This window comes from Xanthobacter cornucopiae (assembly GCF_043195065.2).
Taxonomy (GTDB): domain Bacteria; phylum Pseudomonadota; class Alphaproteobacteria; order Rhizobiales; family Xanthobacteraceae; genus Xanthobacter.
Genome location: NZ_CM195531.1, coordinates 2,513,317 through 2,570,987 on the forward strand (window position 1 = coordinate 2,513,317; position 57,671 = coordinate 2,570,987).

Here is a 57,671-nt window from a genome sequence, read left to right on the forward strand (position 1 = left end):
GGCGAGCAGGCCAGCCACGCCGGCGATCTTGAAGAAGGTGTTCATGTCGAATTCTCACCGCGCACGCGTGTGGCCGGCGGCCTAGGTCTCGGTGCGCTTACTCCCCTGCACTATGAGCGACTCATGCTGCGATGCACAACGGCGCTTTCTGCAGCGCAGAAATGCGCTTCCGGAAGACCAGCCTATACCGATTTACCGTCCGGCAGCTCCATGGCCCGGCATGGGCCGATGGCGTGCCCTCCAGCGAAGGGGCTGCGCCACCAGAGCGCGCCGGTGCGGCTCAGCTCTCCCCCTTCCAGGCCGTCAAGCGCCGCTCCAGCACCACCAGGACCTGGTTGACGCAGAGGCCGAGCAGAGAAAGGGTGAGAATGCCGGCATACATCTTCGGGATCTCGAACGTGTATTGGGCATAGTTCACGAGATAGCCGAGGCCCGCCCGGGCGCCGACCATTTCCGCCGCCACCAGCACCAGGATGGAATAGGCCCCCGCCACCCGGATGCCGGTGAAGATGGTGGGCACCGAGGCCGGCACCACCACCTTGGCGAACAGCGCCAGCGGCGACAAAGCCATGGAACGCGCGGAGCGGATCAGCAGCGGGTCCACGTTGCGCACGCCGCTCACGGTATTGAGCACGATGGGCCACAGGCAGGCGTAGAGCACCATCGCCACCTTGGAAACCTCGCCCATGCCGAGGATGAGCACGAACACCGGCAGCAGCGCCAGCGGCGCGGTGTTGCGGAAGATTTCCAGCAGCGGGCTGATGAGCTCGGCCACCGGCCGGTACCAGCCGATGACCAGGCCGAGCGGCACCCCGGCGGCGATGGCGATGGCAAGGCCGCTCACCGCCCGATAGGCGCTGGCGAACAGATGGGCCTCCAGTTCGCCGCTGGCCGCCATGTCGAGAAAGGACGCGACCACGGCGCTGAACGGCGGCAGGAAGGTGGCGTCCAGCAGCCCGAGCCGGGGCAGGATCTCCCAAAGCGCCAGGAAGGCGAGGATGGCGAGCGCCCCCCGCACCGGGCGCAGCGCCACGCGCGCCAGATCGGCCAGCCCCGCGCGGTCCGCCGCCGGCGGAGTGTCGAACCAGGCGCTCACGCCACCCCCTCCGCCAGAGGCTGAAGGCTTGCCGGCCGCTGCGGCGCCCGGCCATGGATGAGCTGCCAGATGCGATGCCGGAGCGCCACGAACGCCGGCGTGGCGCGCAGGTCGTCGGCGGACGGATCGCGATCGATGCGGACCGGCAGGTCGGCGATCACCCGGCCGGGACCCGCCGCCATCACCAGCACCCGCTGGCCGAGATAGACCGCCTCCTCGATGGAATGGGTGATGAAGACGATGGTCTTTCCGGTCTGGCGCCAGATGCGCAGGGTTTCGTCCTGGAGCCGCTCGCGGGTCTGGGCATCGAGGGCCGCGAACGGCTCGTCCATCAGCAGCACGGCGGGGTCGTAGGACAAGGCGCGGGCGATGGCCACGCGCTGCTTCATGCCGCCGGACAATTGGTGCGGATACCGGTCGGCGAAGGCGGACAGGCCGACGAGATCGAGATAATGGCGGGCCCGCGCGGCGCGCTCCGCCTTGGCCACGCCCTTGGCCTCCAGCCCGAAGGCGATGTTGCCGAGCGCCGTCTTCCAGGGAAACAGCGCATATTGCTGGAATACGATGCCCCGGTCGAGGCCGGGTCCCCGGACCGGCGCGCCGTTCACGTGGATGGCGCCGCCCTCGGCGGCCGTGAGGCCGCCGATGAGGTCGAGCAGAGTGGTCTTGCCGCAGCCGCTCGGCCCCACCAGCACCAGGAACTCCCCCGCCGCCACCTCGAACGAGATGTCCTGGAGCGCCACGAAGCTGCCGCGCCGGTTGAGGCTGAAGCTCTTGCTCACATTGCGCACGCTGATGGCCGCGCCCATGGCCGCTCTCCTCGATCAGGCCGCGCCCCGGCCGGCGTCGGCCGGCGCCGCGCGGTCATTGCGCGAACGGGTTGAAGGCGTTGGTGTAGATGTCGGCGGCCTTGACCTGGCCCGGCTTGAGCTGGCCGTTGGCCTCGTACCAGGCGACATAGCTGTCGAACTCGGCCGGCTGGATCAGGCCGCCCTTGCCGCCGATGCCGCTCGACTTCCAGAAGCGCACGGCGGTCTTGTCCTCGTTGCGGTTGCGCGCCTGGATGATCTTTTCGAACCGCGCCACCACTTCGTCGCGGGGCGTGGACTGGGCCCAGGCGATGGCGCGGGCGGTGGCCTCCACGAACTTGCGGGCGGTCACCGGGTTCTGGGCGATGAAGCGGTCGGTGAGGATGTAGCTGGCATAGCCGAAATTGCCCAGGGTGTCGTAGTCGGTGGTGAGCAGGCGGGCGCCGCCCTCGGCCAGCAGCTTGTCCTTCAGGATGTCCTCCAGGAACACCGCGTCGAGCTGCTTGGCCCGCAGCAGCTGGGCGAGGTTCAGCGGCGGGGCGGCGACGAAGGTGACGCCCTTGATCTCCTCGGCCGGCACCCCCGCCTTCTGCAGGTAGACCGTGGTCAGCCATTCCTGGTAGGCGCCCAGCGTGTTGACGCCCACCTTGCGGCCGGCGAAGTCCCTGGGCGCGCGGATGGGAGAATCCTCCAGCACCAGCAGGCCGCCCCGGGTCTTGTCGTCGGTGCCGATGTAGGCGATCACCGCCTTGATCGGCGCCTTGGCGGCGGCGAGCTTGAGGATGGAGCCGTTGAAGGCGCCGCCGAAGTCCACGTCGCCCGTCACCGCCGCCTGGATGTCCTGCGGTCCGGAGGTGGTGTTGCCGATCCAGTTGAGCTTGATCGGCGCGAGATAGCCCAGATCCTCGGCGAGCTCGGGATAAAGCACCCGGCTCGGCCAGCCCTGGTAGCGCAGCTCCAGCTTCTCCGGCGCCGGAGCCTGCGCCCGGGCCGGGCCCGAGGCCGCCACGGCGCCGGCTGCCAATCCCAATCCCAGCGCCAGCCCCAGCGCGCCGCGCGCGCGCCGGGCGATCCGACCCACCACTCCGCTCATCCCGCTCTCCCGTCTCGTGTGCTGCCTGTGACCTGAAGCGACCGGCCCCTCCCGCCCGAGGGGCCGGGACGCTCAGAACGCGCCGTCGTATTCCAGCGTGATGCGATGGATGCGGCGCCGGGCCGCGCCGTAGTCGCGCACGGCGTAGTGCTGGACCTGGCGGTTGTCCCAGATGGCAACGTCGCCTTCCTGCCACTCGAAGCGGGCCTGGACTTCGGGAGTCTTGACGAGATCGTAGAGGTAGTTGAGCAGGCTCTGGCTCTGCGTCTTGGAAACGCGGAGGATGTGGCTGGTATGGGCCTCGTTGGCGAACACCAGCTTCTTGCCGGTTTCCGGATGCGTCTTGATGAGCGGCACCTCGATGGGCGGGAATTTCTCCGCCGCGTCGCGGACGCGGGCGAGCCCCTGCTCGCGGGTCTCCTGCGCCTCGTCGGGCAATGCGTAGCCGCTCAGCAGGTCGGACAGATGGGCCTTCTTCGGCGAGGCGTAGAAGGTGTTCAGCGTCGAGAGCTTCTCGAGATAGCGGGCGAAATCGGGATCGAGCAGCTCATAGACCGCGGTCGAGGACGCCCAGATGGTGTCGCCGCCGCCGCCTTCGGGAATCTGCTGGGCGTGCAGCACCGTGGCCTTGGGCGGCTGCTCCTGCCAGGAGACGTCCACATGCCAATTGTCGGTGCCGCCGGAGGGCGTCTTCTCGCTGTGGGCGATGACCTCGATCTCGGGGAAGCCGTCCACCGAGGGCAGGTAGATATTCTTGCGGATGGGTGTGCCGAAGATCTCGGCGAGCGCCACATGCTGCGCCGGGGTCAGGGACTGCTTGCGGAAGAAGATGACGCCGTGGTCGAGCAGCGCCTGGTTGAGCGTACGCTTGTTGTCGTCGCTCAGCGGCTGGCTCAGATCGACATTGTCGATGACGGCGCCGATCTGCGGCTTGTAGCGGCGCACCTGGATCTCCTGGTGGGCGGCGCCGGTGCGCGTGGACGGCTGGTCGATTGCGATGGTCATGCCCGAGGTTCTCCGAAGGGGTCTCTTCGATTTCTCAAGCGTGACAACGGTTTTGACATAAGTCAATATATTCTACGGAATTAGTCAAAATAAGGTCATGCCGCTTTTCTCGGCCCCCGCTCCGGCGCGGGCACCCGACGCCGGAACAGGCATGGCCGACGCCAGCCTGACGCCGCGCGGACCGCCCCACATAGGATGCGGCCGGCGCGCCGCGCGGCCGGCCGGGGACGGCATCGGCTGGCCGGCGGCCTATGCGGCCGGGACGTCGGTGGACGCGGCGCCGAGCCGCCTTTGCCGCGCCGCTCCGGCGACGCCGGCCGCGATCAGCAGCACGGTGGCCGCGAGCAGCGCCAGCGACAGCGGACGGTCCACGAAGGTCGCGAAGCTGCCGCGCGAGACCGTCATGGCGCGCCGGAAGCTCGCCTCCAGCATCGGACCGAGCACCAGGCCCATCAGCAGCGGCACCGGCGAGATCGCCAGCTTGAACAAGGCGTATCCGAGCACGCCGAAGCCGGCGAGCAGGTACACGTCCAGCACCGAATTGCGCACCGCGTAGGCGCCGACGGCGCAGAACACCAGAATGGCCGGAAACAGCAGATGATAGGGAATGCGCAGCAGGCGCACCCAGATGCCCACCAGCGGCAGGTTCAGCACCACCAGCATCAGGTTGCCGATCCACATGGAGACGACGAGCCCCCAGAACACCTCGGGGTGGCTGGTGATGACGCGCGGCCCCGGCTGGATGTTCTGAATCACCATGGCGCCCAGCATCAGGGCCATCACCGCGCTGCCGGGAATGCCGAGGGTGAGCAGGGAGATGAAATTGGTCTGCGCGGCCGCGTTGTTGGCCGATTCCGGCCCGGCCACGCCCTCGATGGCGCCCTGGCCCATCTCGCCGGCGTGGCGGGAGAACTTCTTCTCGACGGCATAGCCGGCGAACGAGGCGAGGGTGACGCCTGCGCCCGGCAGGATGCCGAGCACCGAGCCCACCAGCGTGCCGCGCAGGATCGACGGCGTCATGCGCCGCACATCCGCGCGCGAGGGCAACAGCCGGCCGACCGCGGCGACACCGCCGGGGGCCTGCTGCCGGCGGCGCTCCTCCAGGTTGGTCACGATCTCGGCGAGGCCGAACACGCCCATGGCCAAAGCGGTCAGCTCGATGCCATCCATCAGCTCGGGAATATCCTCCGTGAAGCGGATGGTCCCGGAGTTCACATCCATGCCCACGGTGCTGAGGGCGAGGCCCAGCACCATCAGCCCCAGCGACTTGTCGATGGCGTCCGACGACAGGGTGATGGAGCCCACGAGGCCGAGCAGCATCAAGGAAAAGTATTCGGCCGGCCCGAACAGGAAGGCGACCTTGGTGAGCGGCTGGGCAAGCCCCGCCAGCACCAGCACGCCGAAGCTGCCGGCGACGAACGAACCGATGGCCGCCGCCGCCAGCGCCGGCCCCGCCCGGCCCTTGCGGGCCATGGCATAGCCATCGACCGTGGTGACGATGGAGGAGGATTCACCCGGGATCTTCAGCAGAATGGCCGTGGTCGAGCCGCCGTATTGCGCGCCGTAATAGATGCTGGCCAGCAGGATGAGCGCCCCGGTGGGGGCCAGCGAATAAGTGAACGGCAGGAGCATGGCGATGGTCGCCAGCGGCCCGAGCCCCGGCAACACGCCGATAAGGGTGCCGGTAAGGCAGCCGACCACCGCATACATCAGGTTCTGCAGGGTCAGCGCGGTGGCGAAGCCCAGCGCCAGATTGTCGATGAGGTCCATGGGGATCGACCGAATGATGCGGTTCGGAACAGGCCATCCCGCGCGTGGGGCCTAGAGCCCCGGCCACACCGGAAACGGCAGCGACAGGCCGTAGACGAAGCCGCCCACCGTCAGCGCCACCAGGACGGCGGCGTTGAGCAGGCTGGCCCGCCAGCTGAAATCCGGGCTGGCCCGGCTGGACAGGAGCACCTGCAGCGCCACCGTGAGCGCAAGGCCCAGGGGCTTGAGCGCCAGCGCGAACACCAGCGTGGCGCCCACCATCCACAGCAGGGCGCGCAGGTCCCAGCCCTCCAGCGGGATCGTCTCGCCGTCGAGCAGGCTGCGCGCCAGCACCACCAGGCCGAGCCCCCCGAGCACCACGCCGAGCCAGAACGGGAAGAAGCCCGGCCCCATATTCGACGGCGTGCCGAGGTCGTAGCGCAGCGCCCCCGCCGCCAGCACCGCGCCCGCCAGCACGTAGAGACCGCCTACCGTGGCGTCGCGGGCATTGCCGATGGAGAAGGCCATGCCCGGTTCTCAGCGCAGCTTGATGCCGGCGTCGGCGGCGATCTGGCGATACTTCACCCCCTCCGCCACCAGGAAGCGGTCGAGGTCCTCCGGGCTGCTCACCGCAATCTCGAAGCCCTGCTCCTCGAGCGGAGCTGCAACCTCCGCCTGCTTCAACACCGCCGCGAGATCGGCGTTCAGCTTGTCGATCGCCGGGCGTGGCGTGCCCGCCGGCGCGAACACGCCCTGCCACGCCTCCACCGAGAAATCGGACACACCCAGCTCCTGCAGTGTCGGCACCTCCGGCAGCGCCTTGGAGCGGTAGGGGGTGGTGACGGCGAGGCCGGTGAGGTTGCCGGCGCGGATATTCTCGGTGGCGGCCGGCAGGGTGATGATGAGCGCGTCGATGTGACCGCCGATGGTGTCGAGCATGGCCGGGCCGCCGCCGGGATAGGGCACGGTGTTGAACCTCACCCCCACGCGCCGCGCCAGCAGGCTGATGGCGAGGTGCTGCAGGCTGCCGTTGCCCGCCGGCAGGCCGACGCTGATCTCGCCGGGGCGCGCCTTGGCGAGGGCGATGAAATCCTCGTAGGTCTTCACCCCGAGGCTGGGGCGCACCAGCAGCAGCATGGGGCTGACGATGGCCTTGGCGACACCGGAGAGGTCCCTGGTGGGGCTGAAGGGCAGGCCTTCCGGCTGGGCCGCGTTCAGGGACAAGGAGTCGGTGCCGTGCAGCAGGGTGTAGCCGTCGGCCGCCGCCTTCACCACCTGGATGGCGCCCACCGTGCCGCCGCCGCCACCGGCGTTCTCCACGATCAGCCGGTGCGGCCAGCGGCCGTCGAGCTTCTGGGAGATGGTCCGCGCCAGCTTGTCGGCGCTGCCGCCGGGCGCGGCGGGCACGATGAGGCGCACGTTGCGGCTGGGATAGTCGGTGCCGGCGAACGCGCGCGCCCCCGCCGGGAGCGTGGCGAGGCCGAGGGCGGGCAGGCCGGCGAGGCCGAGAAGAAAACGGCGGCGATGCATGGGGGCGGACATCTCTTGCGGGGCTGAAACGGCCGGTCAGGCGGCGAAGCGGGCGAACGGCGTGCCGAGAACCGCGCGGGACGGCTCGCCATGGATGTTCACCGGCACCTCGCCTTCCAGCGTGATGCGGTAGAGGACGCGCTCCACGTCGAGGAAGGCGAAGTCGCCTGGCCCCTGGTGCGCGGAGGCGCGGTTGTCCCAGAAGGCGAGGCTGCCCGGCTCCCATTTGAAGCGCACAGTGTATTCGGGCCGGGTGATCTCCTCGAAGAACAGGTTCAGGAGGTTGCGGCTTTCGACTTCGTTCAGACCCACCAGGCGACGGGTGAAACCGGGATTGACGAACAGGATGCGCTCGCCGGTTTCCGGATGCACCCGCACCACCGGATGCTCGGAGACGGCGGGCGCCGCGCGCACCTTGGCGGCGTAGGCGCTGTCATTGTCGAAATCATTGTTGACGCCGCCGAACTGGTGGCGCGCCCACAGCCCATCCGCCAGCACCTTCAGCGGCGCCGACAGATGCGCGTAGGCCGCGACCAGATTGGTGAAGACAGTGTCGCCGCCATAGGCCGGCACCACGCCGGCGCGCAGCACCGAGGCGGCGGGCGGATTGATCACCCCGGTGACGTCGGTGTGCCAGCGGTCGCCGCGCCGGCCCGAGGTGGAGCGGGAGGAGATGGCGCGGATCTGCGGGAAGCCCTCGGGCGGGTTGCCGTCATAGGGATGCGCCGCGGTGGGGCTGCCGAAGCGGGCGGCGAAGGCCAGGTGCTGGGCATGGTCCAGGTGCTGGTCGCGGAAGAACACCACCTTCCACCGCTGGAGCGCGCCACGGATCGCCGCCACCGTCTCCGCGTCCAGTTCCCGGCGCAGGTCGACGCCATGGATTTCGGCGCCGGTGAACACGGACAGGGGGCGAATGTCGAGAGGGGCGTGGCGCGGGGCGGAGTGGCGCGGGGGGGACATGGCGCGGGCTCTCTTTGCCAGACAGGGACGCCGGCACGGTGGGTGAGGTCCGCCATAAAGTCAATTATTTTTATAGATAAACTCATAAAATGACAGCCACGCGCGACGCCCACCCCCATGTCCGCGCGGACATGGGGGTGGGGACGGCAGGCCCGTCAGGACGGTGTCGGCCGCTCACACCGCGGCGAAGTCCTTCACGAAGCCTTCGACCACGGCCTTGAGGTCGTCGGCCTGAGCCGAGAGTCCGGTCGACAGCGTCATCAGCTGGGATGAGGCCGCGCCGGTCATTTCCGCCGCCCGGCCCACACCGGCGATGTTCTCCGTCACCTGCTGCGTCCCCGATGCCGCGTGCTGGCAGTTCTGGGCGATCTCCGCCGTGGCCGCCTCCTGCTGCTCGACGGCGCCGGCGATGACGGCGGAAGTCTCCTTGATGTTGGCGATGACGTTCGCGATCTCGCCCATGGATCGCACCGTGCCATCGGTGGCCTGCTGGATCTCGCCGACCTTGGCGGAAATATCGTCGGTGGCCTTGGCGGTCTGCTCGGCGAGTTGCTTCACCTCGGCGGCGACCACCGCGAAGCCCTTGCCGGCGTCACCGGCGCGGGCCGCCTCGATGGTGGCGTTGAGCGCCAGGAGATTGGTCTGAGCAGCGATTCCCTTGATCAAGTCGATCACCGCTCCGATGGTCGCCGCCGCGCTGGTCAGAAGCGAAATGCGGGTGTTGGCCGCGTCCGCCTCCCGGACGGCGGCCTCCGCCACCTCGGCCGAGTGCGCCACCTGGCCATTGATCTCACGCACCGACGCGGCCATTTCCTCGGAAGAGGAGGCCACGGTCTGCACATTGGCCGCCGCTTCCGCCGCTGCGGCGGCGACCGCCTGGGCCTGACGCGAGGTCTCCTCGGCGGTTGAGGACAGGTTTCGGGCGGCGCCGGCAACCTCGCTGGAGGAGTCCGCGAATCCGGCGGCGAGCCCGCGCATCCGCGTGACGAAATCTTCGGCCAGACGCTCGCGACGGGCCAGGGCCTCCAGTTCGGCCTCCTCTCGCCGCACCTGCGCCGCGCGGATCTCTTCCGCCTCGGAGAGGCTCTCCCGCAGCCTTTCGGCGGAATTGACCAGGGTGCCGATCTCATCGGTCCGCCCATCCTGGGGAATCCGCACCGCGAGATTCCGGTTGGAAAGCGCGTCGAGAACACCGGCAATGCCGGCCAGGGGCCGGGCGATCCCCTGCCGCACGAGCCAGGCGGCAAAACCCATCACCACGATGAGGGAGCCGAAAACGGCCAGATAGGTGCCCCGGATCGTCGCGCTCGCCTCCCGCGAGGCCCGGTCGGTGTCCGCCTGCAGATCCGCCATGAACTGATCGCCGATGCGGGCAAGGTGGGCCTCGATCGCCGCCAGCGCCGGCTCGCACGCCTGCGTCATGCTGGCGACAAGCCCGGCCCGCGCCTCCCCATCGCCCCCCGCGCCCCGGACGAGGCCGGCGCAGGGACCGGACAGCGCGGCCTCCAGCTGCGCCCGGACGGCGATCAGGTCGTCATCGTGAGCGCTGTGCAATTCGGCGGCCCGCTCAAGGGACTGGGTAACAAACGCCACCGAGAGGCGCAGCTCCCGCCGCGCGGCGTCAACAGCCTCTCCGGTCTCCGCCGATATAAGCTTGTACATATTCTTGGCGACGGTCTGAACGCCCCGGTTCGCCCGCGCCTGAAACAAGCTGGCGATGGCCGGCCCCTTCACCAAGGAGCTGTATCTTTCATCGATCGTGTTCATTCGCGTTCCCGAAAGCAATGTCGCAGCAACGACGCAAACACCGAGAATGGAAATTATGATCATAATCTTCGTCGTAATCGAAAAATTCTTGAACGACATATTCCATTCCCGTGTCATTTTTGAAGATGCGAGGCCGTGAGGCGCCGCGTCGGGGCAAAGAATTCAAAGTCGAGGCGGAGGAGCTTGAAGGTTGGCCGGAGGAGCGGCGCACAGGCGATGGCGCGGGCCGGCCGGCCCGCAGGGGGCCGCTCCGGAGCGCTCGCGGTATGAGGATAGCATCTGCCGCTTGGTCAGACAGCGGCGGGCGCCCGCCGCCGCCAGCCGGGCGACAGGGATTCACAGATTTATGTTGCACTGCATGAGACACGCCGAGGAACGCCCGCGGGGTCGGCGCATCGGCCACCCGGCCCGGCGCACGGAGCAGCCCGCGCAAGCCCCCGCACCCGAAGACCGTGCCCGCAGACCACGTCTCATCCGCCGGCGCGCGGCCAGGACGGCCGACGCGGCTGTCCTGGTCCGGCGTGCTTCAGAACAGACTCGTGCCACCGCCCCGCCCGCCGGCGAGCCCGACCTCGAACAACGCCGCCTCGTCCTCCCGCCGCCGCACCAGCTCAGCCTCGATCGCAGTGCCTACCCAGAGCCGCTTCATCAGCCGGATCAGGCCGGGGATGTCGGTGAAGCGGCGCTCGCCCATGGCGGCGGCGATGCCGCGCATCTCCCGATAGCGATCCCGCGGATCGGCGGGATCGCGCGCCAGCCGGTAGCTCGCACCGCGATTGAAGGTGAGCGACACCAGGGCTCCGAAGCTGTCCGGCGAAAGCAGATGGACATTCGGCAGAGCGGCGGCGGTGAGGCCGGCGAACCGGGGCACGGTTGCAGCGTAGAACACCTTTTCCGCCAGCTCCCACTCGATGGTGAAGGCGGAGACCTGCGCCACCAGGGCCTGCATCGCGGCGTCGCTGTCGCGCCCGCCGCGATGGCCGATCACGTCCGCGAGACCCGCTCGCGCGGCCGGCGGCAGGTCGGACCAGTCCCGCTCGAACCGCGTCCTGTCCACATAGCCGAGATCATAGCCGAAGCCGATGGTGACGCCGGACGCTCCCTTCGGCCACACCGGCTTCTTCTTGTACACGCGTTCGTAATAGGCCCGGCCGCCGGTTTCGTGCGCGACGATGAGGTCGAGCGCGCGTGCGGAAAGGCGCGGCGGGGGCGGCGCCACCGCCAGGGGTGCGACTTGGCCGGCCCCGCCCCCTTCGGCTCCCCCCAGGCCGGTGGCGCCCTGCACCTCCGCCCGCTCGGCGAACACCGCGGCCGCTCGCGCTTCCGTCTCCACTTCCGCGCCGCCGGGCGCCTCCAGACCGGCTGGGGCGACGCCCGGCCCAGCGCTCTTCGCCGCCGCGAGCGCGTCATTCAGCACCACGGTGAACCGCCTCCCCACGGTGGCGAAGCCGTCGTCGGTCGGATGCAACTCGTCGGCCCAGCGCTCGCCCACCGCGCCGCGCACGTCCACGTGCCAGGCATTGGCGTGCCTCCCGCCGCGATTGCCGCCGCACAGGCCGATCAGCATCTGGTTGAGGCGGTCGATGAGCACGCGCACAATGGCTTGCCGCAGGTCCGCGTCGAGAAGGCCGAGGTGCCGGACCATGGGACCCGTCAGCCACGCGTCCTGGCTGGCCCACAAGGGGTGGCGCGGGTCCCCCGGGCGCGCGGGGATGGCGTGGTCATAGCCGTGGCAGATCACCGGCAGGCCAGGAAAGCGGGCGGCGACATCGGTGAACAGGCGCGTGAAGCCGGCCTCCAGGGCGGCCAGCCGGCGCGTGAACTCACCGGTTTCCAAATACCATTCCGGCGGCTTGCCGGGGGTGTAGGGCCGCAGGATCTTGGTCAGCACCGACACACCGTCCGGGTCCTCGCCGACGATGTCGTTGCCGCTGCCGGACACCAGCAGCGCCCTCGCCTTCCCCTGCCAGCGCTGCAGCCCCTCGATATGGCGCCGCTGGCGGACGACCATGTTCTCCAGCGTGTCGCCGGCGGCGTCGAGGCTCCAGATCGAATAGCCGGCGCCGAGCTGGTCGATGACATCGGCGAGGAACAATGGAAACTGGAACCAGCTGTCGCCCACCGACACCAGCACCGGGCGCGGATCGGCGGCGGCCATGCGGGCCAGGAACTGGTTCTGCCGGCGCCAGCCGGCCAGTTCATTGGCCCAGTTCATGAGCTGGGCGCCCTCAATGCCGATTTCCGGCGTCTCCACCGCCACCACGTCGGGATTGAACCGCACCGCTGGCGCGAACGGCCGCGAGGCCGCGGGGTCCGGCACCAGCAGGCGGCGCACCACATCGTCCGGCACCCCCGGATCGACGATCATCCGCCGCGCCTCGGACAAGGATAGTCGGCCGGTCTCGGGGCGCCAGGCGTCCTCCACTGCCGCCCGCTCCGGCACCGGCAGGGCGGTGACCCCCTCAAGCGCTATCATCGGCGCGGCGAGCGGCGGCGCGAGGCCGGGGATGCCGTCCGGGGAATAGCCCGCCTGCCGCAGTTCATCGGCCAGCAGGCTGCCGACGCGACGGCGGTCCCGGCGCACCAGATCCGGGCTGAAGTTGACGGTGCGCACCAGGGCCCGGAACTCGCCCAGCACCGTCTCCGCCGGGTCGCCCCTCTGGGCCGCGTCCCGCACCCGCTTCCAGCCGTCGCGGATTTCGGGAATGCCGCGAAAGTCCGCCCGCTCGGACAGACGCTCGATGCCGATGACGAAATAGGGAAAGGCCGACACCGGCTGGCCGTCTCCATCGAGCAGGCGGTGGTCATCGCGGTCGAGCGTGAGGCGGGACAGGTCCAGCTCGCCCTTGTCGGCGCGGGCGACGACGATGTTGCCGGCGACGAGCGCGGTGTCGGTGCGGGCGAGACCGATCTCCAGCTCGGCCCGCCCCGGGTCCATCAGCAGCACCTCGGCGCCGCGCCGCAGCGGCGCGATCAGCGGTTCGACCGCCGTAAGGTAGGAGCCGGCGGCGGAGGCCGTCAGCTCCGACAGCAGGTCGAGATAGGGCTTCGCCAGATTGTCGGACGCCACCGAGAACAGGGCGATCTCGCTGGCGAGCTCGCCCCCGTAGGGCAGCGGGCCCAGCAGCGGCTGGTTCACCACGATGAACCGGTCCAGATGCCGCGAATCCAGCTCCTGAAAGCTCTTGCTGGGCGAGGTGACCGACACCACCTCGCGCAGGCCGGTGACCGCGTCGGCGTGGACGAAGCGGGCATGCACGGTAGGATAGAATTTCTGCGCCCAGCGCCGCACATCCACGATGCGCGCGCTGCGCAGCCACACCCGCACATAATCGTCATGGGCTGCGACCGGCTCCTGCGGCTCGCCCACATAGCGGTGGCCATAATCCCGCGCGGCCTCTCCGGAGAGCCGCGCCAGCATGTCGGCAAGAAGTCCCATCACATCCCCCGCACCTGGGCCGCGCCCGCCCGCGGGCCGGCCGCCTCGTTATGGATCGAGCGCGGCGTGCCGCGCTTATACCATCGGCCCCGGCCTTCGACCGGTGCCAAGTCGGTCCGCGCAAGTCGGTCCGCGCAAGTGGGTCCGCGCAAGTGGGTCCGCGCAAGTGGGTCCGCTCAAGCGCCGCGCGGGCTTGACCAAAGCCCCATGCGTGAAGCTCACGGGCCTTTGGCATTACAGACGCAGATCGCCGGGCGTCTCCAAGGGCAGGAACACGGGCTCGCCGCGATCCAGCGCCTCCCGCCCGGCCGCCCTCCGGCGCAGGGGATCGGACGCCACATAAGCGGATAAATCGTATCCCGTCGCCGCAGCGAGATCGCCGACCGCGAGCTGGAAGGTGCGATAGGCGCCCAGCGTGAAGCCTTCCAGCCCCTCGCGGCGGCTCCGCTTATCCAGCAGCTTGCGGATCAACTCACCTTGGCTGAGCAGGTAGGCGGTGGCGTGCAGCCCGGTGCCGTCGGCGTCGAGGGTGACCACCAGCTTCCAGAACTCCAGCGGCACCACCGCCCCGTCGATAATGGTCTCGTCGTCCTCCTCCGGCCCTCGCAGCACCGGGCCGGTGAACACGCTGGCCTTCAGCCCGTAGGTGCGGGCGCTGTCCAGAACGTAGGTCTCAAGCCCCTGCCACAACAGCTTGCCCTGGTTGAGGGTCGCATGCTGGGCGGCGGCGTTCACATAATGGAAGGTGTCGTCATTGGCCTGCTGCGCCTCGTCGGCGGCGCCCCAGTTCGGGTCCTCGCGCCGGACCATGTGGCCGCGATCGATGGCCGGATCGGCGAAATTCGCCGCGCCGAGCTGGATGTCACGCGGCAGGCGCCCGTCCGTCGCCCATTGATCGGCGCCGCGCTTGATCCGCACCGCGCGCGCGCCGTCGATGTTCACCGCCGTCAGCACCGGCAGCTTGAGGCCGGCGGAGTATTTCACCCCGAAATGGGTGTAGCGCAGTTCGTTGGGCTCGGGCGGGTCATCGTTCGGCGCGGCGAGGTCGGCCGCCACCCTGTCCGGCAATCCCGGCCAGGGCGTCGGCGGCGCCCCCTCGCCCAGGAATGCGGTGTCGAAGCCGTTCCGGCCCGCGAAATGCTCCGCCGCGTGGTGCAGATCGGCCCGCTCCTGGCGCTCCAGCGCCAGCCGCACCGCCACCGGCCGCTGGCCCCGCAGCAGGGCCAGGAGGGTGGCCGCGCCGATGGCCGAATTCGCCTTGCCGTATTCTCCCTGGAAGTGAAGTCCCACCACCTTGCCGGTGGCCAGCCTGACAAGAGGCGACCCCGAGTTGCCACCGAGGGTGGTGCAGTCATGGGAGAAGGCGGCACCATCCCCCGGCACCTGGGTCACGAAGCCCGGGGCGAACCGCTTGACCTCATAAAGATCCCGGAAGTAACGGGCCTGATCATCCACGTTGTTGCGGGAATCGAAAGCCGGATAGCCGATCACCGCCACCAGCTCTTCCAGCGCCACCGCCGTCTCGTCCAGCACCAGCGGCGCGGGCAGGGTGAAGCCGGGCGTGTCGAGCCGCAGCAGGGCGATGTCCGCCGACGCGTCGTCGGCGAGATAGGCGATGCCGGCGACCCGCGCCGTGCGGCTGCTGTCGGCGGTGCGATCCACCTCCGCCAGGAAGTCGATGGCGGCGCCATAGGGCTGGCCATAGGGGCTGCGCATGAAGATGGCGCTGCCGTCGGCCTTGCGCTTGGCCACCAGGGCCGCGACATGGCGATTGGTGACGACCAGCGGATGCCCCGCCGCGTCTTCCACCACCCAGCCGGTGCCGGCCCACGACAGCGCATGGTTCAGGAACTCGACCCGCCCGACCGAGGGAATGCGCCCCTCCACGCCGCGGATCAGGTCATCGGTTCCGGTTGGAAAATCCGGCAGGTCCTCCAGCACCACGCCGTCGTTGCGGACCAGCAGCGGCGGCCGGCCGACGCGCTGGACGATGGCTTCCAGCCCGGCAACCATCCGGGGAATGGCGAAGAGGTTTTCACCCCCCCTCCTGGCCTGGGCCCGGAAAGTCTCGGGCACCGCGGCCGGAAGGCCCAGGCGCCACAGCTCCGGCGCTTCCGCCACGGGCGCCAGCGGCGCGGGCAAGGTGCCGTTGGCGACGGACTTCTCGATGGCCTCCCGGACTGCGGGAGTAAGACGTGACCTCAGATGTTCAAGCCGCTCCTCGACGGACGCCATGCCACCCTCCCCCTGCGAAGGACGATCCTCGACGCTGCATCATCCGGCGTGCTGCCGCGCGCGACAGCGGATCACCGCCGCGTTCTGCGGGCGGCTGCCACCTCTTCTTCACGCGACAGAAAGTCTTGGCCTTGAGTGGAAGCAACTCAACAGCAATGGATCGACTACATGTTGAATTGAAAATACATCATGCTGGCGACACAGGACGCGACGAGACCGCAGACACTCCACCGGCGAAAAGGGCAAAAGGCCTCGACCCGCCAGGACCGTGTCACCGCGCTTGGAACAAGGAGAGCTTGGGAGGTACAAAATCCGGCAGGAACAGAACTTGTCAGGAACAGAACCCGGAACACGCAGCGCGAGACCATCGGGCCTGACTGCCTCCTGGCGGTTTCACCGGGCCCTGTGTTTATGGCCTTGCATAACCTTGCGATGACCGACTGAAGGTTGCACGTCCTACGGGCAAAATCAAGGGCGCGCGTTCCGGTGGACGGCGGAGGCCCGCCAGCCGCCCAGCCGGGTCCGGCGGTGCGCGCAGCGGCGCCGTCAGGTCTCCACCAGGCCGGTGGTGTCGCCGGATGCGGTGGAATCGGGACGGCCATGGGGCTTGGCAAGATATTCACTGGACCGCATCTCGTGCAGGCGCGAGACGGTGCGGGCGAACTCGAAGGCCTCGGTGCCCTCGCTCGCCACATAGAGCCCGTCCGGCGCCGCCGCCGCCGAGGCGATCAGCTTCACATTGGCGTCATACAGGGTATCGATGAGCGAAATGAAGCGCTTGGCCTCGTTGCGCTGGTCCGGTCCCATCACCGGGATATGCTCCAGCACCAGCGTATGGAACATGCGCGCAAGGCTGAGATAATCGGGGTTTGGCCCGAGCGGCGCCTCGCACAGGTTGGCGAAGGAGAAGCGCGCCGCCCCGTGGGCCATGGCCGGCACTGCCAGCCGCCGTCCCTTCAGCTCGATCGAGCCGGGGACGCCGCCCGTGGGACCGGCGAGCCGGGCCCAGGCGGCGGCGATGGCGGCGTCCGCCTCCGGCCCGAGCGGCGTATACCAGGTGGACAGGCCCTCCAGCTTTTCCATCCGGTAATCGGTGCGCGATTCCAGCGACAGCACCTTCATGCGGTCCTGGATGGTGCTGATGAACGGCAGGAACAGGGCCCGGTTGAGCCCCCCCGCATAGAGGTTTCGCGGCTCGACATTGGACGTCGCCACCACCACCACGCCATCGGCGAACAGCTTCTCGAACAGCCGCCCGAGGATCATCGCGTCAGCGATGTCGGTGACGTGGAACTCGTCGAAGCACAAGACCTTGGCGTCCTGCGCCAGCGCCGCCGCCACCGGCACGATGGGATCGGCGCCCTTGCGCTCGCCGGCCTTCTGCGCCTGGCGCTCCCTGAAGATGCGCTCGTGCACGTCCCCCATGAAGGCGTGGAAGTGAGCGCGGCGCTTGCCCGTGGGCGGCAGCGCCTCGAAGAACAGGTCCATGAGCATGCTCTTGCCCCGGCCCACCTCGCCGTAGATGTAAAGGCCCTTGGGGGCGGCCGCCGGGGCCCGGCGCTGGAACAGCCAGCCCAGCGAGGACGACTTCTGCGCCAGCGCCTTCTGCCGCAGTTCCAGCTCGAGCCGGGCGAACTCCCTCACCACCTCCGCCTGGGCCGCGTCGGCCTCGATGTCGCCGGCGGCGAGCCGTGCCGCATAGAGCTCCGCAACCCGCGCCGTCGTCTCAGTCACCATGGAACCGTCCCCATGCGCCCGGCCATGCCGGGGCCTCTTCACCGCTGATCTTCGGGGAAGGTGACCGGACGCCCCCTCCGTTGGCGCCTGCTTTAGAGCCTTTTCGCGCGACGGGGGAAGCCGTCGGCGCGAAGAAAATGCCGCGCCTGGAGCAATTCCAGGGCCCGGCGCCGGCGCCCTCCCGTCACGCCGGCCGCCCCGGCAGAGGGTGGCCGGGCATCAGCTCGTAGGGATGCACCCAGCCCGGCAGCGATGCGATGCGCTCCGCCCAGCGAGCGATGTGGGGGAAGCGTGACAGCTCGACGCCGGCCCGCTCGGGATAATAGACGTAGCCCGCCAGCGACAGGTCGGCGATGGTCGGCACCGTCCCCACCAGGAAATCGCTCCGGGCCAGATGCCCGTCGACGATGCCGTAGGCGGCCAGCGCCCGCAGCCTCAGGAAGGCTGTCACGTCGCCCTCCTCCTGGCGCGCCAGCTCCACCATGAAGCGCAGGGTGGCGAAATAGCTCGTGAACTTGTGGTTGTCGAACAGGATCCAGCGCAGCGCCTCGCGCCGCTCCAGCTCGCCCTCGGGCAGGAAGCGGCCGGTCTTGTGGGCGAGGTAGTCGAGAATCACCCCCGACTGGGACAGCCGCACCCCGCCATCCACCAGCACCGGCACCTCGCCCATCTCGTTCACCTGGGCGCGATAGGCCTCGGTGCGGGTCTCGCCGTTGAAGAAGTCCACGAACACCGGCTCCCACGGCACGTCACACAATTGCAGCATCAGCGCCGCGCGGTAGGCGTTGCCGGACTGGGCGAAGCAGTAAAGCCGCATCGGCTGCATGGATGGCCTCCCCTCGCGAATGCATCGTGCTTATAGCAGGATGCGCGAAGGCTGGCGCGCCCGGCTCCAGAGGCGGTCCATCGCCGCGCCGGCGCACCCGCACTGGACAGGAACGCCGAACCATGAAATCTGGCCGCCGCCGACCTGTCGCACGCCGGAGCCGCCATGAGCACCCCCATGACCGCCCCTCCCCCGCCGGCGCGCACGCCTCTGGTGGCGCGCATCGGCGTCTGGCTGGCCGATCATGACCCCGGCGGCATCGACAGCATGCGGGCGCTGCACCTCGGCATCGCCCTGACGGTGGTGATCGCGGTGGGCGCCGCCACCTCGCAGATGTTCGGCCTGGGCATGACCATCACCTTTCCGCTGATGGCCGGCACCGGCGCCCTCACCCTGATCTCCTTCAATCCCGCCGCCAGCCGCCGCACCGAGGCCCGCACCATGGCGCGGCTGTTCCTGGTGTCGGCGGCGTTCCTGGTGCTGCTGGCGCTGGTGGGCCCCGGCGACAGCCCCGAGCGCGCCATGCTGCTGAAGCTGCTGCTGGTGCCGCTGTCGTTCTGCGCGCTGATCCTGCGGCGCTACGGCATGGATGGGCAGAGGTTCGGCCTGGCGCTGATCCTGGTGGCCACCGTGGGCACCATCCTCCACCCCACCCGGGTCGAAGCTGTGCTGCTGCTGCTCGCCTTCTGCCAGGGGGCGGTGGCGGCGGCGGCGCTGCGCCTCTCGCCCTGGCGGCCCTCGGCGCTGGCTGCCTACGTGCAGTCGACCCACGATGTCCAGGCGGCGGTGGCCGCCTATCTGCGCGAGATGTCGGAGGCGGTGCGCGCTGGCCGCCCCTTCACCGACACCGCCCCGCACGAGGTCGAACGCCTGCGGGCCCGGGTCTGGAATGCCCTCGGCAACGCCATCGCCGAGGACCCCGGCGCGCGCGGCGACTTCGAGGCCCTGCGCGCCAAGTTCTACCGTCTGCGCGTGGCGGTGCAGCTGCTGGCCGGCTGCATCCCGCACGACGTGACGAACACGCCGGACTGGCGCAGCCCGTTCGCCGCCGCCGCCGACCACGTCGCCCGCCGGCTGGAGGCCATCGACGTGCGCGACGTGCACGCCGAGGAGCGGTTCGAGCGCGCGGTGGCCCTGCTGCGCGCGCACGCCTTCTCCACCGCCCTGCCGCCCGAGGCCCGCTTCGCCCTGATGCGGGCGCTCACCGCCTTCGACCGGCTGGCCCTGGTCATCAACGGCATCGAGCTGGCCGAGACGACGCCCTTCCCCTCGCCCCACCCGCCAGAGGGCAACGCCCCGCCGGTCGGGGGGCCCATCCCGCTTCTGCAGCGCGCCGCCGGGGGGGCCTGGCAGCTCTCCGCCCCGCTCAAGGTCGCCTGCCAGGGCCTGGTGGCAACCTCCATCACCACGGCGCTCGACCTCGGCGTCGGCCTGAGCCATGCCTATTGGGCGACCATGACCGTCATGTTCGTCATCGGCAACAGCGTCGGCGAAACCTATGTGCGGGTGCGCTACCGGGTGGTGGGCACGCTCGTCGGCGTGGTCATCGGCATCGTGGTGTTCCTGGCCCTCGGCGACACGGTGTGGCTGCTGGCCGGGCTCTGCATGTTCGCGCAGGTGACCTCCATCATCACCCAGAAGGACCGCTACGATGTGGCCTCCGCCGCCGTCGGCTTCTCGGTGGTGCTGGGGCTGCACCTCATCGACGGCCTCGGCACCGGCGGCATGCTGGCCCGCATCTACGAGACCGCCATCGGCGCGGTGGTGGCGCTCGCGGTCTCCTACGTGGTCCTGCCGGTCTATGTCACCGATCAGCTCCGGCCCGAGGTACACGGCATCCTGAAGCGGTGCCGCGATGCCTTCGCCACTTGGTGGCCGCACCCGGGCAAGGCCTGCTCGGCCGCCTCCCAGGTGCTGGCGGTGCGGCAGCTCGGCAGCCGCCTGCCGCAGTTTGGCGCCGAGCAGGCGTTCGGCCATTCCGCCGGGGACGTGGCCAACATCGTCTCCACCCTCGACGTGCTGGTGACCTACCTCGCCCTGATCGAGGACATTTCCGGCCGCCTCGCGGTGTCGCAGTCCACGGACGAGGTGGTGGCGGTGGTGGAGGCGGCGCGGGCGCGCACCCTCACCGCCTTCGCAGTGGTGCTGGGCGAGGGCGGGGCGCACGGGCTCGCGGCCGCGGCTCCGGCCATCGACGCGGCGGTATCCACCGCCCTCAACCTCGCCGATGAGCCCAAGGTGAAGGAGGCCCTGCCGCTGGTGGCGGACTATCTGGCCTATTCGGACGCTGTGCTGCGTCCCCTGCGGGAGCTGCGCGCGGCGCTGCAGGAGGCCACCCCATGGCAGAAGGAGCGCACGCTGGCCGCCAGCATCGCCCCCATGAAGGCGAACTGAGGCCGGCGCCACCGGGCTTCGAGCCACCCGCCGCCCGGCGCCCCGCGTGTGCGCACCGCACGATCCCGCGCGCCTCGCTCCTGCGTGCCTTCACCCTTGCGCGAAAGGCTTGAAATGCTTGGAGAGCTTCAGGCCCTGCCCCTGGTAATGGGAGCGCATGTCGGTGCCGTACAGGGCTCCGGGCCGGGTCGCCATGCGTTCATAGACCAGCCGCCCCACGGTCTGGCCGTGCTCCAGGATGAACGGCACCTCGCGCGAGCGCACCTCCAGCACCGCGCGGGCCCCCCGCCCGCCGGCGGCGGCGGCGCCGAAGCCGGGATCGAAGAAGCCGGCGTAATGCACCCGGAATTCGCCCACCAGCGGGTCGAACGGCACCATCTCCGCCGCATAGTCCGGTGGCACGTGCACTGCCTCCCGCGAGGCCAGGATGTAGAAGGCGTCGGGGTCGAGCACCAGCGCCCGGCCATCGCCGCGCACCCGGATGGGCTCCCAGAAATCCTCCACCTCAAGCGCGCCCGACTGGTCCATGTCCACGACGCCGGTGTGCTTCTTGGCGCGAAAGCCCTGCAGGCCGCCGAGGGCTTCCCCGGCAAGGTCCACGCCAAGCGCGATACCGCCTGCCGCCACGTCGGGATGCGGCGCGTCCACCAGGCACTCCCCGGCCTGGAGGCTCAACAGCTCCAGGTCGCCGAGCCGCGCCACCCCGCGCCGGAACCGCACCTGCGACAGCCGCGAGCCGGTGCGCACCAGGATGGGGAAGGTCCGGGGCGAAACCTCCAGATAGAGCGGCCCCTTGTAGCCGGCGGGAATGGTGTCGAACGCCCGCGCCCCGTCGGTGATGACGCGCACGAACACGTCGAGCCGGCCGGTGGAGCTCTTGGGATTGGCGGCGGCGGCGAGGTCGGCGGGCAGCTTGAGGCGCTCGAACAGCTCCACCAGATAGACGCAGCCGGTTTCCAGCACCGCGCCGTTGGTCAGGTCCAGCTTGTGCAGCGCCAGCGCGTCAAGGCGCTCCTGCACGCTGACCCCGGCGCCGGGCAGGAAGCTGGCACGGATGCGCCAGGCACTGCGGCCGAGCCGGAGATCCAGGCTCGCCGGCTGGATCTGGTCGGGATCGAGGGCGCGCCGGCAGGCGATGGCGCCCGTGGCCTTGAGCCCCGAGATGGCCTCCGCGGGCAGGATTCCCGGCTTCAATACATCGGGCACGCGCATCCCCACATCCGCTTCGCCAGCCGTCCCGTTCGATTTACAGAACGAATTCCTTGACGCCAAGGGGCGGCCGGCATTACTGATCCGCCCGTGGTCACTTTGAGCCGGCCGGCTTGCTGCCACGTTAAACCAGAATGCTAAAAGGCCGGGGATGAGCGGATCGACAGCCGCGCATGTGCCGCGAACGCGCGGACAATGCAAGCGGTTATCCGCAACAGCTCCTCGGCCATGGAGTGAGCCATGTCGTCGGCGTCCGACCCCGAGAAGCCCCGCCCCGCCGCCTTCACGCCCCGGGACCCGCGCACCCTGCACCCCGAGACCCGCCTCGTGCACGCGGGCACCACCCGTTCGCCGTTCGGCGAAACCTCGGAGGCGCTGTTCCTCACCCAGGGCTTCGTCTACGACACCGCCGCCTCCTGCGAGGCGCGCTTCAAGGGCGACGATCCCGGCTTCGTCTATTCGCGCTATTCCAACCCCACCACCGCCATGTTCGAGGAGCGCATGGCGCTGATCGAGGGCGCGGAGGTGGCGCGGGCCACCGCCTCCGGCATGGCGGCGGTGCATGCGGCGCTGCTGTGCCAACTGAAGGCCGGCGACCATGTGCTGGCGGCGCGCGCCCTGTTCGGCTCCAGCCGCTGGATCCTGGAAGACTTCCTGCCCCGCTTCGGCGTCGAGGTGACGCTGGTGGACGGCACCGACCTGGCCGCGTGGCGCGCCGGCATCCGCCCCGACACCCGCGTCGTGCTGCTGGAGAGCCCCACCAACCCCACCCTCGACATCATCGACATCGCCAGCGTGGCCGAGATCGCCCACGGGGTGGGCGCCTGCCTGGTGGTGGACAATGTGTTCGCCACGCCTCTGCTCCAGCACCCGCTGGCCCTCGGCGCGGATGTCGTGGTCTATTCCACCACCAAGCATGTGGACGGCCAGGGCCGCTGCCTGGGCGGCATGGTGCTGTGCTCCCAGCAGTTCCTCACCGATCACCTGCAGGTATACCTGCGCCAGACCGGCCCTTCCATTTCCCCGTTCAACGCCTGGGTGATGCTGAAGGGCCTGGAAACCCTTGGCCTGCGCGTGGACCGGATGCAGGCGAGCGCGGCGCGGATCGCCGATTTCCTCGCCACCGCCACGGGCGTGGCGAAGACCCTCTATCCCTTCCGCGACGACCATCCCCAGGCGGCGCTGGCGCGCCGGCAGATGAGCGGCGGCGGCACCCTGGTCACCTTCGTGGTGGAGGACGGCAAGGCCGGCGCCTTCCGCTTCATGGACGCGCTCAAGGTCATCCGCATCTCCAACAATCTCGGCGATGCCAAGAGCCTGGTCACCCATCCTGCGACCACCACCCACCAGCGCTTCACCCCCGAGGCGCGGGCGGAAATGGGCATTTCCGACGGCCTGCTGCGCCTGTCGGTGGGCCTGGAGCACCCCGACGACCTGATCGCCGACCTCGCGGAGGCGCTGACGGCGGTCTGAGCGCCGCCGGCGAAACACCGTGGGACGGGGGCGGCGCCGGTCGCCTCCTTTTCAGAAGAAGCGGTCGAACCGCACCCGCCCGGCGGGCAGGCCGGCCTCGCGCACCAGCAGCGTCTCCAACGCCTGCATCATGGGCGGCGGGCCGGCGCAATAATAGTCGAAGGTGTCGATGGAACCGGCGAGCCATGCCGCCGCCACTTCGTGCACCAGCCCATGCGCCAGCCCCCGCACCCGCTCCCCCGACACCACCGGCACATAGGTGAGCCGCGCACCGAGGCCGGTCAGCGCGTCCAGGCGGGCCACATCCATCACGTCGGCGCCGGCACGGCCGCCATGGAAGAACACCACGCGCCGGGGCGTCTCCTGCGCCGCCACCGCGCGGGCGATGGAGAGCATGGGCGCGAGCCCCGAACCGCCGGCGAGGCATACGATGTCCCGCGCGCTCGGCCGCAGGTGCGCGAGGCCGAACGGACCGTCGAGAGACACCTCCGCCGGGGGCGCCGCGAACAGCCGCTCCGTCATGCGCCCGCCCGGCACCCGGCGCACCATCACCTCGAACACGCCGGCCGGATTGGGCAGGTTGGCGAGGGAATAGGCCCGCTCCAGCCCGTCCGGCAGAGCCAGCATGACATATTGGCCCGGCAGGAAGTCCGCCGCCCCCTCGGCCCGAAAGCGAAAGGCGCGGATGTCGTGGGTGACGTCCGCCCCCCCGTCCAGCACTGCCCGTCGCCGGGCCGGCGGCACCGGCGGCACGCAGGCCGGGTCCTGCCGCACCTTCACGGCGCAGTCGCCGCGCGGCCGGCTCTGGCAGGCGAGCACCCGCCCCTTGCGCCGGTCGCGATCGGAAAGGCCGGGCGCCTGCGGCCAGAGATCCTCCACCGCACCGGAGACGACGTCCACCTTGCAGGTGCCGCAGCCGCCGGCATTGCATTCGTAGGGCATCCCGAACCCGGCCCGCAGGCCGGCGCGCAGCAGCGTTTCCCCAGCGGCGCAGTCGAACGCCGCTCCGTCGTCGAGCGTGATCCGGGCCATGGCTCAGGCCACCAGCACGATGACGTCGCCGCGCACCTCGAACCGATGCACGCGCAGGGGAAGGGTGCACGGCGCGCCGCAGGGCGCGCCGGTGTCCAGCGCGAACGCCCCGGAGTGCCACGGGCATTCCACCACCAGCTCCTCGGCGTCGATCTCGCCCTCCGACAGGGACGCATCGCCATGGGTGCAGGTGTCGTCGGTGACGAAGAAGCGGCCGCCGGTACGAAACACCGCCAGCGGCGGCCGGCCGGGCCGCTCCACCTTGAGCGCCCCGCCCTCGGGCACGTCTGCGGCGCGGCAAAGGACTGCGTCCTCGCTCAATGTGTCGGTCATCGTGTGAACTCCGCCAGGGAGAGGCCCCGCCCCTCCGGCCCCAGGGCCAGGTAGCCGCCATCCACCGCCAGCGTGGTGCCGGTAATGAGGGAGGCGCGGGACGAGAGCAGGAACGCAACCGCCTGCGCCACCTCGCGCGGGTCGCCCACCCGGCCGGTGATGTGCAGCGGCGCGGCGATGCGGTCGGCCGTGGCCCGATCGCCCTTCGACAAGGCGGCGATGGGCGCGGACCAGGTCCAGCCCAGGGACACCGCGTTGACGCGGATGCCGTCGGCGGCAAGGTCCAGCGCCTGCGCACGCGTGATCTGCTCGATGGCGGCCTTGGTGGCGGGATAGACCCAGCGCCCCGCCTGGGCGACGCGCCCCGAGACGCTGGTGAAATTCACCACCGCCCCGCCGCCCCGCGCCGCCATGTGCGGCCGGGCGGCCTGGAGCAGAGCGATGCCGCCGAACACATTGACATTGAAGGCCGTCGCCCAGTCGGCGCGGGACGAGGCCGGACCATGGTCGATGTAGCAGGCGGCGGCGTTCACCACCGCGTCGATGCCGCCGAACCGCGCCACCGTGGTCGCCACTGTTGCGGCGATGGCGGCATCCGCCCCCACGTCGGTGGCGAGGAACAGGCCGCTGTGGCCCAGGCCCTCCGCCACCCGCGCGCCGCCCTCGGCATCGATATCGGCGATCACCACCCGCGCCCCGGACGCCACCAGGGCCCGCGCCACCTCGGCGCCGATCAGCGTGGCGCCACCGGTGACGATCGCCACCTTGCCGGAAAACTCAAGCATTTGCGCTCACCTCCCCAAGGCCCGACCAGCCCCGCAGGGCCCCGTCGCAAAACACCAGGGCCGAGCCGGCGGCGGCACGCCGGTGCGCCAGCACCCGGCCGATGAGGATCAGATGATCGCCGGCATCCACCGTCTCGTGCCGCGCGCACTCGAAGGTCGCCAGGCAGTCCGGCAGCAGCGGCGCGCCGCCGGCGCCCAGATCGAGGTCGAGTCCGGCGAACCGGTCCGCGCCCGGACGGGAAAAACGATGGCACAGTTCGACCTGGGCGGCCGACAGCACGTTGACCGCGAAATGCGCTGCGCCCCGGAACAGGGCGAGGCGCGGCGAGGTCCTGGCCAGACTCCACAGCACCAGCGGCGGATCAAGCGAGACCGAGGCGAACGAATTCACCGTCAGCCCCACCTTCTCCCCGTCGGGCGCGCGCGTGGTCACCACGCACACGCCGGTGGCATAGCAGGAAAGGGTGCGGCGCAGGGCGCGCCGCTCCGCTTCCGCGCCGGCCGCGCCCGCCGGCGGCCGGGTGTCCGGGGCGGCCTCAGGCGCGGCTTCACGCGCGGCTTCACGCGACATGGGCCACCTTCGACGCCACATAGCGCTTGGCGGCGTCCAGATCGGCGATGGCCGGCCAGAAGCGGGTGGGATCGTTGAAGTTGCCGCAGAACTCGTCGGCGATGGCCGGAACTTTCGAGGCCGCGCCGAGGATTTCCAGCACCGAGGGCGGCGGCGGCAGCAGCAGCGCATTGGTGAAGGCGCAGGTGTACTGGGCCGAGGTATCCCAGAACGCCTCGAACACGCCATCCATCCAATCGCGGTCGAACGGCTTGTCGCCCCGCGCCAGGATCGCCGCGAGATAGGCCTTCACCATGCGATTGGCATTGTTGGCGCCCTGCCCGGCGATGGGATCGTTCAGCACCACGGCATCGCCGATGCCGAACACCAAGTTGCCAGATGGCAGCACTCCCACCGGATTGCGGGTGACGGGCGTGAAGGCGCCCTTCAGCCAGGCGTTGGCATCGGTGATCTCCATGTCGTCAGACACGTGCTCGGCCTGATCGGGGGTCAGGCGCTTCACCACCTCGCGCACCGTGGCCACCATCTCGGCCCCATCCTTCACGTCCTGGAACACGTCCATGGGCCCACCGGGCACCGCCTCGAACAGGAACGAGCGGCACTCGCCCTTGGTGTGGGTGTAGAAGGGCAGCGAGAAATATTCGCCCGCGCCGGCGATGAAGTTGAAGCGCAGCGGGCGGAACGGAATCTCCCGCCACGGCCGGTCGCCGGTGAGGTTGGAGCCCGTCACCAGCACCGCGGCGAGATTGCGCGGCGGCGCCTTGTGGGGCGAGCGGGCCTCGTCGCGCTCGAACAGCGCGGCGATGGTGCCCTTGCCGGCGGCGACGATCGTCAGGTCATTCGCGGCCGAGATGCGGTCCAGGTCGGCGAGGGTAATGGACTGGATCACCAGCCGCCCGCCCCGCCGGGAGAACTCGTTCATCCAGCGATGGAACTTGGTGCGCACATCCAGCGCCTGCCCGTGATTGACACCGAGCCGGCCCTGCACCGAAAGCCCCACCGCCCCGTCCGGGGCGCGGAAGTCCACATGGATGCCCTCGCCATACGGGCCGAGGTCTTCCCAGAAATTGAGGCACAGGTCGCGCTCGATCTTCAGCGAGCTCTCGAACAGGAAGGCGGTGGTGGCAAGGCGCGAATGCAGCACCTGCTCCGCCGTGCGGTCGGAATAGAGGGTGACGTCGTAGCCTTTGTCGATCAGGCCGAAGCCGAGCAGCAGGCCGGCCTGCCCGCCGCCGATGATGGCGATCTTGCGCATGGAATGTTCCTTGAAATCGGGAAGGTCACGGCCGGGTCTTGAAGCCCGGCTCATGGGGGCTGACGAGGGGCAGGTCGAGGGTGACGCGGGCAAAGCGCCAGCCGTCCGCCGTCCGCTCGAGCCGCGTGTCGTAGGTGCCGCCGAGGAAGTGGGCGGCCGGCGCGGCGCCCGGCCGGTCCGCGATCTTGGACAGTTCCCACAGCCACCAGCGGCAGCGGGCGCCCTCTCCCCCGGCGTCGATCTCCACGATCGGCGAGGTCATGTAATGCAGCGTCCAGACGATGGTCTCGCGGCCGATGCGGGCGAGTTCCGCGACGATCCGCTCGCGGCCCTCGAAGCGGCCGAAGCCGGCTGCCTCCCACACCGCGTCTGCGGTGTAGAGCCCGGAAAAGATCTCCGGGTCGTTGCGGCGGTCCGCGCCGAGGGCATAGAGGCCCACGAGGTTGCGGATGGCCTGCGCGCTCTCCAGCCGCGCCAGGCGCGCCTCAAGGCAACCCCCGTCCCCATCGGCGGCGCTCATGCCGGAATGTGGCCGTGCTCGGCCACGAACCGCGCCTCGTCGAACGCATGCGGCACCTGGGGGTCACCGCGATAGAGCTCCACGTGGGGCGCCACTTCCGCCATCGACAGCGCCATCCAGAACACGGGCTTGGCCTCGGGCGCGACCTGCCCAAGCGGAAATTGATCCACATAGCTGAGGATACGGGGCAGTTCGGGCAGCACCGCGTCGTAGAAAGCCTTCAGTTCGGCCTTGGTGGAGGTGATGCGCTTGTGCTGGCGCGCGTCCTGGGTGGAGAGCGCCCAGGCGGCGAAGGGAGCCAGGACCTGAAAGTCCGCGGGAAGGGTCTCGGTCATCGTTCGATCCTCACTCGGCCGCGGCCATGAACTGTTCGAGGGCGTGGTAGCCGTGGCGGATCAGCACCTCATCGTCCTGCAGGTGCATCACGCTCTTGGCGCCGGATTCCAGGGCGTCCTGGGTGTCCTCCATGGTCGCGGTATCCTCCAGCCAGGCATTGCGCTGGAGCACCTGGGAGAATTCCTGCGCCCACACCTCGGAATTGGTCTTGGGGAGCGGCAGGTAATAGCGGCCCTCCCAGCGGGTCCTGTTGTGCGCCAGCGGCCAGAACTGGTGGGTGAACCAGATGCCTTCCGACACATGCAGCAGCAGGTTCGGGAACAGCACCGACAGCTCGAACGAGAAGTCGGGCCGGCGCTCCGGGTTCACGCTCGGCGGCAGCATGGAGGCGCCGCGATTGGTCACCAGCGACGCCCCGGTGATGGAATTGGCGAGCTTGGCCACCGGCTTGGGCTCCGCATCCATGGACAGGCACACCGCCGTGGTGCGATGGGGGCCGAACAGCTGCACGTTCTGCAGGCCCGAGGAGAACACATTGGGGAACGAGCCAGCGTGGATGGTGGCCACGTGGTAGGCTTCCGCGAAGGCGTCGTGCGCCACCTTCCAGTTGCAGTTCAGCACCGTATTGTAGGCGTAGCACTTGCCCATCTTCTCATAGGGATAGGCGCCGAGGTGCCGGCCGATGCCGCCCAGGAACTCCTCCAGTCCCTGGGTTCCCGCCGCATCCAGGTTCACGAAGACGAAGCCGGCCCACACCTCGGTGCGCACGGGGGCAAGGCCGTTCTCGCCACGATGGAAGCAGGCGTGGAACTTCTCCTCCTCCGGCACCGAGACCAGATCGCCCTTGGCGTCATAGACCCAGCCGTGGAAGCGGCAGGTGACCACGGCCGCCTTGCTGGCGCCGAAGGTCTCGTCGCCCCGCTCCACCACCACCTTGTTGCCGCGATGGGAGCAGGTGTTGTGGAAGCCGCGGATGGCGCCGTCCTTGCCCCGGATCAGGATGACGGAGGTGCGGGCGAAAGCCAGCTTCTTCACCTTGAAATCGCCGGCGTTGGGGATCTCCTCCACCCGCGCCACCTTCAGCCAGGCCTTCTTGAACACCTTCTCCATCTCGGCATCGTAGAAGGCGGGGGAAACGCAGGGTTCCACCGGGATCGGGCCGGTGCCGAGCTCGGGATAGGCGGCGGCCCACTTCTGCTGGGTGTCTGACATGGATGTGCTCCTCAAAGTCCGTATTGCGCGCGCACGAGATGGGCGATGCCCAGCCGCTCCAGGATCGGCATCGGGCACAGGAAGGTGACGCGCACCACGCCCGGCAGGCGGCTGATCTCGATGGAGCCGGTGATGGTGGCCCGGTTCAGGATCTCGTCGTAGGGCAGCCCCGTGACGGCGGCGGCGCGCTCCAGGCCGTTCCTGGTGGCGTCGTTGAGATTGGCCGCCGAGCCGATGAAGGTGATGGGGCCGTTCTCCTCCACCTCGGTCTGGCCGTAGCGGGCGCCCAGCGCCTTCACGGCCGCCTTCTGGACGGCGGTCATCGGCCGGGCCATGGGCGGCAGGTCGTCGGGGCGCTGGAGCAGGATCGGGCCGTCGATGGACAGGCCCTTGATGACCTCGACCTCCACCTCGGTCTCGCCGGAGACGTCGGTGGCGTGGCCGGCGATCTCGCCATTGCCCTGCTGGGCGTGCATGTCGCCCATGTAGATGCCGGCCCCCTTCACCTTCACCGGACAGATGAGAATGGCCCCCTCGCGCACGGAGTTGGTGTCCATGTGGCCATCGGTCTTGGCGGCGGCGAGGGCCTCCGCCGTCAGCGCGTATTTGTGCGGCGCGCCGATGAGGAAGGCGCCGAAATCGCCCGCATTGTGGGAATCGGGAAGGTCGGCGGACGGCGTGGTGCCGATGTTGCCCAGGAACGGCTGCATGTGGGCGGCAAGGCCGGCGATGTCCGCATGGGCGAGGGCGAGGATGGAATGCTGCTCGGCGGCCTCCGGGAGGGCCGAGAAAGCGCCCGCCTCGCCGGCCAGCTTGTCCGCCACCGCCTTGCCCACGGTGAGGCTGACGCCGGCCTCGCGGTCCAGCACGATCACGTAGCCGTTGGCGACGCGGAAGGCATTCACCTCGGAGCCGCACACGTCGCAATGGATGGCCTCGTCGCCGATGCCCTCCACGTGGCTGGGCGGGCTCATGGTGCCGCACACGGGGCAGAGCTTCGCCACGAACGGATCGCCGCGATAGCGCCCCTCCACGAACGCCATGACGCCCGAGGCGGTGGCCAGCGAAGTGACCTGCATGCGGCGGATCTTGATGGCCACAGCATCGCCCACCTCGGCGCCCTCCACCGCCACCGGCTGGGTCACCTCGTGGCCGCCCTGGAACCTGGGGGTGATCATGGGGCCCCAGCAGCCGGGCGGAGTGCCGGTGCGGATGGTGCCGCCATCCGCCACCGGGCCGAGCATGGAGACGGAGGGGCCGACGATGCCGCCGGAATAGGAAAACACATCGATGACGGGCGAGGCCGGCATGATCTTGAACTCCAGAACTGTCGAGAAAGGCAGGACTGACGCCGGGCGTCAGAAGGCGGCGACGATATTCAGCCAGATCTTGTCGCCCTGAGGCCGGTTTTCCACCGCGAACTCGCTCATATACTTGGCAACGACGGTGAGCTTTCCAGAATTGTACATGAGCTGAGGACCGAGGGCGACCGCCTGCCCCTCGAAACCGCCGAACACGGCGCCATAGCCGCTGTCGGGCGTGGTCTGCCTGTAGGCATAGCCGCCGACCCCGATGGCGAGCGGGCCGAAATGCTTGGCCGCCACGAAATCCGCGTGCAGTTCCTGGCCGGACTGGTAGTTCGTGTCCTGGTTCTCGGTGTTGAAATCGTACATGACCTTGGCCGATACCTCCCACCCGTCCTTGTTGAGGTAGGTGAAGGCGAAGACCGGCGTGAAGGTCATGTAGTTGCGGCCGGGATTGGCGATGGAGTTGGGATCGTACTTGCCCGTGGGCAGGGTGATGTCGAAGCCGGTGACGACGTTCCAATCCCCGAAGTGCCAGCCGAGGATGAAGGGATCGATGATGATGTCGCCGATGCCGGAGGAGCGGCCCGACATGCCTCCGAACGACGCGTTGACGCTGGCGATGGGCAGGAAGGCATGCATCGCCCAGTTGGCGCCGAAGATCTGAATGTCGCTGACATAGATCGCGCGGAACACCGTCGCCGCCACGTCGGCGCTGAAATCGTTGAAGAGCGGGCTGCTGTTCTTGAAGCTGCTTGCCGTGTAATACTGGTTGTAGCTGACCACATAGAAACCGGGCGGCGGCAGGAAGCCCGTCATGAAGCTTTCGGCACCATTGGGATAGGCGCCGCCGCCGCCTTCCGTGGCCAGGGCGCCGCCGGCGCCACAGATCATCAATGATGAGGCAAGAAGAATGCGCTGTGCTGCGTGAGACATCGTGACCCCAGTGTCAGGTTTCGCCGCCGGATTGTGCCTCCGGCTGGCGCCCGCGTTCCCGCAGGTTCTGGGATCACTTTAGAAAGCAGGGACGACCCCCCTCAATTGGGGACGATCGCAGACTTCTAGGGGTTTTCCCTAGGGGCTGTCCGGGACGGCCCCAGACGCCGGCTTCACCCCGAACACGATCTGCACGATCTTGGCGAGACTGTCGGTGCCCAGCTTCTGGCGAATATTGGCGCGATGCACCTCCACCGTCTTCGGGCTGATGCCCAGCTCGTGGGCGATCTGCTTGGTCTGGTGGCCCTCGATCATGAGGTCCAGCACCGCGCGCTCGCGCGGGGAGAGGGAGAGCAGGCGCGCGGTGCGCCGGGCGGCGCTCTGCGCCGCGGTGAAGGCCCGCACGCCCTCCGTCACCGCCGCCTGGATGGTGTCGATCATCACCTGGTAATTGAACGGCTTCTGGATGAAGTCGAAGGCTCCCGCCTTCAGCGCCCGCACCGACATGGGCACGTCGCCGTGGCCGGTGATGAACACGATGGGAAGGGGCGCGTTCCGCCGCGCCAGCTCCTTCTGCAGATCGAAGCCGCCCATGAGCGGCATGCGCACATCGAGCACCACGCAGCCGGGCCGGCGCGGGTCGTAGACCTCCAGGAACGCGCCGGCACTGGCGCAGGCCCGCAGATCGCAGCCCACCGATTCCAGAAGGAACCGCAGCGACGTGCGCACCGCATCGTCGTCGTCGACGATGTAGACCACGGGAACCGGGGCGCTGGCCTGCGGGTCGGGTCGGGGCTGCGTGCTCATGCGTGGCCTGCCTCTTCCTCGGCGACGGGCAATGCGACGTGAAAGACCGTGCCGGTGGTGCCCGAGGTCGCCCACATGTGCCCGGCATGGGAATCGACGATGGTGCGGCACAGGGCGAGGCCGATGCCCAGCCCCTCCTTCTTGGTGGTGTAGAAGGCGTCGAAGATCTGGTCGGGGTTCATGCGCGGCAGGCCATGGCCGTTGTCCTCCACGCAGATGCGCACGGCGCGCGGCAGCCGGTCGGTGGTGATGCGCAGCACCCGCCGGTGGGGCGCGGTCGCCGCCATGGCCTCGATGCCGTTGAAGGCGATGTTGAGGATCACCTGCTCGATCAGGATGGGGTCGGCCACCGTGCCCACCGGCCGTTCGCTCAGGCGATACTCCACCCGGGCCGCGGCGCGCTCCGCCTTGAGATCGATGAATGAGGAGACATCCCGCACCATCGCGTTCACGTCCACATGCTGGCGCTCGGGGTCGTTGCGGCGGGTGAAGTTGAGGATCGAGCTCATGATGCGCCCGGCGCGCTCGGCCTGGGCGTTCACCTCGCGCAGGGCGGTCAGGGTCTCGCCGGGATCGAAGCGGCCCCGTTCCAGGCGGTGGATGCAGCCGCCGATGTAATTGCCGATGGCGGCGAACGGCTGGTTCAGCTCATGGGCCAGCGCCGAGGCCAGCTCGCCCATGGAGCGGCAGCGGGCGATGTGCTCCAGCTCCCGTTCCCGCTCCCGGGCCCGGCGCTCGGCCACCACGCGCTCGGTCACGTCGCGGTAGTTGACGAGGATGCCCTCCATCTCGGAGGATCGCACCAGATCCTTCACGGTCGCCTCGTGGTGGCGCCAGCCGCCGTCGCGGTGGAGAATGCGATAGCTGACATGCCGGGCGATGTCCGCGTCCGGGCACAGCGCCCCCTCGCGCCGCAACAGCCGCCGGATGCGCTCGTTGTCGTCCGGATGGATATAGTCCAGCACATTGCGGCCGGTGGCCCGGCGCTCGTCATAGCCGAGCACGGTCGCCACCGATGGCGACACATAGCGCAACCGGCCATTGGGCAGCACGATGGCGATGCCGTCAGAGGAATGCTGGATCAGCCGGCGGAAATGCGCCTCGCGGGCGATCAGCCGCTCCTCGTAGAGCTTGCGCTCACGGATGTCGCGGAACAGCGCCAGCACCAGCCGGCGCCCCTCCACCGTGATCAGCTTGAGATTCACCTCCACCGGCAGTTCGTCGCTGTCACGTGGCTGGATGGTCCACTCGAAGGTGTAGCCGCCCTGCTCGGTGGCCCGGCGGATGCGCCGCATGGCCTGTTCCAGGCTGAAGGGCGTGCGCGGCGGGCTGATGCCCGCCACCGTCATGGAGAGCAGGTCGGCGCGGCTGTAGCCGGTGAGCAGCTCCGCCGTCTCATTGGCCTCGAGGATGTGTCCGTCCGCGGGGTCGTGGATGAAGATGGCGTCGCTCGCATTCTCGAAGGCGGTACGATAGTGGCTGTTCGATAGCTGGCTCATCACCCTCGGCCCGGGTTCATCGGGGCGTCACGAAAGACATGCGCCCCTGCGACGCCTAATTTCAAGCCGATCCCTCGGTATGCCTATATTTTGCGCAAGACATACCGGTTCTGCCTGGCGCGCGCCCCCGCACCGCCTGCGTGACGCGCAGGCCAGGACGTCATCTGCGCGACGCGCAGGCCGGGACGCCATCTGCGCGACGCGCAGGCCGAGACGCCATACCGTCGGCCATCGCAGATGACCCGCCTCCTGCATCCCCTTGACCCCGGCCCTGGCCGCAGCCGTGCCGGGCACGGACGAAGGGCACCGCCAGCGACGGTCACCGAAGGGGGACGGAACCCGCCTGCCCACACGGAGCCCCCCGAACGCGGCGACAGCCGCAGCGCCTGCTATATCGGAGTGAACATGGCATTGTTTCACGGCGGCGCCTGAATACCATTCACTGCGTGTGATTTGCTTCTTTGCGCGCGCCTCAAAACTTGCTAAGACAATCCTGGCTTGATCCGCGCGAGGTGTGCACCTGCCTCACCCGCCGGAAAGGGAGGAGCGCTTCAACCGCGCCATCCTCCGACTTGAAGCTACCCATGCCAAGCCCTGACCGGCATGGGCTAGTGGGCCGGGTGGTGAGCCCCCATATCACCATCCGGCCCGTCATCAGCCAAGCCTCTGCCCGGCCCATCGCCCATGCGGGCACGCCCTTTCACACCCAAGCTCCCGAGCGGAGAGCCCGAGAGATGCGCCCACGGGCTGAGCGACGAGGAATGGGCGATCCTTGCCCCGCCGCGGCCGAACAAGGCGCGCAGCATCGCGCGGGCAGCATCGCGCGGGCGCCATCGTGCGGGCGCCATCGTGCAGGTGGATGATCGGCCGGTGATCGATGGCATCCTGTGGCGGTTTCGCACGCAGCGCCATGGCGGGATGTGCCGGAGCAGTACGGTCCACATACAACCTTGTACAATTGTGAGCGCGTCTTCAGCCGCATCAAGCCGATGCATGGCCTCGCCACACGCGACGACCGCCGTCCGGACACCTTACCTTACAGCCCGCAAGCTCGCCGCTTTCCGTATCCGGATCAACGCGTAACGAGACCGCGGCCTTGAGCCGGCGCGCTCCGCATATCCGGGCGGTCACGCGCCCGCGGGCGCGCCCCCTGGCACATGCGGTCGCGCCCGCCCTGTCCCGCGCGGCGCCGGTCACCCCAGGCCGAGCGCGCGGCGGGCCACGGCATAGCCCTCGGCCATGTTGTTCTGAATGGCGAGGTCGGAGAAATCGTAGTCGCGGGCGGCATGCTCGCCGCTCTGCCCGGTGCGGACGAAACGGGTGATGGAGCTGGTGGCGCCATCACCCATCAACTGGATGAAGGCCGGAAGACGCTTCACCTTGGCCGCCTCCGCGTCGTCGAGCCGGCCGACGATGTAATCCACCAGCTTGCGGTAGTGATCGACCTTCTCGCGGTAGTGCAGATCGCTCTGGACGCGCTCGGAATACACGATTTCATCGCGCCGGACGAACACCTCCATCATGTTGGCCGGCAACTCGCGGCGCCCGGAGAACAGATCGACGATATAGACCCGCTTGCCATCCGGCCCGCAGCGCTCCAGCAGCAGGTCGAGCGGCGAGTTGGAGATGATGCCGCCGTCCCAATAGGCCTTGCCGTCGATGATGGTCCACGGGAACCCCGGCGGCAGGCTGCCGCTCGCCAGCACATGGTCCACCGTCAGGTCGTCCACATAGCTGTCGAACACCTCCAGCGTCGCGGTGGTGACGTTCACCGCGCTCATCAGCAGCCGCACCGGGCTGTCCTTGAGGCTGGCGAAGTCCACATATTTGGCGAGCAAAGCCTTCATGGGCGAGGTGTCGTAATAGCTGGTCCAGTTGCCCGGCCAGTCCTCCGGCCCCTTGGGCGGAATGGCCCAGCGCGGGGTGAAGAAATTGGGCACTCCCATGGTGAGGATCTTGGAGGCCGCCGCCGCCCGCCGCATCTCCAGGAACGGCAGCTGCGGGGTCGTGACCGACAGCTCGCCCCAGAACGATTCCAGCGCCTGCGTGGCATGGCGCGGATTGCCGGCGATCACCGCCCCGTTCAGCGCGCCGATGGACACGCCGGCGACGATGTCCGGAAACACACCCTCCTCCTCCAGCGCCTTCACCACCCCGCACTCGAACGCCCCCAGTGCCCCGCCCCCCTGCAGGATGAGCGCCGTCTGGGTGGGGATGTGGTCGAGCACGAAATCCGGTTCGCGCAGGCGATGCTTCACGGCGCCGAGGGCGACACGATAACGGATCAGCCCCTCCGTCACCCGGATCTCGTCCGGCGGACGCCCCACTGAGAACAGCGCCCGGGGCACATCACCCTTCAGGTAGAACAGGGCGAACGAGCCCTTCTCCAGGGAGCCCCGGGCGATCCAGTTGTCCGCCTCCTCGGTGGCCCCCACCACATTGAAGCCGATGTCGCCCACCTCGCAGAAGAAATAGGACACCTCGTCGTAGCGCAGGCGGCGGCCGAGCATGTTGCGGGCGGCCAGGCGCCCCTGCTTCATGGCATTGTCCCAATGCTGCAGGTGGCGGCGGCGCGCGAACACCGGATCATGGAAGCTGGTGATGTCGCCGGCCGCGAACACATTGGCGGCGCCGGTGCGCAACTGCTCGTCCACCAGCACATAGCCCTCCTCGTCGAGGGGAATGCCACTGCCGGTGAGGAAGCCGGTGGCGGGCGTCACGCCGATGGAAACGACGACCAGATCGCACGGCACCAGCCGGCCGCTGGCGGTCTCCACCGCCTCCACCTTCGCATGGCCGCGCACGCCGGCGACGGAATCGCTCAGCCGCAAGGTGGCGCCGTTCTGGCGGGCATGATCCTCGAAGAAGTGCGACAGGCGCGGCGCCTCGAGATGGGGCAGCAGCCGCGGGCCCTTCTCGATGACGGTGACCTTCAACCCCGCTTCCAGCAGCGACATGGCGATCTCCATGCCGAGATAGCTGCCGCCCAGCACCACCGCGCTCGACGCCCCCGCCATGGCGGCGCGGATAGCGTCAGCGTCGCTCTTCTGCCGCAGGGTGAAGACGCCGGGCAAATCCGCCCCCGGCACGTTGAGCGGGCGCGGCCGGGCCCCGGTGGCGATCAGCATCTGGCCATAGCCGATGCGTTCGCCGGTGGTGGTGACCACCTCCTGCTTGGCCGTGTCGACCTGCGCCACCTGCGTTCCCAGCTGGAGCGAGATGGCGTTGTCCTCGTAGAAGCTGGCGGGGTGGATGAAGATTCGCCCGCCCGGATCGTCGCCCAGCAGGAGGCCCTTGGACAGGGCGGTGTGGTGATAGGGCGGCACCGGCTCCGCCGAGAGCATCAGCACCGATCCGGTGGCGCCTTCGGACCTCAGGGTCGCGGCCGCCGAGGCGCAGGCGATGCCGCCGCCCAGCAGAAGGAAATCGGCAAAGCGGGTCGCACCGCCCTGGGCCGGCTCGTGCACAGGCACGCCTGCATTCATGGCTCCCCCCTCGCCTTCTCGGCACAACGGGCCGGCGCGGCGACGCCGGCCCGTTGTGCCCGTGATCGCGACAGAGGATAGCGCGGCGGCGTGACAGGCAATCGAAAAGATTGCCGCCCCGCCGCCGCCCCGCGGTCAGGCGCCCTTGCGGGTGCCGTAGTACTTGGCGATGGCGATCACCTCGCCCACCAGGCCGCGGCGGAACAGCGACACCGCGGCGACGAAGATCACGCCCTGGATCACCAGCACCCATTCGCCGAGACCGGCCAGATAGTTCTGCATGGTGACGATGACCGCAGCCCCCACCACCGGCCCGAGGATGGTGCCCATGCCACCCACCAGCGTCATCAGGATCACCTCGCCGGACATCTGCCAGGCCACGTCGGTGAGGGATGCGAGCTGGAACACCAGCACCTTGGTGGAGCCGGCCAGGCCCGCCAGCGCCGCCGAGAGCACGAAGGCCAACAGCTTGTACTGGTTCACCCGGTAGCCCAGCGAGATGGCGCGCGGCTCGTTCTCGCGGATCGCCTTCAGCACCTGTCCGAACGGCGAGTGGATGGCCCGATAGATGATCAGGAAGCCGAACAGGAAGATGGCCAGCACCACATAATACAGGTGCAGATCCTGGGCGATGTCGATGAAGCCGAACAGCGGCCGGCGCGGCACCGACTGCAAGCCATCCTCGCCGCCGGTGAACTTCACCTGCAGGCAGAAGAAGAAGAACATCTGCGCCAGCGCCAGCGTCACCATGGCGAAGTAGATGCCCTGGCGGCGGATGGCCAGCAGCCCCGTCACCAGGCCCAGCAGGGCGGCGAACACCACCCCGGCCAGGATGCCCAGTTCCGGCGTGAAGCCCAGCACCTTGATGGCGTGGGCGCAGATATAGGCCGAACCGCCGAAGAACATGGCGTGGCCGAACGACAGCAGCCCGGTGTAGCCCAGCATCAGGTTGAAGGCGCACGCGAACAGCGCGAAGCACATCACCTTCATGAGGAACACGGGATAGACCCCGAACGGCGCCACCAGCAGCACGCCCACGGCGAGCACGCCGAGCACCGTCAGCAGCGATGAGGACGCGGGCGCGGCGGCGGCGGAAACGGTGGAGGATGAAGATGTCATGGCAGCCGCCTCACTTCGCCGTGCCGAACAGGCCGGCGGGTTTCACCAACAGCACCAGCGCCATGATGACGAAGATCACGGTGGAGGACGCCTCCGGATAGAACACCTTGGTGAGGCCCTCGACGATGCCCAGGCCGAAACCGGTGAGGATGGCCCCCATGATGGAGCCCATGCCGCCGATCACCACCACCGCGAACACCACGATGATGAGGTTGGAGCCCATGGTGGGGCTCACCTGGTAGGCCGGGGCGGCGAGCACGCCGGCGAGCGCGGCCAGGCCCACGCCAAAACCATAGGTCAGCGTGATCATGCGCGGCACGTCGATGCCGAACGCCTGCACCAGGTCCGGCCGCTCGGTGGCGGCGCGCAGGTAGGAGCCGAGCTTGGTGCGCTCGATGACGAACCAGGTGGCAAAGCACACCACGATGGAGGCCACCACCACGAAGGCCCGGTAGTTGGGCAGGAACATGAAGCCCAGGTTGGTGCCGCCCGGCAGCGGATTGTTATAGGGCAGGCCCGAGGAACCATATTGCCGCCGGAACAAGCCCTCGAAGATCAGCGCCAGGCCGAAGGTCAGCAGCAGGCCGTAGAGGTGGTCGAGGTGGTAAAGACGCCGCAACAGCGTGCGCTCGATCACCATGCCGACCGCGGCCACGATGAGCGGCGACAGCAACAGCGCCCCCCAGAACGGCACGCCGAGGTAATTGAGCAGCATCCACGCCCCGAACGCGCCCATCATGTATTGCGCGCCGTGGGTGAAGTTGATGACGTTCAACAGGCCGAAGATCACCGCGAGCCCAAGGCTCAGCATGGCGTAGAACGCGCCGTTGATCAGGCCGAGCAGCAATTGCCCGAACAGTGCCTGTGGGGGTATGCCGAGAAGCTCGAACATGTGAGATCCGTCTCGTCAGGAGAAACGGGGCCGGCCCCGCGGGGAAGCCGGCCCGCCACGGTGAACGTCAGCCCTTCTTCACCAGCGGGCAGTCGCTCTCGCTCAGGGGGCGGAAGGCCTCGTTGGCGGGAATGGTCGCCTTGAGGGTGTAATAGTCCCAGGGGCCCTTGGATTCGGAGGGCTTCTTCACCTCATAGAGGAACATGGGGTGGATGTGGCGCCCGTCGATGCGCACTTCGCCCTTGCCGAACAGCGGGTCGTCGGTGGGAATGGCCTTCATCTTGGCCACCACGGCGGCGCCGTCCTTGGCCGACTTCTGGGCCTCCACCGCCTTGAGGTAGTGGGTGACACCGGAATAGACGCCAGCCTGGACCATGGTCGGCCGCTTGCCGCCGTTGGCCTTGGCGAATTCGTCGGCGAACTTGCGGTTGGCGTCGGTCTGGTCCCAATACCAGGCGCCGGTGAGGTTCAGGCCCTGGGCGGTCTTGAGGCCCAGCGAATGCACGTCGGTGAGGAAGATCAGCAGGCCGGCGAGCTTCTGGCCGCCGTCGACGATGCCGTATTCGGACGCCTGCTTGATGGAGTTGATGGTGTCGCCGCCAGCATTGGCGAGGCCGACGATCTTGGCCTTGGAGGACTGCGCCTGGAGCAGGAAGGAGGAGAAATCGGCATTGTTGATCGGCACCTTGACGGTGCCCACCACCTTGCCGCCATTCTCGGTAACCACCTTCGCGGTGTCGCGCTCCAGGGCGTGGCCGAAGGCATAGTCGGCGGTGAGGAAGAACCAGGTGTCGCCGCCGCCCTTCACGATCGCCTTGCCGGTGCCGTTGGCCAGCGCCCAGGTGTCGTAGGTCCAGTGCACGGTGTTGGGGGTGCAGGCCTTGCCGGTGAGATCGGAAGTGGCCGCGCCGGAATTGATGAAGACCTTGTTCTTTTCCTGCGTCACGCCCGACACCGCCAGCGCCACGCCCGAATTCGGCGTGTCGACGATCACGTCCACGCCCTCGGTGTCGTACCATTTGCGGGCGATGGAGGTGCCCACGTCGGCCTTGTTCTGGTGATCGGCGAAGATCACCTCCACGTTGAGGCCCTTGGCGGCGGCGCCGAAGTCCTCGACCGCCTTCTTGGCGGCCCAGACCGAGCCCTGCCCGCCGAGATCGGCATAGAGGCCGGACTGGTCGTTGAGCACGCCGATCTTCACGGGGATCGAGTCGGCCGCCTGCGCCGCGCCGATGCCGGCGAGGCTGCTGGCCGCCAGGAAAATGGCAGCAAGACGCATGGTGTTTCCTCCCAGCCGGACTTTGCGCCGGCGTTTTTCTCTGTCAGGAACTTCACGTCCGCCCGCACCGGTCCGCGACCGATGCCGGGCATGTATCGCTCAGGCGCCACGCGGGCCTCATCCATGGCCCGCGCGCCAGGGGCGCCGGCCACCGAAATGAAGGCGTCGAACGCCCGCGACGTCGTCAGACGCCGAGGAACGCCTCGAGACGCGCCGCGTTCTCCGCGATCTTGTCGTTCTCCACCATGTCCACCACCCGGCCATGCTCGACCACGTAGTGGCGGTCGGCGACGGTGGAGGCGAAGTGGAAGTTCTGTTCCACCAGCAGCACCGTGAACCCCTTCTTCTTGAGGTCCCGGATGATCTGCCCGATGTGCTGCACGATCACCGGCGCCAGGCCCTCGCTGGGCTCGTCCAGGAGCAGCAGCTTGGCCCCGGTGCGCAGGATGCGGGCGATGGCCAGCATCTGCTGCTCGCCGCCGGACAATTTGGTGCCCTGGCTGTTGCGGCGCTCCTCAAGGCGCGGGAACAGCTCGTGGATCTCGTCCACGGTGAGCCCGCCCGGCAGCACCACCGGCGGCAGCAGCAGGTTCTCGCGCACCGAGAGCGAGGCGAAGATGCCGCGCTCCTCAGGGCAGATGGCGATGCCGAGCCGGGCGATCTTGTTGGGCGCGAGGCCCACCGTCTCCGTGCCCTCGTAGCGGATGGAGCCGGAGCGTTTGCGCAGCAGGCCCATGATGGCGCGCATGGTGGTGGTCTTGCCGGCGCCGTTGCGGCCCAGAAGGGTCACCACCTCGCCGGACCGGACCTCGAAATTCATGCCGTGCAGCACATGGCTTTCGCCATAATGGCCGTGCAGGTCCTTCACCGCGAGCAGGGGAGTTCCGTTTGCCTCGGCCATCTCAATGCGCTCCATGCCCGGTGCCCATGTAGGCCTCGACCACCTGCGGGTTCTTGGAGACCTCCGCATAGGGCCCCTCGGTGAGGATCTCCCCCCGCGCCAGCACGGTGATCATGTCCGAGAGGTCGGCCACCACGGACAGGTTGTGTTCCACCATGAGGATGGTGCGGTTTTCCGACACCCGCTTGATGAGGTCCGCGGTGCGGGCGATATCCTCCCGGCCCATGCCGGAGGTGGGCTCGTCGAGCAGCAGCATTTCCGGGTCGAGGGCCAGCGTCGTGGCGATCTCCAGGGCGCGCTTGCGGCCGTAGGGAAGCTCCACCGCCAGATGCCCGGCATAGGCGACGAGATCGACGTCGGCGATCAGCTCCATGGCCCGGTCGTTGAGCGCGTCGAGAGACTTTTCCGACTGCCAGAAGCGGAAGGAATTGCCCAGCGGGCGCTGCAGCGCGATCCGCACGTTCTCCAGCACGGTCAGGTGCGGGAAGGTGGCGGAGATCTGGAACGAGCGCACCATGCCGAGCCGGGCGACATCCGCCGGCGGCGTGCGGGTGATGTCGCGCCCGTTGAGGCGGATGGTGCCGCGCGTGGGCTCCAGGAACTTGGTGATGAGATTGAAGCAGGTGGTCTTGCCCGCGCCATTCGGCCCGATCAGGGCGTGAATGGTGTGGCGGCGGATTCTGAGATTCACGTTCTTGACGGCCGCGAACCCCTTGAACTCCTTGGTCAGACCCGATGCTTCAACGATGTAGGGCACGTCTGCGACGGTGTCCATGATCGGTGGGCGCCCTCGTGTTGGGGCCAGGGCACGCCGCTGCGCTCAGGCATTGGGCGACCCGTGGCGATTTCCTCCGGACGGCATCTTGAGCGATGCGCTTGATCGTGCGACGCACCCTAGCACGGTGTGCAGCGGCTGCGTCAACTGGTCCTCCCCGGCGGATGGCGGTCCGCCGGGGGGCCTGTCCACTCATACCACACTGCAGAATATAACGAGCGTACGCTCGGAATTATTTTTGCGCCGCCCCCAACCTGTGGACGGCCCGCGCGTTGGCCGCCAGACGCCCACGCGCGAAGGTCGTCCGGGGCGCCAAGGCTCAACGTGAAGTGGTGGTTCCGATGGGCGCCGGAACCCGGGCGTCGGCATGATAGGCCTCGTTGGGGCGCATGTCGGTGGCGGCGGCGATGCGATTGGACATGTTGAAGAATCCGGTTACGGCGGCAATATCCCAGATGTCCCGCTCGGAGAAGCCGACGGCGCGCAGGCCGGCGCGGTCGGGCTCCTCCACCTCGTGCGGGCGTTCCGTGAGCTTCACCGCAAAATCCAGCATCGCCCGCTGGCGGGCGTCGAGCCGGGCGGCGCGATAGTTCATCACCATCTGCTCGCCCAGCACCGGGTCCCCGGACAGCTGCCGCACCGCCGCGCCATGGGCAGTGAGGCAGTAATAACAGCGATTTACACTCGACACCGCCACCGCGATCATTTCCCGCTCCAGCTTCGAAAGACCGGAGGGCGCCAGCATCAGGTCGTTGTACATGCCGGCGAAGGCGGACAGCTTGGCCATGTCGAACGCATAGGCGACCAGGACATTGGGGACGAAGCCGATCTTCTCCAGGCATTTGTCGAAATAGGCGCGGGTGGCCTCGTCAAGCGGCGCCGGGGGCAGGTCGAGGGCGATGGCGGGTGCATCGTCGGGACCACGCGTGACGACTGGCGGCGCCTTCGGCGGCCGCGCGGCGGGCGCAGGCGCCGCCGCCGGACCGGCCGCCTCCGCGCCCTTGGCCGCCCGCGCCTGCTTCGCGGGCGTGCTGGTTTTTTCGGCGGCGGCGCTTTTCGTCTTTGAGCCGGCGGTGGAGCGCTTCACTGTGGGGGCCATGGGCGTTGCCTCGTCATCTTTGCGTCGCGGCTCCCGGCCGAACGTCACCAGCCGTGATCCGGCCGCAGATTAAGGCCGGAACCGCGTGACACGAGGGCGTCCATTCGGGGAGTAGCCATGACTGTTCAAGGCTTTCAGACTGCCGAAACCGACCACGACCTGCAAGGACGCATGGAGGCGGTGCGCGCCGCGCTCGCCTCGGACGCGCCGCTGGTTCCGGAGCTGTTCGCGCGCACCTTCCTGTCGGCCATCGCCCCGGAAGACCTGGCGCCGCTCGACCCCGCGCTGCTCGCGCGCCTCATCCAGGAGGCCTGGGCCCATCTCCTCGGCCGCCCGCGCGGGGTGGCCGACGTGCGCGTGTTCGACGCGCCCGGCGCCGGCCTCACGGTGATCGAGGCCATCAACGACGACAAGGCCTTCCTGTTCGATTCGGTGGCCGGCGAGCTGGCCGACCGCAAGCTGGAGCTGAAGCTCGCGGCCCACCCCATCTTCCATGTGGTGCGCGACCGCGACGGCACCGTCGCCGGCCTCGCCGACCCCGCCCGCAAGCTGGAGGACCAGGACAACCGCGAGAGCCTCATCCACCTGCACGTCGGCGCCATCGACGCCGCCGAGCAGGCGGCGTTGAGCGCCGGCATCGCCGCCACCCTCGCCGATGTCCACGCCATCAACGAGGATTTCCAGGCCATGCGCCGGCAGGTGAAGGGCCTCGCCAAGAGCCTGCGCAAGGACCGCTCGCCGTATTCGGACAAGGACCGGCTGGAGGCCGCCGACCTCATCTCCTGGCTCACCGAGGACAATTTCATCTTCCTCGGCGTGCGCGCCTACGGCCTCGACGCGGCCGGCACCCTGGAGGCGGACGCCGGTTCCGGCCTTGGCGTGCTGCGCGACCCGGCGGTGCGCGAGCTGCGCTTCGGCGAGGGCCCGGTGGTGGCGGCTCCGGAGCTGCGCGCCGCCCTCGACGGGCCACAGCCGCTCATCTTCTCAAAGGCCAGCCTGCGGGCGCGGGTGCATCGCCGGAACGTGATGGACTATGTGGGCATCAAGACCCACGACGAGAAAGGCCGCGTCAGCGGCGCCGTGCACATCGTCGGCCTGCTGACCTCCACCGCCTACACCCACTCGGTGCGCGAGATTCCCTATCTGCGCCTTAAGGCCGAAGCGGTGGTGCGGGCGGCCGGGCTGGAGCCGCAGAGCCATTCCGCCCGCGCCCTGGAAACGGTGCTGGAGACCTATCCGCGCGACGACTTCTTCCAGGTGGACGCCGACACCCTCTCGACCCACGCCCGCGAGATCCTTTCGCTCTACGACCGGCCCCGGGTGCGGGTGCTGCCGCGCCTCGACCGCTTCGGCCGCTTCGCCTCGGTGCTCGCCTACGTGCCGCGCGAGCGGTTCGACGCCGCCGTGCGCGGACGCATCGGCGCGCTGCTGGAGGAGGCCTTCAGCGGCACCGTCTCGGCGGTGGCCGAGAGCTTCCTCACCGGCGTGCCGCTGACACGGGTGCACTACACCGTGGACCGCGCCGGCGGCCCGTCGCCGGAGGTGGACCGCACCGCCCTCGAGCAGGCCGTGGCCGACGCCACCCAATCCTGGAGCGACCGGCTGTGCGCCGCCATCGCCGGCGCGTCCGGCCTCGTCGGCGCCGACGCCAGCCTGCTGCGCCGGCGCTACGGCCCGGCCTTCGGCGCCGGGTACCAGGCCGCGTTCGACGTGGCCACCGCCCTCGCCGACATCGAGCGCATCGAGCGCCTGTCGCCGGAGCGGCCGATCGCCATCGACTTCTATCGCCGCGCGGACGACCCCGACACCCGCATCTCCCTGCGCCTGCTCTCCTATGGCGCCCCGCTGCCGCTCTCCATCCGGGTACCTATGCTGGAGAACATGGGCCTCAAGGCCATCAACGAGCGCACCTACCGCATCGTCCCGCGCGACGGCGACGTCATTCCCGGCGACGAAGACGCCGAGGGGTTCCCCGGCCTGGAGCGCTGCTGGCTGCACGACATGTCGCTGGAGCGGGCCGACGGGGGCGCCATCTCCATCGCCGGCGCGGACGAGCGCCTGGAGGACTGCCTCAACGCCGTGCTGCGCGGCGCCGCCGAGGACGACGGCTTCAACGCCCTGGTGCTCGACGCCGGCCTGTCCTGGCGCGAGGCGGCGCTGGTGCGCGCGCTCGGACGCTACCTGCGGCAGGCAGGCATTCCCTTCAGCCCGGACTATCTGTGGCGCACGCTGGCGCTGCACGGCACCATCGCGCGCGACCTGGTGGCCCTGTTCCACGCCCGCTTCGACCCCGCCTGCGACCCGGCGCCGCAGGCCCGCGCCGCCCGCGAGGCGCCGCTGCGCGACGCCCTCGCCGCCGCGCTCGCGCAGGTGTCGAGCCTGGACGAGGATCGCATCCTGCGGCGCTTCCTCAACCTGGTGGACGCCACCGTGCGCACCACCTTCTACCAGAGCGACGCCGAGGCCCGCCCGCGCGAAGCCATCGCCCTCAAGTTCGCGAGCGCCAAGGTGGACGGGCTGCCCCTGCCCCGCCCGCTCTACGAGGTGTTCGTCTATGCCCCGCGCGTGGACGGCGTGCACCTGCGCTTCGGCAAGGTGGCGCGCGGCGGCCTGCGCTGGTCCGACCGGCCGCAGGATTTCCGCACCGAGATTCTCGGCCTGGTGAAGGCGCAGCAGGTGAAGAATGCGGTGATCGTGCCGGTGGGCGCCAAGGGCGGCTTCGTGCCCAAGCAGCTGCCGGCGGGCGGCGGGCGCGAGGCCATCCTGGCCGAGGGAACGGCCGCCTACGAGCTGTTCGTCTCCAGCCTGCTCGACCTCACCGACAACCTGAAGGGCGGGGCGGTGCTCCACCCGGCCGACACCGTCCGCCTCGACAGCGACGACCCCTATCTGGTGGTGGCGGCGGACAAGGGCACCGCCACCTTCTCCGACACCGCCAACGCCATCTCCGCCCGCCACGGCTTCTGGCTCGACGACGCCTTCGCCTCCGGCGGCTCGGTGGGCTATGATCACAAGGCCATGGGCATCACCGCCCGCGGCGCCTGGGAGGCGGTGAAGCGCCATTTCCGGGAAATGGACATCGACATCCAGGCCACGCCGGTGACGGTGGCCGGCGTGGGCGACATGTCCGGCGACGTGTTCGGCAACGGCATGCTGCTGTCGTCCGCTCTGAAGCTGGTGGCCGCTTTCGACCATCGCCACATCTTCCTGGACCCGGAGCCGGACCCCGCCCGCGCCCATGCCGAGCGGCAGCGCCTGTTCGACCTGCCCCGTTCCTCCTGGGCCGATTACGATCCAAGCCTGATCTCCGCCGGCGGCGGCGTATTTCCCCGCTCGGCAAAGAGCCTGGAGGTTTCCGCCGAGGTCCAGGCGCTGCTGCGGTTCCCGAAGGCGCAGGCGACGCCGGCGGAGCTCATCAACGCCATCCTGAAGTCCTCGGTGGACCTGCTGTTCTTCGGCGGCATCGGCACCTATGTGCGCGCCTCCACCGAGACCGACGCCCAGGCCGGCGACCGCGCCAACGACGCCGTGCGGGTGAGCGCGGCGGAGCTGAACGCCAGGGTGATCGGCGAGGGCGCCAACCTGGGCATGACCCAGCGGGCGCGCATCGAGGCCGCCCGGCGGGGGGTGCGGCTCAACACCGACGCCATCGACAATTCGGCCGGCGTGAACACCTCCGACGTGGAGGTGAACATCAAGATCGCCCTCGCCCACCCGCTGGAAAGCGGCGCGCTGGCGCCCGAGGCCCGCGCCGCGCTGCTGAAGGAGATGACGCCGGAAGTGGCGCGCCTGGTGCTGCGCAACAACTATGCCCAGACCCTGGCGCTCTCCCTGGCGCAGCGCAGCGGCGCCGACGACCTCGCCTTCCAGCAGCGGCTGATGCAGATGCTGGAAGCACGCGGTGAGCTCGACCGCGCGGTGGAATTCCTGCCCTCGGACGCCGAGATCGCCGACCGCCGCTCACGCGGCGAGCACCTCACCCGGCCCGAGCTGGCGGTTCTGCTGGCCTATGCCAAGCTGGCGCTGAACGCCGATCTGATCGCCTCCAGCGTGCCCGACGATCCCTATCTGGCGCATGAGCTGGCGACCTATTTCCCGCCGCAGATCGAGGCGCGCTTCCCCGCCGCCATCGCCAGCCATCGCCTGCGCCGCGAGATCATCGCCACCGGGCTCGCCAACGCCATCGTCAACCTCTGCGGTCCCTCGGCGCTCGCCCGCATCACCGACCAGACCGGCGCCGACGCCGCCGCCATCGCCCGCGCCTTCGCCGCGGTGCGCGACAGCTACGGCCTGCCGGAGCTGCTGGCCGAGATCGACGCTCTCGACACCAAGGTGAAGGGGGCCGCCCAGCTCGCCCTCTACGCCGGCGTGGAGGAACTGACCCTGGGCCGCATCGTGTGGTTCCTCGGCAACGTCTCGTTCGCCGATGGCATCGCCGTGGTGGTGGATCATTATCGCGCCGGCATCGCGGCCGTGGCCGCCGCCCTCGACGAGAGCCTGCCAGAGGCCTGGCGTGCCGCCCGCCAGGCGCGCATCGACGAGCTGAGGGCCGAGAATGTGCCGGAGGAACTGGCCCGCCGCATCGCCTCCACCCGGGCGCTGGCGGCGGCCTCCGACATCGCCTTGCTGGCGCAGGCCACCGGCCGGCCCATTCCGGACGTGGCCAGCACCTTCTTCGCCGCCGGACGCTATTTCGACGTGGACGTGCTGACCATGCAGGCGCGCAGCATCGTCGCGCCCGACTATTACGACCGGCTGGCCCTCGACCGCGCCCTGGCGCAGATCGAGACCTTCCTGCGGCGGATCACCGGGCAGATCCTCGCCGGGAGCGGGGCTGGCGCGGCGGGCCTGGAGGCCTACATCGCCGCCCACCGCGACGAGGTGGAGCGCATGCGCGGCACCGTGCGCGACATCGCCGCCTCCGGCCTCAGCCTGTCGAAGCTGACCCTGGCGGCAAGCCTGCTGGGCGATCTGGTGCGCGGCTGAGAATCAGCCGCCGCCTGACGGCCCGGCCAAACCCCTTCGCGAGACATCGGCTCGCGAAGGGACCGGGCGTCGCGGGCCGCCCCGCCGCCGGGTCGCGGAACCCGCGAACACTCCTGGCGGACCCGGCCCACCAGCCGGGCGCGATCAGTAGCCCACGGTGAAGCGGCGGCGAACGTGCGCCGGGGCCTCCAGCTCATCGAGCAGGGCCACCGCGAAGTCCTCGCCGGAGATGGCGCTGCGCCCGTCGGCCCCGACCAGGAGCTGGTCGCCGCCCAGCCGGAACACGCCGGTGCGCGCGCCGGGCTCGAACAGGGCCGAAGGCGAAATAAACGTCCATTCCAGCTCGGTCTCGTTCCGCAGCGCCGCCAGGAACGCAACGCCGGGGCGGGCGAACGGCTTCCACACCTCGGGGAACTCCGGCGTGTCGATGAGCTGCACCCCCGGCGCCACCTCCAGGCTTCCGGCGCCCCCCACGATCAGCACCCGCGCGATGCCCCCCGCCTTCAGCGCCGCCGCGAGGTCCGGCTCCGACAGGGTCTGGAAATGCAGCGCGCTCACCACCGCATCGTGGCCGCGCAGAAGCTCATGGAGGCCGGGCGCGGCAACATCGGCCGCCACCGTGGTGAGCCCGGGACGAGCCGCCAGCCCCTCCGGCTTGCGGGCGATGCCGGTGACCTGGTGCCCCCGCGCGAGGGCTTCCGCGACAATGCGCGAGCCGGCCATGCCGGTCGCGCCGAGAACGGCGATCTTCATTGAAGGCTCCTGCCTGGCGAATGCCGCGCCCCCGGTGAGCCCGCGGGCACGAAACGGGCCGGGACGACCGGCGGTTCGATTTGGGAACCATATGCTCAAACGGAACTTGGTTTAAAGAAGGCACCGAGCCCTTACCAGGTCACCAAAGGGGAACCGGACAGCCGAGGCCCGACCGTCGCCCCCCATCCCCCAGGGGCGCGACGGCGTGGAACATGGCTGGCAGACGGCGTGGAGCATGGCCCGCAGGGCGAAAATGCAGCGAAGTATATGAAGACGCTTGGCGGTTCTCTTCAGGAACCATATGCTTGAAAGGAACTTGGTTCGAGCGCGGCACCACGCCGGCGCCAAACCCTGCCGGAGAAGCCGATGACTGAGCCGAAGGCCTCTGTTTCCGAAGCGGGAACCCCTCGCGCGAACCTCGTCGCGGACATGCCGGACGCCGATCCGCACCCGTGCGAAGTGCCGGCGGATGCCGGGCAATGGGCCAGCGGCGGCCCCTGCCCGACGCGCGACGTGCTCGACCGCATCGGCGACGCCTGGAGCGTGCTGGTGGTGGTGAACCTCGTCACCGCGCCCTGCCGCTTCAACACGCTGCGCCGCCGTCTGGGCGGCATCTCCCAGCGCATGCTGACGGTGACGCTGCGCGGGCTCGAACGCGACGGGCTGGTGCTGCGCACGGTGTTTCCCACCACGCCGCCGCAGGTGCAATACGCCTTGACGCCCCTCGGCCTTTCGCTGGCGCAGGTGCTGGAGACGCTGAACCGCTGGGCCTTCGACCATGCCGGCGAAGTGGCGGCCGCCCGCAGCCGCTTCGACGCCACCGCCGGCTCCTGACGCCGTTCGCCCCGTCCGCGCGCCGCCCGGCGGCGAGGGGACGGGGCGGCCCGGTGCGAGCCGCCCTTGAAGCGCCGGCGGCGTGCCGTTCCGGTCAGGCGGTGACGGCGGCGGCCCCGCGCCAGCCGTCCACTTCCCGCAACTCGGCATCCAGCCGGTCCACCAGGATCTGGCCCCGGCCGAGATAGACCGCCCCGGCGTCGCCATCGACGGACAGCCAGTCGCCTTCCGCGACCCGCGTGTCGCCCACGCGGGCCGTGCCCGCCGCCACATCCACCACCAGTTCCGTGCAGCCGGCGACACAGGGCTTGCCCATCTGCCGCGCCACCAGCGCCGCGTGGGCGGTGCGCCCGCCCACCGCGGTGACGATGCCCGCCGAGACCGAAAAACCGGCGACATCCGAGGTGCTGGTGTCCGGCCGCACCAGGACCACCGGCTCACCGCCATCGGCGAGGCGCTGGGCGCTCTGCGAGGAGAATGCGGCACGCCCCACCGCCACGCCGGCCGACGCCCCGGTGCCGCGCACCAGCAGCGGACCGAGATCGGCCAGCCGCGCTTCCACCAGCGCCCCGGCATCGAGCGCACCCACCCGCGCCAATCCCTCCTGGGGCGAAATGAGGCCTTCGCGGACCAGATCGATGGCAATGCGCAGCGCCGCCCGGGGCGTGCGCTTGGCCGAGCGGGTCTGGAGCAGCCACAGCCGCCCGTCCTCGATGGTGAACTCCACGTCCTGCACGTCATGGAAGGCCCGCTCCAGGGTGCCGAGCATTCCCCGCAGCGCCTTCGCCGCCGCCGGCACCGCCTGCGCCAGCGCCGCCTCGGTCTGCGGCGAGCGGGCGCCGGACACCACGTCCTCCCCCTGGGCCTCGAACAGCACGTCGATGACCGGCTCCGAGGCACCGCTCGAGGGATCGCGCGAGAAGGCGACGCCGGAGCCGGAATTGAGGCCGCGGTTGCCGAACACCATCGCCTGAACCGTCACCGCCGTGCCTTCGAGATGGTCCAGCCGTTCCAGCGCCCGGTAGGCGCGGGCGCGCTCGCCCATCCAGGAGCGATAGACCGCCTGCGCGGCGCTTTCCAATTGCGCCATGGGGTCGGCGGGAACGGCGTCGCCGTCGTCGTCGAGCGCTTCGCCATAGGCGCGGGCGAGCCGCTCCAGTGCCTCCCCGTCCAGCTCCTCCACCCGCGCCACCTGCTCGCCCGCCACCAGCGCGGAACGCGGGCCGGCGAGCACCGCCGGGGCGACGCCGAGCACCACGGCGCTGAAGCTCTCCAGGAAGCGGCGGCGGCAATCCCAGGCGAAGCGCGGATTGCCAGTGCTGCGGATCAGCCCGCTCACCGCCGCCGGGGTGGCGCCCACATCCAGCACCGTATCGAGCATGCCCGGCATGGACCGGGCGGCGCCGGAGCGCACGGAGACCAGCAACGGCCTGCGGCGGTCGCCCAGCCCACGGCCGGTGGCGGCTTCCAGGACGGCGATGCCCTCGGCAAGGCCACGGCGCAGGGTCTCACGGGCATCCGCGTCGCCGCGCACGATGGCCGCGCACAGGCGCACCGGCAGCACGAAGGCGGGCGGCACCGGCAGGCCCAGGGCCGCCATCTGCGCCAGATTGGCCGCCTTGGCGCCGACCGTCTCGGCCGAGGGCAGAGGCGCGGCCGGCTGGCCGGCCGCGCCGATGGTGACGATCTTCATGGGACGCGCTCCCTATCTGGACAGGTCGGCGAGGACATGGGCATGAAGCAGGTGGCCGAAGCCGGCGAGCTGATCGGTGGCGCGCTCCAGCGCCCGCGCCAGCTCCAGGGCGGCCAGCGCCGCCTTCATGTCGTGGTCCCCGCGCAGCACCCGGGTGGTCACCGCCCGCTCGGCGGCATCGCCCTGGTGCTCGATCTCCACCAGCCGGCCGAAGGCGGCGATGGCCTCCTCGCTGTCCACGCGGTTGCCGTCGGGAATCTCGACCGCCGCCGCCACCCCCATGGCGGCCGCCTCGCTGCCCGATACGGCGAGCCGGGCCAGCCGCACCAGCGGTTCGGCGAGGCCGGCATCGAAGCCCGCCGGCACGAGGGAGGCGATGAAGGCCGCCTGCTCCAGCTCGTCGATCACCTCCTCGATGCGGTTGACGAGGCGCTCCACCGCACGATCCACATCGAGCCGGGCAATCTCACCGCGCGCGTCCAGGGCGATCCGGTCGGCCTTCTGCTCGATGCGGCGGGCCCGCTCCGCCAGCGCCGCGCCATCCGCCTCGCGGCCGGTGGCGAGCGCCTCCACATGCTGGGCGATGGCCACCGCCACCTCGCGGGCGAGGCCGGCCTGGCGGATCACCACCGCCAGCAGCGCCGTGTCCACCCGCTCCAGGCGCCAGACCAGATCCGCCTCGATGCGGTCGCGGGCAAGGCGCAGGGCGCTGCCGTCGAGCAGCGCCTCGGTGCAGATGCGCAGCACCGCTTCCAGGAAGCCCACCGCCGCCTCGCGTCCGAGCACCGCGTCGAGCCGCTCGCCGAAGCCGATGCGGGTGGGGGCCGCGTGGTGCACCGCCGCCGCCACCACCTCGCTGCCGCCGAGCTCCAGAAAGCCGCGATGGCCGATGCGGTTGCGCGCGCCCCATTGCAGGATGCGCACAGCGTCCGCCTTCGGCACCCAGGCCCGCAGCACCTTGCGCGCCTTGTTCCAGTCGATCAGGAACACCAGGGCCGCCCCGAGCGCCTCCAGGAAGGCCTGGCGCCGGCCGACATCCGCATCGGCGAGGCGACCGGACACCAGATAGAAGACGCCGCCCTCGGCCAGGCCTGCCGCCCGCGTGGCGTCGAGATCGCTCCACTTGGCGGGGAAGTCCTCGAAGCAGGCGACGAAGAACTTCGCCCGCGCCCGATGCACGTCGGAATAGGTGACGCTGACCTGATCGCCCTCCAGCACGATCACCACCACATGGGCGTCGGTCTCGCCGATGTCGTTCTGGATGGTGAGCCGCGCCCCGGCGCGGGTGGCCACGGTGGCGAGGCCCGGATGATCGAACTTGAGCCGCCGGGTCGCCTCGACCCCGCGCATGAAGGCCTCCACCGCCGGATGGTCGCCCGGTTCCAGCCCATAAGCGTGGGCGCCCGCCACCACCTCCTCGGCATGGGCGGCTGCCAGGCGATTGAGGTCCTTGTGGAGATCCATCACCAGGCGGTGCAGACTGTCGGCGCCGGTGGCGGACAGGCTCGACAGGGCCAGGATCTCGGCTTCGGTGAGGGCGTCGCTCTGGCCGAGGGCGGTGCGCGCGCGCAACGCCTCCAGGCGCTGCGCCGCCGCCGCCCCGGCGGCCGGGTCACCGGCCGCCACCGCGCGGGCCATCGCCTCCACGTCCTGCCACACGCCGACGCCGAGGGCGCCGATGCCGGGCGCCTGCACCTCGCCGCCGGCGGCACGACCGGCCCGCGTCACCAGCGCGTCCATGGCCACGGGGTCGAGACCCACCGCGCGGCAGTCCTCGGCGAGGGAAAACCGTGGGCCAGCGGGGGCGCCGGCGGTCCGGCCGGCATCCTGAAGCACGCTGAGCCGCACCTTGACCCGGTCGTTGGCCCGGAGGCCGTCGGCGATGAGCGACGGAAGCAGGATCTCGCCATTGCCGAGCTCCTCGACAATCTGGGACTTCATGCGCACCTCCCCATCCGGACCGCCGGTCGATGGCCCCCACCACCGCCCGCGCCCCGGCCTCGTCTTCGCCGGCCTTCCCTGACCTCGTCCTGGGCACGCATACACCACCGCCCCGAACAGACCAAGCAACACCCACCTGCTCCAACCTCAAATATTTGGAAAATTATCATATTATCTGGGGCTAAACTGTCATGACAGCGTCACGATTACATCCAGGCCGGGCGCCGCCAGCGGACGCGATCTTGCCGCGCCCACCGCCAGCGGGAAAGCGGCGATGCCCATGGGCCGGATAACGCGCGAGGCGGCGAACCCGACGGCCGGCGTCGCGAAGGCGCCCCGCCGCCCGCGCCCTCAGGCGTCACCGACGCCACGGCCGGAAGACCACAGGGACGAAGCTCTCAGGGCGGAAGGCCGCGCCCATCGCGGGCGCGCCGCGTCCGACGCCGGGGGCACGCGCGTCCCGCGGCCGCCCTTCGTCCAGGACGCGAGCTGGCGGCCCCGCGACACGGCGGGCGGGTCGGACCAAAGGCCCGCAAGCTTCGCTCAGGGGGCTTTGGTCAAGCCCGCGCGGCGCGCGAGCGGACCCACCTGGCACCGGTCGAAGACCGGGGCCGACGGGATCAGACCCTCGCGGACCCGCGCGCCGATTCCAGTCCACGCGATTTTCCGCCCGGAACAGGGGGTTGCACATCATCCCGTCGCGGCGACCAACCGCCGCCGGGGGGCGTCGCGCCTCGACGTCAGCGGGCCTCGGTGTCAGCGGGCCTCGGCGCCGCCCTGCGCCGCCAGCAGCGCGGCAAGCACCCGCGCCCCGTCCTCCAGCGGCCGCAGGCCGGTCGCATCAAGCCGGCGGGGCTGGACGCCGGCCGCGCACAGGGCGCCCAGGCTGGTGCCGAAGACGGACAACACCGGCACGCTGGCAAAGGCGCGCACCGCCGGGCCGTCCGGCCCCAGCCGGGTGTCGCGGAACGCGGCGCTGTCCCACACGTCGGCGAGGCTCAGGCGCTGGCGCAGCGCCGCCGCCGTGGCGAACAGGCGGGGCGCATCAAGCTCATAAAGGCCGTCACTCTCGCGGCCCATGTCCACCAGCAGCAGCTGGCCCAGCCGCGCGAAGCCCACATACGGCAGATTGAGGGCGTGGCCGGCCAGCCGCAGGCAGGGGCCCACCGCCGCGCCCGCGGCGTTCAGGTCGCATTCCGGCGGGAGCATCCGCAGGACGCTCGAATCCCACCCTTGCGACAGCGATCTCTGGAACGGCACGGACCCGTGCAAAGTGGCGTCCCTCCGGCAACGGTTACGGATGCCGCCCCCGCGCATCGGCTCGCCAGCATGACGGCAGATGGCGAGTAATCATCGGAACTACATGACCGCGCTCCCCGCTTCAATATAAATATGGCTTTGAATTCATGCTCTTCCTATCGCCGATGGCGTTTTTGAGCCGAATTGTGATAAGGCCAAAATGCGACACTTACCGCTCCCACCCTCTTGCTTCAGACTGCGCTGCGATGGCCCTCTTCTACACCGAGACCGAGAGGCGACGTGCGGTCGCCGGCTGGATCCTGTTCGACCCGGCGTGCCAGCCTTATTTCACGCTGATCACCACCTTCATCTTCGCCCCCTACTTCGCCTCCGCTGTGGCGCCGACCCCGGCGGAGGGGCAGGCGCTGTGGGGGTTCGCCACCGGCGCCGCCGGGCTCATCATCGCCTTCTGCTCGCCCGTGCTCGGGGCGGTGGCGGATGCCTCCGGCCGGCGCAAGCCGTGGATCGCGCTGTTCGGCGCCATGCTCATCATCGGCTCCAGCCTGCTGTGGTTCGCCGTCCCGGGCGATGAAAGCCGCATCCCGCTCATCCTCGCCGCCTTCGCGGTGGGCACCATCGGCGTGGAATTCGCGACGGTGTTCAACAATGCCATGATGCCCAACCTCGCGCCGCCGGAGCGGCTGGGACGGCTCTCCGGCACCGGATGGGCAGCCGGCTATTTCGGCGGGCTGATCTCGCTGGCGATCATGCTCGCCCTGTTCTCCACCCAGCCCGAGACCGGGCTGACCCTGCTCGGTCATCCCCCCGCGTTCGGGCTCGACGCGGCGCTTCGGGAAGGCGACCGCCTGTCCGGCCCGTTCACCGCCGCCTGGTTCGCCCTGCTGGTGCTGCCGCTGTTCCTGCTGGTACCCGACCCGCCCGCGGCGATGCCGATGACGGTGGCGGTCAAGACCGGCCTGTCGCGCATCAAGGCCCTGCTGCCGCGGCTGAAGGCCCAGCCCGTCCTGGCGCGCTTCCTCATCGGCAACATGGTCTATGCCGACGGCCTCGTCGCCCTGTTCGCCTTCGGCGGCATCTACGCCGCCGGCGTGTTCGGCTGGGGCTCGATCCAGATCGGCATCTTCGGCATCGCCCTCACCATCACCGGTACCCTTGGCGCCCTGACCGGCGGCTGGCTCGACGACCGGCTGGGCTCGCGCGCGGTGATCCTGGCCTCGCTCGCCTGCCTCATCGTCGCCTGCCTGGGCCTGCTGTCCCTGGCGCGGGACGCGGTGCTGTTCGGGCTTGTGCCAACAGCGCCGGCCAGCGGCCTGTTCGCGACCGTTCCGGAACGGGTCTATCTCGGGCTCGGCCTGCTCATCGGCGCGGTGGCCGGGCCGCTGCAGGCCGCCTCGCGCACGCTGCTGGTGCGGCTCGCGCCGGCGGAGAACCTGGCCGAATGCTTCGGGCTGTTCGCGCTGTCCGGGCGCATCACCTCGTTCGCGGCGCCCACCACGGTGGCGGTGGTCACCGCCGTCACCGCCAGCCAGCGGGCCGGGGTGGCGGTGCTGCTGGTCTTCTTCGGCCTCGGCGCCGTGCTCATCGCCGGCCTCAGGCCGCCGCGCCGGGCGACCGCCGGCTGAACCCGGACTGGCCTGTTCTTGCGGACGCCGGCATCCTCCGCCAAGGATGCCGGCGTCCCTCGACCCCGGAAGGCCGCCATGACGCTCCGTTCCATCCGCTTCAATCCGACCCCCCATGTGGACCCGGCCGCCGCCACCACCGTCCACGAATGGTACCAGGACCAGAGCGGCGCCTTTTCCGCCGGCTTCTGGGCCTCCGAGCGCTCCACCCTCGCGGTGAATTACGAGGAGGACGAGTTCTGCGTGATCCTGGAGGGCACGGTGGAACTCACCGATGCCTCCGGCCACGTGGAGGCCTACCAGGCGGGCGAATCATTCCTCATCCCCTCGGGCTTCACCGGCACCTGGCGCAACGTGACCCCGGTACGCAAATTCTACGTGGTGCACCTGCCCAAGGCGGCGGCCAAGGACGCGCCCTGAGGACCGCCCTGAGGACGAGGCCACCGCGGCCTTGGCGTTGTCCTCACTCCGGCCGTCCTCCGCGCGGCGCCAGGAAGATTGGCGCCAGGAGGAGTTAGCGCCAGGAAGAGTTGGTGCCAAGGCCATCTGCAACCGGAAATATCCGGAGCCGGGAACATTTGGCTCCGCCCCCCGTTTTCCTTCCAGACCCCTGGTTCTGGAAGGAGGAACATCATGTCCGTACGACTTCAGATCGCGGCGATGATCTTCTTGATGGCGCAGGCGATGGCCTTCTTCGCCGCCACGCTGGTGCTGCTTCTCACCCCGCTCTCGCGTGAGGCCATGAGCCTGATGCCCTGGATCGTGGTCGGCACGGCGGCCGTGTCGGCACCCCTGTCGTGGTGGCTGGCGCCGCGGCTGCGCGCCCGCACCTGGCGCCGGGACGGGCCGATGGAGCTGCTGAAATAGCCGGCCCCGACCCGGCGGCGGGTCGGGTGCTCTCGCAATCGCCGTGATTGAGTGCCATTTTGTTCTCGACAGAGAATCACGCGTCCGCGAGAAAGTGCCCTTGACCCAATTGCCCCAATCGCGCCGGCAGCCGGTGGCGCCCGCGCCCGACAGCCCCGCCCCGCGCCCCGGCGGCATCGCCGCGCGGGCGCTGGCTGGTGCCGCACCCGCCGCCGCGCAGGCCGGTTACCTCTCCGGCCTCAATCCCGAGCAG

The 57,671-nt window shown here is 69.7% G+C and carries 46 protein-coding genes, 1 pseudogene and 1 riboswitch (2 of these 48 only partly in view); of the genes and pseudogenes, 9 read left to right on the plus strand and 38 right to left on the minus strand.

Going from position 1 to position 57,671, the window contains the following annotated elements:
• The 14 genes from V5F53_RS11055 to V5F53_RS11120 all read right to left on the minus strand — a co-directional run.
• Positions 1 to 45 carry the 5' portion of a hypothetical protein gene (locus tag V5F53_RS11055; RefSeq protein WP_393996489.1) on the minus strand. The gene continues 333 nt to the left of window position 1, outside the view, so 45 of the gene's 378 nt are visible here — the first part of the coding sequence; it begins with the start codon at positions 43 to 45; the stop codon falls past the left edge of the window.
• A 235-nt stretch (positions 46 to 280) separates the two neighbouring features.
• On the minus strand, positions 281 to 1,096 hold the full coding sequence (locus V5F53_RS11060; protein WP_393996490.1) for an ABC transporter permease: 816 nt from the start codon (positions 1,094 to 1,096) through the stop codon (positions 281 to 283).
• On the minus strand, positions 1,093 to 1,905 hold the full coding sequence (locus tag V5F53_RS11065) for an ABC transporter ATP-binding protein (protein WP_393996491.1): 813 nt from the start codon (positions 1,903 to 1,905) through the stop codon (positions 1,093 to 1,095). The genes V5F53_RS11060 and V5F53_RS11065 overlap by 4 nt, the downstream gene beginning before the upstream one ends.
• Positions 1,906 to 1,960: 55 nt before the next feature.
• Positions 1,961 to 2,998, minus strand: coding sequence for an ABC transporter substrate-binding protein (locus V5F53_RS11070; protein WP_393996492.1), 1,038 nt, complete (start codon positions 2,996 to 2,998; stop codon positions 1,961 to 1,963).
• Positions 2,999 to 3,070: 72 nt separating this feature from the next.
• Positions 3,071 to 4,003, minus strand: coding sequence for a TauD/TfdA dioxygenase family protein (locus V5F53_RS11075; RefSeq protein ID WP_393996493.1), 933 nt, complete (start codon positions 4,001 to 4,003; stop codon positions 3,071 to 3,073).
• 249 nt (positions 4,004 to 4,252) lie between these two features.
• A complete protein-coding gene (locus tag V5F53_RS11080; RefSeq protein WP_393996494.1) occupies positions 4,253 to 5,773 on the minus strand; it encodes a tripartite tricarboxylate transporter permease in 1,521 nt (506 codons plus the stop codon).
• A 51-nt stretch (positions 5,774 to 5,824) separates the two neighbouring features.
• Positions 5,825 to 6,280 carry a tripartite tricarboxylate transporter TctB family protein gene (locus V5F53_RS11085; RefSeq protein WP_393996495.1) on the minus strand — a complete coding sequence of 152 codons (456 nt, stop codon included), beginning with the start codon at positions 6,278 to 6,280 and terminating at the stop codon, positions 5,825 to 5,827.
• Between the two features lie 9 nt (positions 6,281 to 6,289).
• The gene (locus V5F53_RS11090) at positions 6,290 to 7,282 is read right to left on the minus strand and encodes a Bug family tripartite tricarboxylate transporter substrate binding protein (protein ID WP_393996496.1); all 993 of its coding nucleotides are present in this window, start codon (positions 7,280 to 7,282) and stop codon (positions 6,290 to 6,292) included.
• 36 nt (positions 7,283 to 7,318) lie between these two features.
• Positions 7,319 to 8,242 (minus strand): TauD/TfdA dioxygenase family protein, encoded by a 924-nt coding sequence (locus V5F53_RS11095; RefSeq protein ID WP_393996497.1) that lies wholly within the window; start codon positions 8,240 to 8,242, stop codon positions 7,319 to 7,321.
• Positions 8,243 to 8,416: 174 nt separating this feature from the next.
• Positions 8,417 to 10,108 (minus strand): methyl-accepting chemotaxis protein, encoded by a 1,692-nt coding sequence (locus V5F53_RS11100; RefSeq protein WP_509212253.1) that lies wholly within the window; start codon positions 10,106 to 10,108, stop codon positions 8,417 to 8,419.
• A gap of 427 nt (positions 10,109 to 10,535) precedes the next feature.
• On the minus strand, positions 10,536 to 13,448 hold the full coding sequence (locus V5F53_RS11105) for a hypothetical protein (RefSeq protein ID WP_393996499.1): 2,913 nt from the start codon (positions 13,446 to 13,448) through the stop codon (positions 10,536 to 10,538).
• 234 nt (positions 13,449 to 13,682) lie between these two features.
• Positions 13,683 to 15,683, minus strand: coding sequence for a DNA/RNA non-specific endonuclease (locus tag V5F53_RS11110; RefSeq protein WP_393996500.1), 2,001 nt, complete (start codon positions 15,681 to 15,683; stop codon positions 13,683 to 13,685).
• A gap of 546 nt (positions 15,684 to 16,229) precedes the next feature.
• Positions 16,230 to 17,420: a cell division protein ZapE gene (gene zapE / locus V5F53_RS11115; RefSeq protein ID WP_393996501.1), complete on the minus strand. Its 1,191-nt coding sequence runs from the start codon at positions 17,418 to 17,420 to the stop codon at positions 16,230 to 16,232.
• 184 nt (positions 17,421 to 17,604) lie between these two features.
• Entirely contained in the window at positions 17,605 to 18,246 is a 642-nt protein-coding gene (locus tag V5F53_RS11120; RefSeq protein ID WP_393996502.1) for a glutathione S-transferase family protein, read from the minus strand.
• Positions 18,247 to 18,423: 177 nt separating this feature from the next.
• On the opposite strand from V5F53_RS11120, the gene V5F53_RS11125 reads away from it, so the two are divergent.
• On the plus strand, positions 18,424 to 20,640 hold the full coding sequence (locus tag V5F53_RS11125) for an FUSC family protein (RefSeq protein ID WP_393996503.1): 2,217 nt from the start codon (positions 18,424 to 18,426) through the stop codon (positions 20,638 to 20,640).
• Positions 20,641 to 20,730: 90 nt separating this feature from the next.
• On the opposite strand, the gene V5F53_RS11130 is transcribed toward V5F53_RS11125, so the two are convergent.
• Positions 20,731 to 21,852, minus strand: a complete 1,122-nt coding sequence (locus V5F53_RS11130; protein ID WP_393996504.1) for a 2'-deoxycytidine 5'-triphosphate deaminase — start codon at positions 21,850 to 21,852, stop codon at positions 20,731 to 20,733.
• A 77-nt stretch (positions 21,853 to 21,929) separates the two neighbouring features.
• Positions 21,930 to 22,010, plus strand: a riboswitch (SAM riboswitch).
• A gap of 79 nt (positions 22,011 to 22,089) precedes the next feature.
• Between V5F53_RS11130 and V5F53_RS11135 the strand changes: the two genes are divergently transcribed.
• Positions 22,090 to 23,322 (plus strand): O-succinylhomoserine sulfhydrylase, encoded by a 1,233-nt coding sequence (locus tag V5F53_RS11135; protein ID WP_393996505.1) that lies wholly within the window; start codon positions 22,090 to 22,092, stop codon positions 23,320 to 23,322.
• Positions 23,323 to 23,373: 51 nt separating this feature from the next.
• Here the strand turns inward: V5F53_RS11135 and V5F53_RS11140 are convergent, their stop codons facing one another.
• From V5F53_RS11140 to V5F53_RS11195, 12 genes are all read right to left on the minus strand, one after another.
• The gene (locus tag V5F53_RS11140; protein ID WP_393996506.1) at positions 23,374 to 24,354 is read right to left on the minus strand and encodes a 2Fe-2S iron-sulfur cluster-binding protein; all 981 of its coding nucleotides are present in this window, start codon (positions 24,352 to 24,354) and stop codon (positions 23,374 to 23,376) included.
• Positions 24,355 to 24,357: 3 nt separating this feature from the next.
• A complete protein-coding gene (locus tag V5F53_RS11145; RefSeq protein WP_393996507.1) occupies positions 24,358 to 24,687 on the minus strand; it encodes a non-heme iron oxygenase ferredoxin subunit in 330 nt (109 codons plus the stop codon).
• Positions 24,684 to 25,472 carry an SDR family oxidoreductase gene (locus V5F53_RS11150; RefSeq protein WP_393996508.1) on the minus strand — a complete coding sequence of 263 codons (789 nt, stop codon included), beginning with the start codon at positions 25,470 to 25,472 and terminating at the stop codon, positions 24,684 to 24,686. Before V5F53_RS11150 ends, V5F53_RS11145 begins: the two co-directional genes overlap by 4 nt.
• The gene (locus tag V5F53_RS11155) at positions 25,465 to 26,043 is read right to left on the minus strand and encodes a flavin reductase family protein (protein WP_393996509.1); all 579 of its coding nucleotides are present in this window, start codon (positions 26,041 to 26,043) and stop codon (positions 25,465 to 25,467) included. The genes V5F53_RS11150 and V5F53_RS11155 overlap by 8 nt, the downstream gene beginning before the upstream one ends.
• The gene (locus V5F53_RS11160; protein WP_393996510.1) at positions 26,033 to 27,298 is read right to left on the minus strand and encodes a styrene monooxygenase/indole monooxygenase family protein; all 1,266 of its coding nucleotides are present in this window, start codon (positions 27,296 to 27,298) and stop codon (positions 26,033 to 26,035) included. The genes V5F53_RS11155 and V5F53_RS11160 overlap by 11 nt, the downstream gene beginning before the upstream one ends.
• A 25-nt stretch (positions 27,299 to 27,323) precedes the next feature.
• Positions 27,324 to 27,818 (minus strand): nuclear transport factor 2 family protein, encoded by a 495-nt coding sequence (locus V5F53_RS11165; RefSeq protein ID WP_393996511.1) that lies wholly within the window; start codon positions 27,816 to 27,818, stop codon positions 27,324 to 27,326.
• Positions 27,815 to 28,153: a hypothetical protein gene (locus V5F53_RS11170; RefSeq protein WP_393996512.1), complete on the minus strand. Its 339-nt coding sequence runs from the start codon at positions 28,151 to 28,153 to the stop codon at positions 27,815 to 27,817. The genes V5F53_RS11165 and V5F53_RS11170 overlap by 4 nt, the downstream gene beginning before the upstream one ends.
• A 10-nt stretch (positions 28,154 to 28,163) precedes the next feature.
• Entirely contained in the window at positions 28,164 to 29,366 is a 1,203-nt protein-coding gene (locus tag V5F53_RS11175; RefSeq protein WP_393996513.1) for an aromatic ring-hydroxylating oxygenase subunit alpha, read from the minus strand.
• An 11-nt stretch (positions 29,367 to 29,377) separates the two neighbouring features.
• Positions 29,378 to 30,676 (minus strand): acetamidase/formamidase family protein, encoded by a 1,299-nt coding sequence (locus tag V5F53_RS11180; protein WP_393996514.1) that lies wholly within the window; start codon positions 30,674 to 30,676, stop codon positions 29,378 to 29,380.
• A gap of 48 nt (positions 30,677 to 30,724) precedes the next feature.
• Positions 30,725 to 31,606 (minus strand): SphA family protein, encoded by an 882-nt coding sequence (locus tag V5F53_RS11185; RefSeq protein ID WP_393996515.1) that lies wholly within the window; start codon positions 31,604 to 31,606, stop codon positions 30,725 to 30,727.
• A 138-nt stretch (positions 31,607 to 31,744) separates the two neighbouring features.
• The gene (locus tag V5F53_RS11190; protein WP_393996516.1) at positions 31,745 to 32,413 is read right to left on the minus strand and encodes a response regulator transcription factor; all 669 of its coding nucleotides are present in this window, start codon (positions 32,411 to 32,413) and stop codon (positions 31,745 to 31,747) included.
• A complete protein-coding gene (locus tag V5F53_RS11195; protein WP_393996517.1) occupies positions 32,410 to 33,912 on the minus strand; it encodes a PAS domain-containing sensor histidine kinase in 1,503 nt (500 codons plus the stop codon). The genes V5F53_RS11190 and V5F53_RS11195 overlap by 4 nt, the downstream gene beginning before the upstream one ends.
• Positions 33,913 to 34,659: 747 nt before the next feature.
• Between V5F53_RS11195 and V5F53_RS11200 the strand changes: the two are divergent.
• Positions 34,660 to 34,871: pseudogene (locus tag V5F53_RS11200) on the plus strand (transposase); the annotation flags it as partial.
• 234 nt (positions 34,872 to 35,105) lie between these two features.
• On the opposite strand, the gene V5F53_RS11205 reads toward V5F53_RS11200, so the two are convergent.
• From V5F53_RS11205 to V5F53_RS11235, 7 genes are all read right to left on the minus strand, one after another.
• Positions 35,106 to 37,385 carry an FAD-dependent oxidoreductase gene (locus V5F53_RS11205; protein WP_509212261.1) on the minus strand — a complete coding sequence of 760 codons (2,280 nt, stop codon included), beginning with the start codon at positions 37,383 to 37,385 and terminating at the stop codon, positions 35,106 to 35,108.
• A 147-nt stretch (positions 37,386 to 37,532) separates the two neighbouring features.
• Positions 37,533 to 38,516, minus strand: a complete 984-nt coding sequence (locus tag V5F53_RS11210) for a branched-chain amino acid ABC transporter permease (RefSeq protein WP_393996519.1) — start codon at positions 38,514 to 38,516, stop codon at positions 37,533 to 37,535.
• Between the two features lie 10 nt (positions 38,517 to 38,526).
• Complete coding sequence (locus V5F53_RS11215; RefSeq protein ID WP_393996520.1) at positions 38,527 to 39,408, minus strand: branched-chain amino acid ABC transporter permease; 882 nt, start codon at positions 39,406 to 39,408, stop codon at positions 38,527 to 38,529.
• A gap of 67 nt (positions 39,409 to 39,475) precedes the next feature.
• Positions 39,476 to 40,687, minus strand: a complete 1,212-nt coding sequence (locus tag V5F53_RS11220; RefSeq protein ID WP_393996521.1) for an ABC transporter substrate-binding protein — start codon at positions 40,685 to 40,687, stop codon at positions 39,476 to 39,478.
• Positions 40,688 to 40,871: 184 nt separating this feature from the next.
• Positions 40,872 to 41,588, minus strand: a complete 717-nt coding sequence (locus V5F53_RS11225) for an ABC transporter ATP-binding protein (RefSeq protein ID WP_393996522.1) — start codon at positions 41,586 to 41,588, stop codon at positions 40,872 to 40,874.
• Between the two features lies 1 nt (position 41,589).
• Positions 41,590 to 42,363 carry an ABC transporter ATP-binding protein gene (locus V5F53_RS11230; protein WP_393996523.1) on the minus strand — a complete coding sequence of 258 codons (774 nt, stop codon included), beginning with the start codon at positions 42,361 to 42,363 and terminating at the stop codon, positions 41,590 to 41,592.
• Positions 42,364 to 42,682: 319 nt separating this feature from the next.
• Positions 42,683 to 43,264: a peroxidase-related enzyme gene (locus V5F53_RS11235; RefSeq protein WP_393996547.1), complete on the minus strand. Its 582-nt coding sequence runs from the start codon at positions 43,262 to 43,264 to the stop codon at positions 42,683 to 42,685.
• Between the two features lie 315 nt (positions 43,265 to 43,579).
• Here V5F53_RS11235 and V5F53_RS11240 point away from each other — a divergent pair, with 315 nt between their 5' ends.
• Positions 43,580 to 48,448 (plus strand): NAD-glutamate dehydrogenase, encoded by a 4,869-nt coding sequence (locus V5F53_RS11240; protein ID WP_393996524.1) that lies wholly within the window; start codon positions 43,580 to 43,582, stop codon positions 48,446 to 48,448.
• A 144-nt stretch (positions 48,449 to 48,592) separates the two neighbouring features.
• Here the strand turns inward: V5F53_RS11240 and V5F53_RS11245 are convergent, their stop codons facing one another.
• A complete protein-coding gene (locus V5F53_RS11245; RefSeq protein ID WP_393996525.1) occupies positions 48,593 to 49,201 on the minus strand; it encodes an NAD(P)-dependent oxidoreductase in 609 nt (202 codons plus the stop codon).
• A 366-nt stretch (positions 49,202 to 49,567) separates the two neighbouring features.
• On the opposite strand from V5F53_RS11245, the gene V5F53_RS11250 reads away from it, so the two are divergent.
• Positions 49,568 to 50,035, plus strand: a complete 468-nt coding sequence (locus V5F53_RS11250) for a winged helix-turn-helix transcriptional regulator (RefSeq protein ID WP_393996526.1) — start codon at positions 49,568 to 49,570, stop codon at positions 50,033 to 50,035.
• 94 nt (positions 50,036 to 50,129) lie between these two features.
• Here V5F53_RS11250 and V5F53_RS11255 read toward each other — a convergent pair whose 3' ends face one another.
• The 3 genes from V5F53_RS11255 to V5F53_RS11265 form a co-directional block, all read right to left on the minus strand.
• Positions 50,130 to 51,728, minus strand: coding sequence for a PEP/pyruvate-binding domain-containing protein (locus V5F53_RS11255; protein WP_393996527.1), 1,599 nt, complete (start codon positions 51,726 to 51,728; stop codon positions 50,130 to 50,132).
• Between the two features lie 12 nt (positions 51,729 to 51,740).
• Positions 51,741 to 53,669: a coiled-coil domain-containing protein gene (locus V5F53_RS11260; protein ID WP_393996528.1), complete on the minus strand. Its 1,929-nt coding sequence runs from the start codon at positions 53,667 to 53,669 to the stop codon at positions 51,741 to 51,743.
• 756 nt (positions 53,670 to 54,425) lie between these two features.
• Complete coding sequence (locus V5F53_RS11265) at positions 54,426 to 54,878, minus strand: hypothetical protein (RefSeq protein WP_393996529.1); 453 nt, start codon at positions 54,876 to 54,878, stop codon at positions 54,426 to 54,428.
• Positions 54,879 to 55,174: 296 nt separating this feature from the next.
• Between V5F53_RS11265 and V5F53_RS11270 the strand changes: the two genes are divergently transcribed.
• The 4 genes from V5F53_RS11270 to V5F53_RS11285 form a co-directional block, all read left to right on the plus strand.
• Positions 55,175 to 56,551: an MFS transporter gene (locus V5F53_RS11270; RefSeq protein WP_393996530.1), complete on the plus strand. Its 1,377-nt coding sequence runs from the start codon at positions 55,175 to 55,177 to the stop codon at positions 56,549 to 56,551.
• Positions 56,552 to 56,629: 78 nt separating this feature from the next.
• On the plus strand, positions 56,630 to 56,971 hold the full coding sequence (locus V5F53_RS11275) for a cupin domain-containing protein (protein ID WP_393996531.1): 342 nt from the start codon (positions 56,630 to 56,632) through the stop codon (positions 56,969 to 56,971).
• A gap of 213 nt (positions 56,972 to 57,184) precedes the next feature.
• Positions 57,185 to 57,418 carry a hypothetical protein gene (locus V5F53_RS11280; RefSeq protein ID WP_393996532.1) on the plus strand — a complete coding sequence of 78 codons (234 nt, stop codon included), beginning with the start codon at positions 57,185 to 57,187 and terminating at the stop codon, positions 57,416 to 57,418.
• Between the two features lie 109 nt (positions 57,419 to 57,527).
• A protein-coding gene (locus tag V5F53_RS11285; protein WP_393996548.1) for an ATP-dependent helicase crosses the window boundary here: on the plus strand, positions 57,528 to 57,671 show its beginning. Its footprint extends 2,286 nt past the window's final position; 144 of the gene's 2,430 nt are visible here — the first part of the coding sequence; it begins with the start codon at positions 57,528 to 57,530; the stop codon falls past the right edge of the window.

Coding starts and splice junctions, on each gene's coding strand:
- V5F53_RS11065 (WP_393996491.1), bottom strand. CDS start 1,905: ATGGGCGCGGCCATCAGCGTGCGCAATGTGAGCAAGAGCTTCAGCCTC.
- V5F53_RS11070 (WP_393996492.1), bottom strand. CDS start 2,998: ATGAGCGGAGTGGTGGGTCGGATCGCCCGGCGCGCGCGCGGCGCGCTG.
- V5F53_RS11075 (WP_393996493.1), bottom strand. CDS start 4,003: ATGACCATCGCAATCGACCAGCCGTCCACGCGCACCGGCGCCGCCCAC.
- V5F53_RS11080 (WP_393996494.1), bottom strand. CDS start 5,773: ATGGACCTCATCGACAATCTGGCGCTGGGCTTCGCCACCGCGCTGACC.
- V5F53_RS11085 (WP_393996495.1), bottom strand. CDS start 6,280: ATGGCCTTCTCCATCGGCAATGCCCGCGACGCCACGGTAGGCGGTCTC.
- V5F53_RS11090 (WP_393996496.1), bottom strand. CDS start 7,282: ATGCATCGCCGCCGTTTTCTTCTCGGCCTCGCCGGCCTGCCCGCCCTC.
- V5F53_RS11095 (WP_393996497.1), bottom strand. CDS start 8,242: ATGTCCCCCCCGCGCCACTCCGCCCCGCGCCACGCCCCTCTCGACATT.
- V5F53_RS11100 (WP_509212253.1), bottom strand. CDS start 10,108: ATGTCGTTCAAGAATTTTTCGATTACGACGAAGATTATGATCATAATT.
- V5F53_RS11105 (WP_393996499.1), bottom strand. CDS start 13,448: ATGGGACTTCTTGCCGACATGCTGGCGCGGCTCTCCGGAGAGGCCGCG.
- V5F53_RS11110 (WP_393996500.1), bottom strand. CDS start 15,683: ATGGCGTCCGTCGAGGAGCGGCTTGAACATCTGAGGTCACGTCTTACT.
- zapE (WP_393996501.1), bottom strand. CDS start 17,420: ATGGTGACTGAGACGACGGCGCGGGTTGCGGAGCTCTATGCGGCACGG.
- V5F53_RS11120 (WP_393996502.1), bottom strand. CDS start 18,246: ATGCAGCCGATGCGGCTTTACTGCTTCGCCCAGTCCGGCAACGCCTAC.
- V5F53_RS11125 (WP_393996503.1), top strand. CDS start 18,424: ATGACCGCCCCTCCCCCGCCGGCGCGCACGCCTCTGGTGGCGCGCATC.
- V5F53_RS11130 (WP_393996504.1), bottom strand. CDS start 21,852: ATGCGCGTGCCCGATGTATTGAAGCCGGGAATCCTGCCCGCGGAGGCC.
- V5F53_RS11135 (WP_393996505.1), top strand. CDS start 22,090: ATGTCGTCGGCGTCCGACCCCGAGAAGCCCCGCCCCGCCGCCTTCACG.
- V5F53_RS11140 (WP_393996506.1), bottom strand. CDS start 24,354: ATGGCCCGGATCACGCTCGACGACGGAGCGGCGTTCGACTGCGCCGCT.
- V5F53_RS11145 (WP_393996507.1), bottom strand. CDS start 24,687: ATGACCGACACATTGAGCGAGGACGCAGTCCTTTGCCGCGCCGCAGAC.
- V5F53_RS11150 (WP_393996508.1), bottom strand. CDS start 25,472: ATGCTTGAGTTTTCCGGCAAGGTGGCGATCGTCACCGGTGGCGCCACG.
- V5F53_RS11155 (WP_393996509.1), bottom strand. CDS start 26,043: ATGTCGCGTGAAGCCGCGCGTGAAGCCGCGCCTGAGGCCGCCCCGGAC.
- V5F53_RS11160 (WP_393996510.1), bottom strand. CDS start 27,298: ATGCGCAAGATCGCCATCATCGGCGGCGGGCAGGCCGGCCTGCTGCTC.
- V5F53_RS11165 (WP_393996511.1), bottom strand. CDS start 27,818: ATGAGCGCCGCCGATGGGGACGGGGGTTGCCTTGAGGCGCGCCTGGCG.
- V5F53_RS11170 (WP_393996512.1), bottom strand. CDS start 28,153: ATGACCGAGACCCTTCCCGCGGACTTTCAGGTCCTGGCTCCCTTCGCC.
- V5F53_RS11175 (WP_393996513.1), bottom strand. CDS start 29,366: ATGTCAGACACCCAGCAGAAGTGGGCCGCCGCCTATCCCGAGCTCGGC.
- V5F53_RS11180 (WP_393996514.1), bottom strand. CDS start 30,676: ATGCCGGCCTCGCCCGTCATCGATGTGTTTTCCTATTCCGGCGGCATC.
- V5F53_RS11185 (WP_393996515.1), bottom strand. CDS start 31,606: ATGTCTCACGCAGCACAGCGCATTCTTCTTGCCTCATCATTGATGATC.
- V5F53_RS11190 (WP_393996516.1), bottom strand. CDS start 32,413: ATGAGCACGCAGCCCCGACCCGACCCGCAGGCCAGCGCCCCGGTTCCC.
- V5F53_RS11195 (WP_393996517.1), bottom strand. CDS start 33,912: ATGAGCCAGCTATCGAACAGCCACTATCGTACCGCCTTCGAGAATGCG.
- V5F53_RS11210 (WP_393996519.1), bottom strand. CDS start 38,516: ATGACATCTTCATCCTCCACCGTTTCCGCCGCCGCCGCGCCCGCGTCC.
- V5F53_RS11215 (WP_393996520.1), bottom strand. CDS start 39,408: ATGTTCGAGCTTCTCGGCATACCCCCACAGGCACTGTTCGGGCAATTG.
- V5F53_RS11220 (WP_393996521.1), bottom strand. CDS start 40,687: ATGCGTCTTGCTGCCATTTTCCTGGCGGCCAGCAGCCTCGCCGGCATC.
- V5F53_RS11225 (WP_393996522.1), bottom strand. CDS start 41,588: ATGGCCGAGGCAAACGGAACTCCCCTGCTCGCGGTGAAGGACCTGCAC.
- V5F53_RS11230 (WP_393996523.1), bottom strand. CDS start 42,363: ATGGACACCGTCGCAGACGTGCCCTACATCGTTGAAGCATCGGGTCTG.
- V5F53_RS11240 (WP_393996524.1), top strand. CDS start 43,580: ATGACTGTTCAAGGCTTTCAGACTGCCGAAACCGACCACGACCTGCAA.
- V5F53_RS11245 (WP_393996525.1), bottom strand. CDS start 49,201: ATGAAGATCGCCGTTCTCGGCGCGACCGGCATGGCCGGCTCGCGCATT.
- V5F53_RS11250 (WP_393996526.1), top strand. CDS start 49,568: ATGACTGAGCCGAAGGCCTCTGTTTCCGAAGCGGGAACCCCTCGCGCG.
- V5F53_RS11255 (WP_393996527.1), bottom strand. CDS start 51,728: ATGAAGATCGTCACCATCGGCGCGGCCGGCCAGCCGGCCGCGCCTCTG.
- V5F53_RS11260 (WP_393996528.1), bottom strand. CDS start 53,669: ATGAAGTCCCAGATTGTCGAGGAGCTCGGCAATGGCGAGATCCTGCTT.
- V5F53_RS11265 (WP_393996529.1), bottom strand. CDS start 54,878: ATGCTCCCGCCGGAATGCGACCTGAACGCCGCGGGCGCGGCGGTGGGC.
- V5F53_RS11270 (WP_393996530.1), top strand. CDS start 55,175: ATGGCCCTCTTCTACACCGAGACCGAGAGGCGACGTGCGGTCGCCGGC.
- V5F53_RS11275 (WP_393996531.1), top strand. CDS start 56,630: ATGACGCTCCGTTCCATCCGCTTCAATCCGACCCCCCATGTGGACCCG.
- V5F53_RS11280 (WP_393996532.1), top strand. CDS start 57,185: ATGTCCGTACGACTTCAGATCGCGGCGATGATCTTCTTGATGGCGCAG.